Genomic DNA, 41,079 nt, shown 5'->3' with positions numbered 1-41,079 from the left:
ACAATGCCCTTTCAATCAGTTCAGCAAGATCCAAAGCGTTAACAGCTTCCATGATGAAATAAAAAAGCCTGGCAAGGAGCCAGGCTGCACAAAAGAGCGGGTTTGTATTCCGCATCCAATCAATCAAGAAGGAGTATAGCACACAGGTACTGAAGTGAAAAAATGTGATTCGCGATAAACAAAATACCTACCATTGCTCTAATTGATTGCTATAATTGAGCCGCAGTTTTTGTCAACTACGAAGACGTTGCCATTACTTCACTCCTTGACATCATTGGCGGCCATTAGGCCGCCTTTTTTTTGCCATATGAAAACAATCGAACAAAAACTTGAACAGCGCCGCGAGTGGCAGAAGGCAGCCAGAGAACGAGCGATCGCTCGGCAACGGGAAAAGTTGGCTGACCCCGCCTGGCGAGAATCGCAATATCAGAAAATGCGGGATACTATCGACCGCCGTATCGCTAAACAGAAAGAGCGCCCACCAGCCAGCAAAACGCGGAAAAGTGCGGTAAAGATAAAATCTCGTGGCTTGAAGGGGCGAACACCGACAGCGGAGGAACGGAGCATCGCCAATGCTCTTGGCGCTCTCCCCTGCATTGCCTGCTACATGCATGGAGTAATATCTGAAGAGGTATCTCTGCACCATATCTCCGGTCGTACCGCGCCGGGTTGTCACAAAAAGCAATTGCCCCTTTGTAGATGGCACCACCAGCATGCAGCACCGGCTGAAGTAAGAGAAAAATACCCCTGGCTGGTCCCTGTTCATGCCGATGGCGTGGTTGGAGGCAAGAAAGAATTCACCTTGCTGAACAAGTCAGAGATGGAGTTGCTGGCTGACGCCTATGAGATGGCAAACATCATGCACTAATAAATATATTATTTTTAATCTGAAATAATTGACAACTGACAAGTGACTTCAGTCAGAATCATCACATGCCCGGTACGGATGGATCCCTTTTCAAATATTCCATGGACGGCACAGTCTGAGTACCGGGCGCTACCTTCAGTTGTATTGCTAAGCCGCCACTGGTGGCTTTTCTTTTTTTGTAGGGGGCGCTATGGATAAGAAAATATGCGTTGTTTCGATGAGCGTCGGCAAACCGGCGTCAATGACTGCTGCATGGATCAACAACGAGCTGATAATGGCTGAGCGGAACAGCTACCCTGAACGCCGCCGCGATATGGAACTCCAGCTGCTGCGCGAATTGCGAGAAAAAGAGGAAAAGGGTTTTATCGTGCTGGTGGAAGAGGAAAACAGCTTTATTACTGGTCGAGTTGGCCAGCGTGTAAGGTTGCGCGATCCCTTCATGAACGGCAGGCCGGTACTAATTGAGGCAATGCAGATTTATAAGGAGCTGGAACGCCAGAAAGCAATCAAGTTACCGCGCAAGGAATCCGGCAAATACATCCTCCACCAAAGCATCTTCGATTCCGAACACGATAAAAAAGGCGATGAATTTTTCAACATCAACTGGAGCGAAATAACGACAGAGCATGTTCTGACGTTACTCTGTTGCTTTGCGACGGAATACAACAACGTTGCCAGCGCCGACTACATCAGGGCAATGGCTTGTGAAGTGGATAGTCGTGATGACTCATCGCTGATAGCGTCATATATAAACATCATCAAGAAAACTCAAATTATGGGATGCGCTAGAGTTCCTCAAGGAATACTCACCGGAAAGAATAATATTCTATAACCTACTAAGGTTATTTGTTACTTTCTGCGTAAACCTACAACTAACCTTCCTAAGTTAAGGAAGGTATTTATCATGAAGTGTAGACATAAGCGTATTATTACATGGGCTTAACCACAACCTTTCCGTATATATCAAGTTTTGAATGTAATACGTTGACGTGAGACAATTCTTTATTCGTACTAACTTTATCTAAAATTATATTTTTATCTTTTTCAGTCATGTTATACCCTAAGGTAATTTGCTTGAATGCAGAAAAAGGAATTTTCTTTAAGTTAATTACATGATAGTCATGAAAAACATCAGGATACTCATTTAATAGGCAATCATCAATCGATGGAGAGACAATGCTTCCTATTTTTCTCTCGCAGTCAGCCAATGGAAAAATAATTCTACTTTCATTTTCAGGAAGCCACTCTTCACCTTTTGTATAAAGGAGCCTATTAATAAAAAGCTCGCGAACTGAATCTCGATTTAAGATCCCATGCAATGTATTATCTTTATTCTTTATATCTATATTCCTCGATGGCGCAGGATAGCCATTAAATCGCACAGCGCCTTTATAATAGGTTACAGATGCTCTATCTTCTGGATTATAACTAACATCACACGGCCGATATATTTTGAAAAAATCGTGTGTTTCATCGAAAACTACAGCAAACCCCTTTCCTATCGATGCATAATGAGTCCACATATGTAGATTGCAATCACTTTTTGATAGAGAGAACACACCAAGATGACAGCTTACGGCTTCTACTAAATAATCGTTAAGGTACGTTACTATTTCTTGGAGTTTAGCTTCATCATATGAATCCATTGAGGTAAAACCTTCATTGATTAACAAGTGTGGAAAATCCTCTCCGTATCGTTTCCCGCAAGGTTTTAAATAATACTCTAACTCTTGTATAGATGGGACATAAGATGGATCTCGTTGCATTTTCTTAAATTCATTTCTAGCCCATGCGTAATCGGCTGGTGAAAATTTATTAAAAAATGGAAGAAGTCGCGACTCACTCGACGGATCATTAAGATACTTTGGTTGCGTTGCTCTAAAGAAACCATCCTCCAGACAAGATGTTCGAATGTGCATGCCCGGCCAAGGTTTTTCCATATAACTCTCGCCTATATATTTAACTAACACTGTATATCGTTCCTGTTGTTAAAGCCCATATCATATGGGCTTTAAATGATTATTAATCAGCATTCAGAAGCAATGCGTTATCTATGATGATCTGCTCCCATTCTTCGAATGCCCGGTCGCGGACGCCCTGGGGAACACTGTTTGTTTTGAAATCGACGACCGTCCGCCATTTCCCGTCCGGACGGTACATGCGCAGAGCTTTACTTCCCCCTTCCCTGCGCACCTCAACGTTATGCTTGTCAGCAAACTCTTGTAATGCTCGTAGCGTCCCATGCTTTACTGTGTAGTATCGCTTTTTCAAGTTTTCTCTCCAGCCTGTGCCAAGGCTTCAACTTCCAAATCGTAAGACTCAAACTCATAGTCCTGGTCGTCAACTTCTTCAGGCACTGGCAGTAAATGCCAGGCTGAGTATATCTGACCATTATCAAAACGCTCCTGGCTGTAGAGCGTCGCGGCTATGAGTGTTAGCGCCGGGCGGTCATAACGGTAAATTTTGCGAACGTCACGGTCAACGAGACGACCGAAATTACCATAACCGCGCTCCAGTAATAATTTTTTTATTTCCGGCCAGTATGGGCCATAGCTGCGGTACAGGCGGGGATTTTTCAGTAATCGCCCGCGTAGCCCTGACAGGAAGAAATCAACGTATTCGTCTTCTGTCTTTCCTAACAACGCTGTACGGAGTACCGCCTCAAGATATGTTTTATTCGGTTTTATTGTATCAGATAGTGTGGCCATATTATGCGACGCCCGGCGCACCGGGCGCTCCTGTTATGCATATTGTTGGATGACGGCCAGAACGTCCGCCACGTTGTGTTTTGTCTCGATAATCCACCAGTTCCCCGGGAAATCGCTGTTCTTCGCCTTCGCTGGCAGCCAGCGAGCGCCGAATTTCGCCTTGATTGCGTCTTTCGCACGGAAAAGAACACCTTTCATGCCTGAGGCTTCCTGAAGCCCAAATACTTCGCCAGCGGCGAATTTTGGTGCGTACATCATCTTCAGGTCGGCGGTGGATACGCGATAATTCAGACCAAGAGACTGAGCTATGCTGGTGGCATCACCCTGTATTGATGATAACTCTTCTTGTTTCTCGTTTCGGGCGGCAATTTCTTCCTCCGTGATGTTGCCAAGGGCCAGGTTTATCCGATCAGCGTCTGCCTGTTTTTCTTCATCGGTGCGCCCGGCAAGTACCGTGTTAATTCTGTGCAATATCTCCACATGATTATTGCGAATGCTGAGCAATTCCGGCGTAACCTCGTTAAGGTCCACCAGCCCAAGGATGGCAAGGTCGGAAAACATTGATACCAGGTTGTAGGTCATGCGATAGCTGAGTTGACCATAGGCTGATGGCAACTTCACCGCATCCATTTGATAGGCATCCATAAATTTAGAGCCGTCGTTTACGACATCCGCAATTGCAGGTGTGATTTTCCCTGTGGTGGTGGCCTCCCTGATTGCTGTTACCCACGATTGAGTCAGCGCGGCGACTGCATGATTCAGATTGGCTTCCCGTTCTGCTGCGATGCGCGCGCTTGCTGCGTCCATTGCCTGCTTGATCTCGTCTTTATTGCTGTAAATGCCAATGGTGCCAAACTGTGCTGTGGTGATCTCATAATCTGACGCCCGGAACTCATGGGTACCGAAAATAGCATTGGTGACCTCAAGTTCAGAATCCCCGTTACGAGTAGCCCCCTGGCTTGTTTTCTCCGGCATTTTGGCGATCGCATCCGCTATTTTCTCCTGAATTGCTTCAGGGGATAGCGTATCTCCGTATGACGCGATTACATCGCCATAATTGGAGCCAAACAGTTCAGTCAGGAATACTTCTGCCAAACGGACCTGGCGGTTATTCCCTTCCGACATCATACCAAGCACCCATTTTGCAATTGACGACTTCAGCGCGCCGTCACGGCGATCCGGGTAAACCGCATGCTTCAGTGGGTCCGTATAGGTACCAACAAAATCAATGCTGTAGCCTGACTCTGTAGTCTGAACGCCGTATGAGTCAGTGATTTTGATCATGCCGCGCTGCTGGAAACGGTAGAAATCGTCACAGGAAATGATGTCGTTAATCCCGGCGATGGAGACGCCACCACTGATTTTCTGCATAACAGCATCTTCATCGGGAGTTACATCAACCTGTTTATCCAGCGTCTTCACATCCCGGTTACCCGATTTGGTGCCTTTGAAGGTGAAGATGATCTCCACGTCTGCGCGCTGGCTGTCGAAGTCCAGCGACTTAATGCGAACGATATCACCGGCACAATCGTAATATTGGCCTACACGCCATGAGCGATCGCCGATAACAAGGAACTCTCTCGCATGGTTAACCAGGTCAGGATCAACATCCAGAATGCCTTTATTTATTGCATCCTCCACCAGCGGGCGCAGGCGTTTGATATCCGTCGCGGCCTTCTGAGTACGGTTCAATAATTTCTCATAGCGGGAGATAGCTTGAGAGATATTAGCCTTGCGCTGAATGGCGCTTTTCAACGACGCGCGATACTGAGCTAACAACATACGGTCAGCGTTATGGACACTCCCCCAGCGTGCCTTCCAGTCTGCGTTATCCGCTGCCTTGGCCATTGCCGCCTGTTTGAATTTGGCGACGTCGGTGGTGGTCTTTTCAAGTTCCGCTTTGCTTCTCTCTAATTCAGCGGTAAGTACCTCCACATCCTCGCCAGCTGCGTGTTGCGCCTTGATGTAGTTCTGAAGGTCGATAGTGGCCTGTTCTTTCTGGCGGGCACGTTGTGCGGCTTTAGCCTTATCCATTTGAACCTGCATCATTGCCAGACGTTCGCCGTCATCCTTAGCGGTATACATCTGCATTTCGATCATGTCGTTGGCGTCGGCGTTCTCCATTTCTGACTTATCTGAACGGAGAATATCGGATATCCAACCAGCTTTACGTTTCAGCGTCTTCAGTCGGTATTCATCGAAAGAACCCTTGCCGCAGTAGTAGTGAACGCGTACGCTTGCGCGGTTGGAGCCAACACGGGCGCCGCGACCGTTACGCTGTGCAATACTGGCTGGAGTCCACGGCAACGTCAGGTGGTGGATATCCGTCGTTCCTCGATGCAGGTTGATCCCCACCTCTGCCTTTTTGTTGCAGATTATGATCGGGGTACGCCCCTCCTGAAAGTCGGCAGCAATCTTTTCCAGACCGCCCAGCGACATTTCATTTTGCTGCGCGATATAAGCGTCATACAGAGCCATTTGCTCGTTGTATTTCGCTATCTGAGCATCTGTTGGTTCATCCGGTAGCTCTTTAGGCGGTTTAACCGCTTTCAGTTTCTTACTGGTTTTACCTGCCTCGGCAACCGTCTGAGCATTCAGAATCCCCACCTTTGAAGGTTCAAGGTTAAGAGCATTGCAGATAATGCGCTTGAGCTTCTGGTGCTGCGTTTTTTCATCTGTGAAGATGATTTGCTTACCTTCCGGGAAAAATTCCTTCAGCGTGGTAATCAGCTTCGCGTATTTGGGCGTAACGGGGTGAGTTACGGTCTGTTCGTCAATGCCAAACTTGGCCAGACGCTTATTCACTTCCTGCTCGAACGCTTCCGGAACCTGCAACTGAATAAACTCGCCCTTATCTATCAGGGAGTATTGCGATTGCTGCGTGATTGAATCATCACTGTCGTCGTCTTCGCTGGTGGCTTGTTTAGGCAAACTGTTCGCCAGCTGCTGTACCGCATCGGCATACTCCGGCAGGAAACGATAGGTGACCCGGCGGTAGTACAGATCCATGTCAGTACATACGCGGTCCATATCCCTGATTATTGAGAAGATCGGACGGGCTTTCTCGTGCTCAATCACGCCGTCTTCATTGACCGAGGTCGTTACGCCATTGTTGGCTTTTGCCGCCGCTTCCGCCTGCTGACGCAATTCTTCATACGCCGCCAGTTGTTCTTCAGTAAGTGGTGCATCCTGCTGGTGTTCGTCCAGTTCCGGGATCTCCACGGTATCCTTAACGTCTTCCGCCGTTTTAAGCGTTGTCCAGCGATGGAATATGCCGCGCAGCGCATCAAGGTTTTCAAAGCCCACCAGCGCCATTTTTTCTTCAACTTCACCGCTGATTTTCTGTACCGTTTCCAGCCTGGTCTTGCCGAAGAATTTAACGAAGTCATCCGGACCGTAGATCCCCATGTTCTGCCAGTATTCCTTCGGCAGAACATGAGAAAGCATGTTGTATGCATCGATCGGGGTATTAACGACTGGCGTTGCAGTCAGGAGAACCGGCCCGCGCCCGCCATTCTTTTTCATCAGGTACGCGTTTTTAATTGCCATATCTCGCGCAGATTGCGCTACCGCGCTGGTGGGCAGATAGGCCAGCTGTGACGCTTCGCGACCATTTTTATAGCTATTGCGGTAGTTGTGGCCTTCGTCAGCGATCACGCTGTCGAAGCCCATATCCTCAAAGTACGGATACTTCTCTGCTTTTTCGGTACCGGTATCTGAATACTCCGACAATACCCGGCGACGCGCCGCCTCTTTGCGATGGGAATCGGAATCCATTGCGCTGGCTACGCGCCCGGCGGCAACGAAGTCATAAAGCATATCCTGTGCATGCTCATCTACGGTGTCATCTCGTAGCGGAATGCGGGCGTATTGCTCTTTGGTAAACACGACTGCACGGTAATTTGAGTGCGGTATCGCGTTCATCCGCGCCGTGATAGTGGCTTCATCTGCCAGCTTAAGGGCATCGCGCATAAGTGGAGTGCCATCAGCACCAAGGACAGGTTTACCGTTCTCATCGAGCACCGGCACCTGGCGAATCTGATCGCCATCCATCAGCACATCAAGACCGACGAACAGGTAGTTACTGAATGCCTCTTCACTCAGGAACTCTTTTGCTTCGTAATACCAGTTTTCCAGCACTGATTTAGGCACTACATACGCAGTACGGGTGGAGCGACCGTTCTCATAGTTGAACGCCTCAAGCGCCAGCGCGGTCGTGGTTTTACCCAGCCCGGTGCCGAAGCCCAGAATGCCGCGTCCATCTTCGGACAGTCGGCGCACCTCGCTATTCTGGTAATCAAATGGCTGGCGCTTACCGCTTAATCCCTTCAACCCAAGCGGATCGCCAGAGTGTTCATACGGGATATTGCTATTGAAAACATCGTTGTATTTGGCAACCAGCTCATCGTAGCGATCGTGCGTCTTGATCCATTTATTGAACTGCTCCTCAAGCAGTGCCATCTGCTCGCGGTAGCCGTTCGCCGTCGCGCTATCTTTGCCACCGATACGCGCACCATTGAGATACTTTTCCAGCTGTGCCGGGAACCCGGTCGCGTTTTCTCCTGATTTACGGTCCCACTCGTAGCGAATCTCACCTGTTTCTTTATCCTTGCGCTGGACGACACCGTATCGGTGCCCGACGAACAGACCATCACCACCGTGATAGGTGTCAGAAACCATTTCGTCGCCTTCCAGCTGCACTGACTGCACATAGCGCAGATCCGGATAGCCGTTTTCCTGCAAAAACTCCAGAATGACGGAACGGTCGAACCAACGGCTATTGAGCTTAAAGCGGATATTCTCTGCTGGCGTCTTGATGCGCTTCTCTTCGATAGCTGCCAGCTGATTAAGGACGTTGTTCTTTACTGGACCGTCGGGGAGTGTGGCGAGGAATTCCTGTTTTGGAGCCACTATCTCGTTAATGTCGCCGCTGGTGGCGCGGGCGAACGGAACAATCCCGCCATACGGTGAAACCGCAATACCAGGGGTGCTGGCCAATAAATTAAGCAACTCTTCATCACTGGCTGGCAGTTCGCCGGTAAACGCAAGGCGGAAATCATCGAGCTGGATTGGATCGCGGGTAAGATCGCTATAGAGATAACGCAGGGTGTCCTGATAGCTGGTGGAGTCATAACTGGCGCTGGAATCATGCGTAACCAGCTTTCCTGTCAGCTCGTCAGAAATAGTGCCATCCAGCTTAATTGCACCACGGAAAGCAAACCAGGCGCGCGCACCGCTCCCCGATAATTTCGCTATCGGACCGCGACCGGGGTTACCAAAACGGTCAATCTCTGCCTGCAAACGGGATACCAGAGAAAGGCGCTGCTGTTCGATTTGTTCAGCACTATGCCCGGCGGCCTTCATGTCCTGATATTCAATTAACATCCGGCCAATCATCGCCCCGCGATACAAGCGTTCACGGTATTTTTCAGGCTGACTGTTAATCCAGTCCACCAGCTGCACCATATCGTCGCTGATTGATGTGGTGTACTTATCGCGGACATTTGCCATCTGGGTAAATGTCATACCGAGACGGCCTTCTGTTGTAGTCAGGTTACGCTGAAGAGCCTCCCAGCTATCCGCGCCATAACTGGCAACATCAATATTCAGCTCCTTCCCGGCATCAGCTTCAATCCAGCGACCACCAGCATATTTTTGCCATACGCCATTAATCAGGCGCATTTCCCCTTCATCAACAACATCTGCGGTCGGTGACGGTTCAGCCATATCGAGCAAAGACCAGTCGATACGACTTTCGAAACGATGAATCAGCTTCGCTTTAAGAGCCTGGTTATCAATCTGCCCGTCGGCACGAACCTCAATACGCCCCTGGAAGCCCTTTTCCTGGGTACCATGAACAAACCGACGGCCGTCCTTTTCAAACCACTTGCCAGAAATAAACGTTGGCCAAAGCACATTTGCCGATTCAAGAGTGCTTTCATCCACCAGGGGGATTTTCTCAGCCATCTCTGCCGGATGTTTGCGCATCAGCACCACATCAACAACTGTACTGGTCCCGTTTGCGTCAAAAGTACCGGTAGGCAAGCGGTGAGCACCAAGAAATTCAGCTTTACGGGATAGGCGCAGGCGCAACCGCTTCATGTTTGAACCTGAAACAATGGACGGCGGCACAATCACACACATGAATCCGCCAGGCTTTATCTTGTCCAGCATGCGGAGCATGAAGTAAGAACCCATGTCCGTTTCTTCTGCGTAAGGCTTATCGATGTTGCGTGTGTTATCACGACCGCCGAACGGAACGTTACCCACAACATGGTCGAATGAATCGTTAGGCGTGCTTACAGCCAGCTGTTCGAACGGGGAAATCTGTACGCTGTCTTCCGGATGTAACAGCTGGTTTATACGACCGGAAATGCTGCTGATCTCAGTTGCGGTCATCACCGTACCAACCGGTTTTGTCTCATTAAAAACGCCGGTGCCCGCCGATGGTTCCAGAGTGTTACCTACATCCGCGCCATAGAGCTTCATGATCTCCCAGACGCCTTCAGCGATAGGCTTTGGTGTGTAATATTCGGAGACGGACCCGCCAATGCCGCCTTCACCGGTGTAACCAGCCAGGATCTGGCGCTGTTCATCTGTCAGTGTCGCGCCGTCCACCAGCGAATTAAGCAAATCTATCGCCTTCTGATTCGCCTCCCGGCGCAGTCGGTCATAGCTTTTGCCTTCCACCTTTTCCACGCCGTATCTAATCGGCGCTCGATGAGATGTTATTGCCCTAATGTATTTCAATATTTCGCTGACACTTGAACAGCGAAACACCCCCACAGATAGCTTGTTCATTGGTAATCCTTAACAAGTGACTAGTGTTAAATTCCGTTCAAACACGATGCGAATTATTCTAATTAAGGTGCAATCTTGGCAGACAATAAAATCACGCTATCCTCGGTCAGGAAGGCGCTGGCGGGGGTTTTTAAAGACAACGGAGAACGGGACAACATCCTCCTGTCCGCGCTGGCTGTGCACGGCGGAAGTGGGTATTTGTTTTCTCGCGCAGGGGCACCGGTACAACTGTCCGGCTTCTTAGGCGGCAAACCGGGCGATAGTGGCATGGCTGGCGATGGGCTGGTGGACGGAAGTCGCTTTATCTTTGATGAAGTTCAACTGCCGGAAGATCGCTTGCAACGCTATCCGCTACTCGAAGAGATGGCGGTTTACAGCACGATCGCCACCGCGCTGAACATCCATATTACGCACGCGCTCTCTTTCGATAAGAAGACCGGACAAACCTTCTCTATCGTGCCGGTACACAACGGAAACGATAGTGACTATGACGCCGCTCAGGCGTTGTGTGACGAGCTGATGAACGACATCGGGCGAACCATCAACAAAGAGGTCGCCGGGTGGGCATTTGTCATGTCTGTATTTGGGGTGGCTTATGTCAGGCCATACGCCAAAGAAGGCATCGGAATCACATCCTTTGAGTGCTCCTATTACACCCTTCCGAGCTTCATCAAAGAGTTCGAGGTCAGCGGCAACCTGGCGGGATTTAGCGGCGATTATCTGAAGGACGCGTCAGGGAAAATGGTTTTCGCCGATCCGTGGGCCATTATCCCTATGAAAATCCCCTACTGGCGGCCTAAGTCAAACCTTATGCCGGTGCACACTGGCCATAAGGCTTACAGCCTGCTGGATAATCCGGAAGAGCGCACGCCGATTGAAACCCAGAATTACGGGACCAGCTTGCTCGAATACGCTTACGAGCCGTACATGAATCTGCGTTCGGCGATCCGCTCACTGAAGGCAACGCGTTTTAACGCGTCGAAAATTGACCGAATCATCGGTCTGGCGATGAATAGTCTGGATCCGGTAAAAGCAGCCGATTATTCACGCACCATTACTCAGACGCTTAAACGAGCTGCTGACCTGATGGAAAAGCGCGCACGCGGCGCGAATAACATGCCTACGGTGACCAATACCCTGCTTCCCATTATGGGCGACGGCAAGGGGCAAATGACGATTGATACTCAGACCATCCAGGCTGACATCAACGGCATTGAAGACATTCTCACCTATATGCGCCAGCTGGCGGCAGCTCTTGGCCTCGATTACACCCTCCTGGGGTGGGCAGATCAAATGTCCGGCGGGCTTGGTGAAGGTGGCTTCCTGCGTACGGCAATTCAGGCAGCCATGCGCGCCTCATGGATCCAGCAGGGCGTAGAAGAGTTCATTCAGCGGGCTATCGATATTCATCTTGCTTTCAAGTACGGCAAGGTATACCCGGAAGGTGATCGCCCGTACAAAATCGAATTCCACTCTGTGAATACCGCTCTGCAACAAGAGCACAACGATAACCGCGACTCGCAGGCGAACTACGCCACCATCGTTACGCAAATCCTCGATGCCGTCAGCAATAACAGCGTCCTCGCCAATTCTGATGCTTTCAAACGTTACCTGTTCAGCGATGTGCTGGAGATTGACGAAAAAATCTCTGAAGCACTGGTGAACGAACTGAAAGCTAAAAGTGAGGACGACGATCACCTGATGGATTCCATCATCAAAACACCGCCACAGGAACTGGCGCAAATCCTTGAATCGGTCTTTAAAGAGGGAAACGATAATGACTGATGTTTTGAAAACGGTCACTGACCGCTTTTGTCTCTATAGCAATGCTCGAAAAGGTCGCCAGAACGGGCGACAGTATGTATTAAGCGCGGTTAAGACCATGCTTGAAAGCAAGGAAACTCAGGAAGGTTTACGCCTTGGAGAGCTTTTCGGCTATTACGGTCACGGTCGCCGCCAGCTAACCGGTAAACTGGAGGTGCCTGAAACCAGCGTGATCATGGTGGAAGGTCGCCCGGTCGTTATCGACAATGTTCCAGCGTGCCGCACAGTGGCTATATCCGTTGACGACAACGGCATCGTTACCCATACACAGGAAATTCTTAACACAGAGCCGGGTAAAATTGTCGCCGCGATGATTGAAAGCCGTGCTGGTGGCTGGAGCTGGGCCACTGGCGGGCGCGAGTCCGGGAAAATCGCTGTAACCACCAGCTTCCATGGTGTGGATTATGTGACAACGCCGAACTATATCAGTCTGGATCATCCTGCCAGCGCCGGAATGTTTGAAAGCGCGGATTCTAAATCTCTACTGGCAGAGTCCCTGGCGGCGCATGGGTACTCCGACGAGTCAGTGCAGGCCGTTATATCCCATTACGGCAAAATGGCTGAACTGGAAATGATGGTGGAGGCGACAGAGCGTACGGCAGAACTGGAAACCGCACTACTCGAAAGCCAGGGCCGCCACCTCGAAGCAATGGCCAAGATCGCAGATGCTGAAGCGCGAATCGCTTTGCTGGAGAAAACAGCGGGTATCCGCGACGATGTGCTGGCAGCGATGCAAGACGAACTGGATAACCTCCCGATCTTCGTCTCCGCCGCCCAAAAAGACGCATTCCGTCTCAAAGAACCTGGTGATGCAAAAATCGTAGCCACGCTTTTCGAATCTCTGATCAAAGTTGGCGCTCGCAACTTGCCTGTCACCAAGAAAATTAAGGAAGTTCCGCAAGCGGCTAACGTCCAGGCACCGCGTGAGACAAGCATCATCTCGTTTAATAATTCAATCAATCCGTTTAAATAACCACCAAAAATAACCCCGGCGAGTGCCGGGGTTCACGTTAACTATCATCGCCTTCGCCTGCGTGCCATATATTTGCGCACCGCGCGGCGTGGACAATCTGAAGCGGTTTCTTTCTGCTGCATCAATCTCGCGGCCATGCTCAAAAATGTCAGGCACAGCCGAAGCCCCGCATACAATAACGGTTCCAGTGGCCATGTCTCATTGAGCACATATACCGCCATAAAAATCGAGTCGAAAACTATCGCCGCCAGCGATAACTTCATTGTCGAAAGTCGGCGGAGCTGCCGGAGTTTATTCATTGACCAGCCCCGTCAGGCAAAGCTGCCGTTCTTTTTCACGGCGAATCTTTAAACCTCGCAGGGGCACGCCGTTACTGTTCACGAAATCAGGGAGATGGTTACACATATTCACCCATTCCCCTTTCTGCGCCCACTTGTGGATGGACGTTTCTACTCGCATGCCTCGCGCTTTGCTGTAGTAGGTACGCAAACTGTTACATCCCATATTGAATGCCGCGCTTGTCATTGCGCTGAAGGCATTATCTGGCATGTCTTTGCCCCGGAAGTGCTGGTTAATACAGCGTTCAGCGATCAGGATATTCTTTTCCCAATCAGCGGCGATTTGCTGGTCGGTTTTTCTAACACCCGGCGTTACCCCGTGTGTATTACCGATCCCGTCAGTCCATACCCCCGCCGGGCACATGTATGGATCACGTCGGCAACCTTCAGCGTTTCCGATAAGCTCTAGCCCCGCCTGGTTGGTTCGAACATTGCCATTACCCATCACGATGGTAATCATCACCGCTATCGCGCAAATTGCACCGCCTCCTGCGGCTGTTTTCCCCTTCATAAAGACCTCATAAGCGAATTTTTTACGCCCAAGGACAAACACCCATTCACAGCCAATACCGACTGACTCGATCCCTTTAGAAGGCACAGGATAATGCAAATCACTTGTTAGCCACGTTTCAAAGATATACATTATTGCTCTAATTAATTTGTTTTATTGGGTAAGAAAAGTGGCACAACGCGGTGTAAACAAAGTCATCCTGATTGGTACCCTGGGGCAAGACCCGGAGATAAGGTATATACCAAATGGCGGAGCGGTCGGAAGACTAAGCATCGCAACAAATGAATCATGGCGCGACAAGCAAACGGGCCAACAGAAAGAGCAAACAGAATGGCATAGAGTCGTTTTGTTCGGGAAACTTGCTGAAATTGCGAGTGAGTATTTACGAAAAGGTTCTCAGGTCTACATCGAAGGGAAACTTAAAACCCGTAAGTGGACAGATGACGCCGGTGTAGAACGTTACACGACGGAAATTATCGTCAGCCAGGGCGGAACCATGCAAATGATCGGCGCCCGCCGCGACGACTCACAGTCCTCAAATGGCTGGGGGCAATCAAACCAACCTCAAAACCACCAGCAATACAGCGGTGGCGGCAAACCTCAGAGCAGCGCCAATAACGAACCTCCAATGGACTTTGAAGACGATATTCCGTTTTAGAGTTGACTTGTGAGCCATGTGTAAAAAACGACTGAAAGAAAAGCGGTGGTCCAGACGCCAACAAAAGCACGAACTCGCTAAAAAACGCCAAAGTTGGCAATGGCACACGCTTTTAACGAATAGAACACCCCGGGATATTGCTTTCGCTGGTGGGAAAACATTCCTGACCCACCTGAAGGCGAAATACATCAGGTTTTAAGCAGAGAAAAGACTATGACAGCACAAAATACTAAAACAATTCAATACCGCCTGCGTAATGGCCAGAGTGTCGAAGTGACCATCAATAATGATGGTGTGCCTGGCGAAAAGGTTTCTATCTCTGATCTGGCTATCGAAAAAACCATCATGTGCCACCTTGGCTTTACTGAAGAAGTGAGCAAAAAGCATGGTGTAGCAATCTGGAGCGCAATGGATACTGGTATGCGCAGATTCATTACTGCTCGTACCCCAGGGATGACCATGATGGACCTCATGCAGATTGCGCCGCTGTTTGAATGTGAGCCTTTAGATGTATTCAGCAATCCAGCTATCTGCCAGCAGCTATATGGTGAGATGAAACTCGCGGTTACCCCCATTGTGCTGCATGAAGGATCGCTTGCTGGCGTGTGGAAAGTGGAGCGTATTTCAAGCTACATGCCTTTCCATGTCAACGGCGTAATCACTGGTGAAAATCAACCTGTTTCCGTTATAAAGTCAGACCTCAAGCGCGCAATTCTTGAAGCAAGTTGTCGAGTTGTCGGCCTGGGCAAACAGTCTTATGTTTCCTTCCCGGCTGGCCCTGAAGGCCCGGCAGAAATTCTGATTATGGATGCCGATCTGCTCTGGCAAATACAGTTTCTGATTGGCAAAAGCATCATCCGCGCTGAAGAACTCGATCAGTACATTACCTGCACGATGACGGATGAAGTCAAAAGTGTGGCTATAGCCAATGCCCGGAACCTATGTCGTGCTGCATTAACAGAACTGCAAGAAAACACCACGGAAGAAGTGGAAAGCGATTAAAAAAAATCCCGCCGACTGGCGGGATTTCTTCAATATACGATCTGGTCTACATGATCACCAAAATCATCGTCGTCGTCGTCCTCATCGCCACCATCTACTGCTGGCCAATCAACAAACCAGCCAGCGTAAAGATGCAGCGTTCGGAGAACATCACTTGCGGGAGCATCAAGGGTGTTAACGAATCCCATATAGCTATTGGGATTTGCCCCAGCTATGGCTTCAGCGATCATGTCCTCGGTAATGTCACCGGAGATAATGCTTAAACGCCCGGAAACTTCTTCATTATCATCAAATTCGATAATGGCATCTCCACCTAATGGCGCTGCGATTTTAATCTGCATTATTTAGCTCCTTTGCCACACCTAATAACAGTTCCAGCAATCCGTCACCATTCATCAGTGATGCGGCAGCGGCCTCTTTGTCATGATACAACTGAAGAGCCATAGAGAATACTTCCGTTGCTGACGTTTTGGAAATAGTCGGTGATTTCTGCCGAATTTTCCCGGTGTTACTTACTGAGGCTGGCGGGTATACCTTCGCCATATAAATATTACTCAATCGAGATCTGAAGCACCATTCAGGCTTGCCACGCCCACCGATATTGACGAAAGATGGCTTATCCCCTTCAACATTGGCCTTCAGGAATGACCGGGCTTTCTCTAACAAACCAGGGTTACTGTACTCAAGATGATGACCCAGCTCGTGCCACAGTGCACTTGCATTTTCATCGTTCAAATTGACAGCAACAACACCATTAAGATTTGCATATGCCCTTCCCTGGTGGTGAACTACCTTTGATAAGGTCGATATTTTCCCGCCGGTCAGGCGATAAATATCAGCAAGTTCCTTGCGCAGGTCTATCCCACCATTCTGTCCAGCGCGGGCTTCTTCCACTTCTTCTGTGATAAAAGAGTCGGCCCACTCAAGAGCTTTTTCTTCAGATACGGATGAGTTTGCGATCGCACTGTTCATGGCAGATAACACTTTCTCGTGGACCGAACCCATACTTCGCTGATTCATTTGCCAGCGTATCTGCGGGTTATATGAGAATCGCTTAAGTAGTTGGTCAAGCTGCTCAAGTTCTTCTTCACTGACATACTTTTTAGCCTCACCAATAATGCCAGGGAGAATATTGCCGTTAGGATTAAACGCTCGCGAAAGGAAGAGTTTCAGCGCCCCCATGCCCTCCGATGCTTCAATATCACCAATAACCCGGTTAACAATGGCCGCACTCTTCGGATTAGCATCCGCCAACGCTCTGGCTACGATTTGCAGGGACGATACGACCTCACGCTGCATATCCGTCCTGATCTCATCAATAAACTCTGGCGTTATGCCGTGCTCTTTAAGGATATCCCTGCCTTCCGCCGTTACCCCATCGATATCACCGACATGTTTATTAACCCGACTTTGCAATGCCTTAAATGCCTTCAGAATTCCACGGGCATCATCCGCTTTACTAACGGCCTTCCTGAATGCTGGCAAGAAGTCTGAGTTAACCTCATTTTGTTGATCGGCCCACTGAATGGAGGCTTCTTTCATCTCGTCCAGAGTCAGATCACCCAACGCGGTATGGTCTGTGAATATGAGCGACAACCTCTGAATCATTTCTGCCAATGGTGATGCCGAATGCGCCGCGCTAAGGAATGCTTTCACCCTGGTTGGGCGAATGGAAAACCAGTCAATAGCTGGTGGCATATCTCCGTTTTTTATCGCCTGCGCTATCTCATCAAAGCCGTCGCGCCCAAGGGAGGATGCGTGATTTAACAATCCGCCAAGTAACGAATTGCTGATACCGAATAATCGGCACCATTTATTCACGTCGGCAACAGGCATTCGAACAAAATGCGCAAGCACTTGTACAAGCTGTTCATCCTGGGGATCTGTACGGGAAAGCAGCCTGATCAGATGAATAATGTCTTTGATGCCGGATGCCCGATGTAATAGCAAGCTGGTATATGGAGCAACACCGTTGTAACTACCGCCGGAAACGGACTCGAAAAGACCGCCGGATATCCCTTGCATGCCTTCGTTTTCCAGTTCCTGAGACACCTGGCGAAGGATATCCTGTAACGACACATCACCACCGCCAAACATATCCCCCAGCGCCTGGCCCTGGTGCTGTAACTCATCATTGATACGTTGAGCCATCAATTTAAAGGCGGTGGCCATACGCTTCGCGCTACGGTTATTCGCGACGATGAACAACGCGAGAGCTTTCACTTCCGGGGCTGTTTCGCTGAACATATCCCCCTGAGCAATAACATCGGTAATATGTTGGCCTGACTCCTTCGATTGCCTTACCAGGTCTACCGCATCTTTCAATGCCGCCAGCGCCTTTTTATCGAGACTATCCGCTGTCTCAATACCATCAACAATAGTTGTCACAGCCTGCTTGTGCGCTTCTCCTGATAAAGCCTGCATCTGGACAAAATCATTGGCTGCCGCATTAAGCGCCGTCAGAACATTACGCATATCCGGATCAGGTTCTTCTGCAACCATTCTTACCAGGCGCGCATCCTTATATGCCTTGGCAAAGATCGCGTTTTGTATACGGTCAACAAGTTGCCGTGTTGGTCGCCCATCTTCCGTTACAAGGCCAGCAGCCTGTGTGGCACCAACTTGCGTCATGAATCCGCGAATAAACGCGTCATTACTGCGGCTAAGCAGATCTCCGCTTTCTGATGGGTTAAACAGCGCCATCATCGCCGGAGTTATGCTGTCGGCATCAACAAAAGCCTTTTCACTGGCTGCCATTTCCTGGAGATCAGAAATATTTGAGTCCTTGGCAAACTGAACACGGTCAACCTTCGTTAACCGGCGGCGCACCAGTACCGGAGCCGTCATTGATTCAACCTTTTCAGGTCGTATTCCGAATTCGGTCGCATGTTCAATCAGGTACTCACGATACCGATCCGCATTGCCGTCCTGATAGGCTTTGATGATCCCCATGGTCCGTCCATTACCTGACTCAACGGCATTGTCCTCACCAATTATCGGCGCGCCATGGCTGGATAAACCGGAATCGGTAAGCTGGGCAGGACGCAAATCCTTGGATATCTGGTTGACCTGAAGAAGGCTGGATGCGCGGGTCCGGTCGCGCGGCTGAAGTTCCTGGGGATAGTCTGGATTAATTTTCCCATCCAGAGTATTGGATACCAAAAGAGCTGAGGCATCGACGATATCAAACGCTGTTTTTACCTCGTCTCCCTTCGCTGTCACCACATACGAAACCCGCCCGTAATCGGGCAGGTTTTTTAGCAGCTCGATCAGCGTTTCTATGCTGGTGGCCATCACCACCTGATCGCTTAAGCTCATCCCTGTTACGCCTTATGCTGCCTCTTTAATGTTGGCGGCTATCCATGCCGCCGTGTGCTGTTTAACCTGGTCCAGGTCGATGTATGTGCCAACATATTGACTCAAATCCTGCAAGGTACCGATAAATGCATCGGTGCTCTGATCGACGAATTTATCAGCCAGGAAATCAGCAACCAGTTTTGGCACACCATCATGTACCGAAGGTTGTTTTTCCTCGCCACTACTGCCGCCGGACACACCGTACCCCATCTGTTGCATGATCTGGTCAATTTCATCGCTGATATCCAGCAACTCCATGCCACTCGCGGTAGCCGCTTTGGACATCAGAGCATCCAACTTATCGCTGAGATCCATTAACTCAATAGCTGATAGTGTCATGCCGCTACCCCCGCTTTCTGGATTGCTACCAACAGATCAGCCAGGTGGCGAGCTGCGCCGTTAACCAGCTCTTCGTTTTCCTCAAAACGTCCGGCAGCCTGAAGGGCTGCAATCGCTTCCCGGACATTGCCCCGAGCGTTACGGATCTCCGCCATGTCAGTGCTTTGCATATCCATCACGTTATTGAGATATTCAATGGCTTTATTAGCCTCTGCATCTGCTTCGCTAACCGTTTCATCAGGCTGTGCCGGGGCCGGTTCTGGCTGAGTAATCTCACCGACTTCGGCCTGCAATGCATTGATCATGCTCTGCACCATTTTCTCGGTGCCAGCGCCCCCAGGAAACGCAATATTGGGGAAAGTTTTTTGAAACTGAGTTTTCAGCATTACGCGGAACTCGTCTGGTGAGCTGGTGGCCAGCTCCAGAGCTTTTTGTGCATATTTGCCAAACGGACCATTAGTAAGTGTCTTCGCCAGGAAGTCGAAAGAATCCTCGCGAGGCAATAACTTCAGGTCGTACTCACTCATTTGCTGATCAGAAAGCGGGGTATCGTAAGTAGCAATGCCGTAGCGTGCATATTCATAATACGGGTCACCTTCATCAGGGCGCGGCAGAATTGCTTTGTTACCTTCAGGTATTGCGCCAGGGGCCGCCGGACGCATTTGCAGGGCATATCGATATGCACCTACAGAGACTTCTGGTTCAGGCGAAGAGCTACCGGTATCCTCCGCTGGTTCAGGTTCGACCTTTTCCGGTTTATGTTCTTCTGGTTGGACCAGGTATTCCGATACATTACCCGCTTTATAGGCTTTAAACAGCTTGCCGATCGCATCTGCCATGTCCACACCCTGTATGGATTTAGCCTTGATCATGTACACGCTGCCATCCGAATCGGTTAACTGGATATACCCTTCACCGTCCTCAATGAATTGCTTCATTGATGCACCATTACTGAGCGTCACTTCCCCGTTCATATGCATACGATTTTTGATACTTGCAAGGCGATCCGTCAGCGCGCGAGAGTGCCCACCAGTCATCCCCGCTGGAGCAATGGTATCGCGCCCACCAGTGCGATTGAGCTGATCAATCTCCGCCTGCAAACGCTCATTTTCTTGATAAAGAGAATCCGCTTCCGAAGCAACCGCGTTAATTTTCTGCTCCAGATCTGCCTTCTGGCCTTCTACCGCAGCCACCTGATCCGCGAGGTCGCTCATGGCATCCTCTTTCTGGTCACTGTCAGCCTGTAGCTGGGTTATTTCATCAACCAGGGCTTTTTTCTTCTTCTGCGCACGCTGGAATTTTGCCGAGTTTTTCTCTGCAAGGTTGGCAAGTTTCATGGTGACCTGCGCCAGCGTCATATCACGTCCACTCATCGGCGCAACGGTGTGAGTAACGTCTTTTTTATTCAGTAAGAACTGGAAAGCAACCAGCGTATCGCTATTTGTGATCCGGTTTTCCGCCGTCGGGCTATGAAACAGAATGCTGATAGTCTGACCATCACTGAGCGGAATAATGGCTGGCAGGACCGGCAGCCCGTTAACGTTACGCGCCCGGCCAATTTCAGCGCCGCCGATCGCTCGCGCGCCGCTCTGGGCCACATCACCCGTTTTATCACTCCCCGCAGAGATTCCTGTACCATTCAACTTCTGGTTCAATGCCCGGACAAATGCCTGCATGGTCCGGTGTAACTGCAAACGAGTAGAACTAATCGCCTCCAGTAAATCCGTAGCACACCAGTGGATCGGCGTGTCATAGAAGAACGTAGCCTCGATTTCCTCCAGCGTGTTGGATTCCGTCATCAGATAGCGGTCCTCACCGGCCATTAATGCGCGATATTCATCATCAGTCACCGGCGGGGGAAGCACGTCAAGCCCAGGCTTAATCGTCACCCCTTTATTGATATTGAACTGTTCCATGTTAATTTCCTGCTTTCAGTTGCTTAAGACGGCGTTTGAGTTCGCCATTTCGGGCCTTTTCGTTATTGAGTCGGCCCGTCTCCTTATCCAGCTTCGCCCGCAAATCGGTGATCTGCTGTTGATTGAAAGACACCGAGTTCTGCGCGGACTTATAAGCGGCAGCCACCTGAGCATTCCTCTGTTTTGCCTCTTGCAGGCGCTGAAAGTTGGATTTAACTGCCGGTTTCTTGTCTACCGGATTGGCAACACGTTTCGCTTTGGCGATCAGTGATTTCTGGAATTTTGCGGAGTTTTTTCGGGCCGCTTGCCCCATGACGGTACCAAGCGTCTTGATATCCGGCGACTGAGCGTTAGGAATAGCTTTTCCATTCAGTTTCACAGACGATATATCGCCAGTATCGTTTACCTGTATGGCAAGAATTTGTCCGTCGTTAAGAACCAGCTTTGCGGTTTTAACTTTAACGCCATCTTTCGTTGTTGCGCGGTTGCTGGAGTCAACCTCAATCACAGTCACACCGGTTTTATTGATCGCCGTGATAAGGGATTTCAGCCCCTTTTCATTAACCTGGTCAAAATCGACCGTTGCATACTTATTTTTCGTCATCTGACACATCCTGTGCGAGATTTATTACGTAACTTCTGCGGATTTGCTGAGTAACAGGGAAAATCCGATACAACGGGTTAATGAACGAGTCACCATGCGTAACCATGACGTTGAAATGCCACAGCCGTTCTCCTTTACCCATATATTCAGTGGGTATGTATAACCATTCGCTGTTTTCGCCCTGTTCAGCCGATGTCAGACAACGTTGCTCGCCTTCAATCACTGTCGTCGGCTTCTGAACATCGCGGATCCAATACCTGACCGTTGCGCCGCGCAAAAAAGGAAATTTGGACCGGTATTTGAACGGCACCCGGATGAAGCCCGGTTTAATTTCCACTTCACCAAGCTCTAAATTCGTGATGTCCTTGCGTTTTAGCAAATAGCGATCGGCTAAGGCTAACGCAAGAGCGCATACACCCCAGCCAATCATTTCCCGCCTCCCTTTTTCACCAAACTTGTAAGAACATTCAGAATGCTATCGATATTCACTCGTTTCATCCCTGAAATCACCTCATGACCGTTATTGCTGGCTATCGTTACCATTAAGTACGTAATTGATAACTCCCAGCCCTCGTGTTGCCCCAATAGGTACGCCACCGCGCCAGCTGTCACTGCAACAAAGATCTCCGTAACCAATCCCAACAAATTGCCAGACTGGCGACCGTCTCGGACATCCATCAGGAACGTGCCTATCCCACCAATTACTGAAAGCAGGAGCGCAATAGCAACTGGAGCTAATTCCTGTGTGTCAAGCACAAGTTCCCTCCTACGTTGTCAGGAGGTAATGGTATGCAAAGTAACTTCTCAACCGGTCATTTGTTGCTTAAGAGGCATTTCTATTGAGGTACGAATCGATAAGCCTTTGTAACCTTTCAAGAATGAGCCTGTTATTGATGCTGCAAATAAGAGTCACGCAATTCTGAAGACTTTCATCCATCCCCTTATATTCCGCGAAACACATGCCTATAAAGCCTGCAAGTACGGCAGAAATACACTCGGCCAACAATTTCCTGCATGACGCTTCGTAACGTTTTTCACGAACCCCATTCAGAAACGAATGCACTCCGCCAAGGATGGATATGAGAATTATTTTTAAATCAAACATAATAATTTCCCTCATGGTGAGTTAAACATCACTGGGAAACGGTATGCACTTTGTGATTTCCACACACACTGGTTTTTGTTAATTAAAATCCGCAGCTTGCTATAAATAACGATAGTGAGCAGAAAATATGCTAATAGGCTATGTACGCGTATCAACAAATGACCAAAACACCGCTTTACAAAGAAATGCTCTCGAATGCGCAGGATGCGACCTGATTTTTGAAGATAAGGCGAGCGGGAAGAATGCCGAGCGCCCTGGATTAAAAAAGGTTCTACGCACACTGTCAGCAGGAGATACTTTGGTTGTATGGAAGCTGGATCGGCTTGGGCGCAGTATGCGTCACCTGGTGGTGTTAGTGGAGGAGCTGCGCGAACGTGGTATTAACTTTCGCAGCCTGACAGATTCAATTGATACCAGCACCCCAATGGGGCGCTTTTTCTTCCATGTGATGGGCGCCCTGGCTGAAATGGAACGAGAACTAATCATTGAGCGCACCCGCGCCGGGCTTGATGCCGCTCGTGCAGAGGGACGAATAGGAGGTCGTCGGCCTAAATACCCAGAGGAAACGTGGCAGCAAATGCGCCGATTGCTGGAAAACGGAGTATCACGTAAGCAGATTGCAATCATCTATGATGTGGCTATATCGACACTCTATAAGAAGTTTCCGGCATCATCATTTCAATCTTAAACCTTGGTTTAAGAGAACTCGGCACAAGCGGCGAAAAGATCCCCCTGTTGAGCACGGCTAACACATGGAGTGCATGCCAGACTTTCAACGGCGGGATCACCGGGACGCTGACGGGGAACGCCGACACCGCGACGAAATTGAAAACAGCACGGAAGATAAACGGCGTTTCATTTGACGGTTCTAAAGATATTTCTCTGACGCCTGCGAACCTTGACGTCACCAGCCTGACGTTTATGAAACACAATGGAATGATTCCAACCACTGACAATCTTGACTCCTATGGCCCAGAAGAAAAATATCTTGGAACGTGGTCATGCCCGTCACAATCCACTGCAAAACCAGAGTCTGGTTACCCTGAAGATAAAGGCAATGGGGTTCTGGAAGTATTCAATGCTGGTCGCTTTCACTGCACACAACGCTACACCACCCGAACCGGTAATATTTACATTCGGATGCTTGATGCAGAATGGAACCCTGTCAGTCCTGTATGGAGTGCATGGAGAGTTATTACAAGCGGGACTCGCCCATTAAGCACGTCAATTGACCTGAATTCTTTAGGTGGTGCGGAACACCTGGGAATATGGCGCAATAGCAGTACATCAATAGCCTCATTTGACCGTCATTTCCCGGAGGAAGGGAGTTTTGGGCAGGGTATTCTGGAAGTCTTTGAAGGCGGTCTGTATGGGAGGATGCAACGTTACACCACCCGTAGTGGGACTATGTACATTCGCGGACTGACTGCCTCATGGGATGCAGAAAATCCACAATGGGAGGACTGGATTGCTGTTGGGTATCAGTCCACGGGATGGACTTATTCAGGGGATCTTGATGACCTTTTAAAGCCTGGTATTTATAGCGTCACGAAACAGGCCACAAATGCACCACTTACCGACTCTAAAGATCTTGCTGTTGGCTCGGTAGTCGAGGTGAAAAAACGTTGCGATATTGAATCGTATATCCAGACATATACGACTGTTTCTGAAACAGCGGCATATAAGAACAGGTCATATCAGCGTACCCGTAACCATAATGAAAATGCATGGAGCGAATGGGCTGAAATATACAACTCGTATTCACTTCCCTTGAATCTAGGTATTGGTGGCGCTGTAGACCTGCTTCCCAGTCTTGACTGGCAAACTCACGACTTTGTTCCAGGAAGCCTGGTCACTGTAAAACTAAAAACTATGACCAACATTCCTGATGGGATGGATTGGGGAACGATTGATGGAAACTATATCAATATCGCCGTTGGCCCAAGTGACGGAACCAGCAATGTTCGCTCAATGAAGGTATGGCGCAGCACTGCAAGTAAAGCGAACTACCGCTTTTTTATGGTGCGTATTTCAGGAAATCCGGGAAACCGAACGATCACGACAAGACGTGTGCCAATTATCGACGAAGCTCAGACATGGGCGGCGAAACAAACCTTCAGCGCCGGTCTTTCAGGTGAACTGTCCGGCAATGCTGCTACAGCAACAAAGCTGAAAACGGCACGAAATATTAATGGTGTCAAATTTGATGGCACCGGCGATATTTCACTTAATGCCCAAAATGTCGGTGCATTTGCCTTAAGGCAGACAGGTAGCATGGTTGGAAATGACAAGGCAGTTGGATGGAACTGGGATAGCGGAGTTTATTGCGCCGACATAGGTGGTGCATCAACATTAATTCTCCATTTTTATATGGGAGCTGGTAGTTGTCCTGCTGTACAGTTTCGAGTGAATTATAAGAACGGCGGTATTTTTTATCGCTCCGCACGTGACGACTATGGCTTTGAGTCCAACTGGTCAGAGTTTTACACAACAACACGCAAACCCTCAGCGGGAGATGTCGGTGCATATACACAAGCGGAATGTAATTCAAGATTTATTACCGGGATTCGTTTAGGTGGTTTGTCATCTCTTCCAGCCTGGAATGGCACTGGCTGGCATGACAGAACAGGCCATGTTATTACCGGTGTTGTCAATAGCAACACTGATGAATTAATTGATACAGTACAGGCAAGACCCATTCAGTATTGCATTAATGGCACATGGTATAATGCAGGGAGTATTTAATGATGATGCATTTACAAAATATTAAGTCAGGGAATCCAAAAACTATTGAACAATATGAATTAACCAAACAATTTAATATTGTCTGGCTATGGTCAGATAATGGTGAAAACTGGTATGAGGAACAGAAAAATTTTCAGGATGATACTTTAAAAATGGCCTACGACGAGAACGGTATTATTCGTTGCATTGAGAAAGATGTTTCAATGCTCAACCCTGATGGCTTGAGTGTTGTTGAGTTACCGAATATAACTGCCAACCGTCGTGCTGATATTTCTGGTAATTGGATGTTCAAAGATGGAGCTGTAATCAAACGGATTTATACCCCAGATGAACTACAACAACAGGCGGAGTTACAAAAGGTCACTTTGCTTTCCGAAGCTGAATTAGTCATTCAGCCGCTGGAACGTGCCATTAAGCTAAATATGGCAACTGATGATGAACGCGCCCGGCTGGAAGCATGGGAACGCTATAGTGTTCTGGTGAGTCGAGTGGATACCGAAAATCCTGAATGGCCTGATAAACCACAGTAAAAATTAAGGCCCGGTATCGGGCCTTTTCTTATTCAGGATGTTCTGGGAATGTTACTGGCAGCGTAGAAGTATCAGTTGCCTCAACTTGCTGCACGTACTTCATCCAGTTCATAAGTTGTTGCTTATCTGAATCGGTGATAATCCCCAATGCAAGCTGAATTTGCCAGAACTGCGTTTTTTCTCTCGCCTGCTGCAATAGCTTTTGTTTCTGCTTTTCAGCCTGTAACAACTGCTCTTCTTCCGTATATACGCGTTTAATGACTGCACCATCCTTAAACATCCATTTGCCTGAGTCGTCAGCACGCCGGTTGGCGGTAATATCAGGGACTTCAACGACGCTGAACCCATCTGGATTAAGCGTTGATGCATCTTTGGTAATGGCGACAATAATATTATTCTCGTCGTAAACAATCTTTATTGTGTCTTCCTGAAAATTCCTTACCTCTTCATACCAGTTTTTCCCATCATCTGAAAATAACCAGATAACGTCGAAATTTTTTGTCAGTTGATATTGTTCAACTGTTTTTGGATTTCCTGACCTAATATTTTTTAAATGCTGCATAATTTACACCTGTGCTACGTTATACCATGTGCCATTGATGTATTTTTGTATGGGTCTGAAAATGCCTTCATCATCGCCATCAACTTCACCAATAATTCTTAATCCGGTAAGCGCGTGTCCAGCTATCTCATAACGCCCGCCACCCATCAATTGAACAACACGAGTACCCAGGCGAACATCCATCACATAACGCCCGTCGAAATTACCGTAGTTACTTGGCACAACTTGTCCGGCAACAGTTAATCCATGCCCAATAGTGACTCCACCAGTGGAATTTTGAATATAGAATGGCCTAAAACTATTCCACCCCCCCATACTGTCACCGGAGTTGGTCAACATGAAATGGGTGAAATTGCCATCATTTCGGATAAAGAATCCATAGTTACCCTGTACGATGCGGAAGCCGTTTCCTGACCGGGAAACAATCTCGCCATCAGCCGTTAAACCGCCGGTAAGAGTTCCTCCGGTTATTGGCAATGCACCAATATCTTCAGGCGTGAGGTTAATGTCTTTTGAACCATCAAACGAAACGGAATTAATCTTTCGTGCGGTTTTCAGCTTTGTTGCTGTAGCAGCATTGCCGGACAGTTCACCTGAAAGACCGGCGCTGAAGGTTTGTTTCGCCGCCCATGTCTGGGCTTCGTCGATAATTGGCACACGTCTTGTCGTGATCGTGCGGCTTCCCGGATTTCCTGAAATGCGCACCATAAAAAAGCGGTAGTTGGCTTTACTTACAGTGCTGCGCCATACCTTCATTGAGCGCCCCGTACCGGTATCATCACTTGGGCCAACAGCGATGTTTATCAGGTTGCCATCAATGACGCCCCAGTCCATACCGTCGGGAATGTTGGTCATGTTATCAAGCCGAACGGTTATCAGACTGCCCGGCACAAAGTCGTAGGTCTGCCAGTCCAGGCTGGTGAGTTTTGCCACTGCGCCGCCAATACCCAGATTCAGGGGCAACGAAAAGGAGTTATATACTTCTCGCCATTCGGTCCATTTACTCCCGGCGTAGACGCGCTCAAAAGTGCGCCCCTGTGTGGTTTCTGCTTTCCCTGTAGTTGTGTAACGCTGCCAGACAGACACAGCATCAAAACGTCTGATTACTTCCAGTATCCCAAGCAGTGTCGCTCCAGCGGCGTCAAGCATCGGACCGTTTGTTGCCTTTCCTGTAACACTGTAAATACCAGGATCGGTCAGATTATTCAGATCGCCTTCAAAGAAACTGCTTGCAGTCTGGCTGCCGATTCTTAGCCACGGTTCCCACTGCGGATTTGATGCATCCCAGCTTGCCGCAAGGCAGCGGACATACATATTCCCACGGCGAGTGGTATAACGTTGCGTTCTTCCATAATTCCCGCCTTCGAGGATCTCAAGCGTCCCCTGAGCAATGCCGCCTTCCTCTGGATAATTGCGTTCATATGAAGCTATAGCCGAGCTACTGTTTCGCCATAAACCAAGATGCTCTGCGCCTCCGAGCGTATTCAGGTCAATGGTTGTGCTCAGAGAGCGTGTTGCTGACTGAATCTGTCGCCAGTAGCTCCACGGGCCGTCAGAGCCATTCCAGGAACCAGAAAGGTTGCGCATATAAACATTGCCAGTCCTGGTGGTGTAACGCTGCATTCCTGCAAAATTACCGCCATTGAATACCTCAAGAACACCTACGGCACCGTCTTCCGGGAAATGTTTCTCCAGTGTTGCGTTGGAGGATGTGGATTTATACCAGACACCCACATAATCCTTAACGGGGCCAAATGTGTTCAGGTCGGCATCAAGCGGCATTTCGCCGTTGTTTTTCATAAACGTCAGGCTGGTGACATCAAGGTTCGCAGGCGTCAGAGAAATATCTTTAGAACCGTCAAACAGCACGTTATTAATCTTCCGTGCTGTTTTTAATTTCGTCGCGGTATCGGCGTTCCCCGTCAGCGTCCCGGTGATCCCGCCGTTGAAAGTCTGGCGTTCACTCCAGGTGTTAGCCGTGCTCAACAGGGGGATCTTTTCGCCGCTTGTGCCGAGTTCTCTTAAACCAAGGTATTGGATAACGGCAAGGACACTTGTTTTAGCCAGAATATCGCGACCGACTGACGTTAAATCAGTCTGGGCAACAGTATCTTTACCGGTAAAGTACGGCAATTTATTTGCGCCAGTTGCAAGCCCCGCAAGTGCAGTTAAAGTTGCGTCAAGGGGCTGTTTTCCCGCGAGCGCATTTGTCATTGTTGTCGCAAAATTCGGGTCATTACCGAGCGCCTCAGCCAGTTCATTCAGCGTATCCAGAGCTTCAGGCGAAGAACCTACTAATGCAGATATAGCAGCCCGTACGTAAGCAGTCGTAGCAATCTGCGTGTTATTCGTACCCTGTGCAGCGGTAGGCGCAGTAGGTATTCCCGTTAATGCAGGACTTGCCAAAGGTGCTTTAAGGGCCAGTGCGTTATTGATAGTGGTACTGAAATTCGGGTCGTTATTGATGGCAGTCGCAATTTCTTTCAGCGTATCCAATGCTCCAGGAGCACCATTGATAAGTGCAGTTATAGCTGCCTTAACAAAGGCTGTATTTGCGATCTGCGTGCTGTTTGTACCTTGCGCTGCCGTCGGCGCGGTTGGCGTTCCTGTCAGACTCGGGCTTTCTATTGGCGCTTTAGTATCAGCCAGATCCTTTACAGACTTAATAGCTTTAGGGGTAGCCGCCATTGTTTCGCTGTCGCTGTCAGTTGCGCTACTGAGCTGAACTAACCCCTTTTGCGTTGTGCTTGCATCCTGCGCCGTATACTTGCTTTTCGCCAGATCGTAGGCTTTTTTAACTGCCAGAGAACTTGCAGCGACATCGCTTCTGCTGCTGGTTACAGAGTCTGAAATTTCAATGCCAATCGTGCGGTTGATACGCTCTGATGTATCAATCATCTCTTGGGTAATGGCAGATACCCCGGCAGGGATATTCACCGTACAAACAAGCAGCTCACCATCTCCTAACTGATATGAATCGGTATAGGTTCTGGCGACAAATTCAGCCGCATGAATATGTGAGGCGGTATTAACCTGATAGGTGTCTTCTCCAAGAAGGTATCTTCCCTTCAGCACAATTGCATATTTTTTGCCTGCACTAAGTGCAAGGGAGATATCCTTACGGTGTTGAATAGTTACCTGATAGAATTCGCCAATATCCACTGACGCCGCGCCAGCGGTTTTATCACCATCCAGTGAGGTGATTAACAGGTTCATCCCACCGCCAGGCTTCGGCAGGAAACCGGCATAAAATCCTGGGTCAACAATTCCCCTGAATTTTCGGTTTAGCGCGGCTGACAGATATGGTTCGTGATATTGCACATCAGCCACCAGAGCCAGTGACTCGGGCGATGGGTAAGTAACTGATGTGACAACTGTAACGTCATTCATCAAGCATATCCTTATGCTATAGTCGAGTTGATGGCCATAACTGCGGTATATGTTTTACCCACATACAGCGAGTCTTCCTGAACACAAATAATTGCGATGGGCTTATTCTCGTTATCCAGAACAACCAGAGTGTTGAATGGGTAGTTTTTCCCTTCCTGCAACTGGCTTTGATCAAGGTCCATTCGGACAGTAATTATCCCGCCAGAGTAGGTAGGGACGAGGTTGATGGTGCAAAATTGACTGGTCAGTTCTGCCAGCTCGAAAGTCTTTGGCAGTTCTCCAATCTCATAAGTGCCATCTTCATTTTTGGTAACCAGTGAGCTGGTACCGAAAACGGCCTTGCTGATTAAAAATCGGGAGCCTTTGTTAATGGACGATTCAGCGCGCCGCTGATAGTAATAGTCCAACAACTGACTCTTATAGAGGTTTGTTGAGACGTCAGACATGATTTTCCCTAATCAATGTTGTGAAGCCTCATTGTAAGAGAAGTCACTTGTCACCCCGCCCGGCGGACGGGGTGATTGTCAGGCATCGCCATCCAGCAACAAATCATCTGCACGGGTGCGATCAAACGTAGGTGTTGCTTTCACAATAGTGCCGCCCGGCGTTGCGGTGATCGGGGCACTAATCGACGTAACTCCAGTAAGCGAAGTTGTATCCGAAGTTTCAAACCAGCAGTACGCTTTTTCAGTATCAGAAATCTCGTTCAAAGTGATCATGTCGGCCTGTTCATTCACAACAACCGACAAATAGAGCGTAAGCCCATCAAACACTATATGCAGTGGTAGTAGAGGCTTTACGAACTGATTAAACTTTCTGAGAATTTCTTCTGTGATTGCGGACTGATCTATCGTGCCGGTAATTCCCATTGTCCGGGCCAGGTCGTTTATGGGAATACTGATCATCCCTCTGGAAGTCAGAAACATCTCGCCGAATGTGCCGCCGGTGGTTTCCAGTGTGCTTTCTGGAATCAGGACCGTGCCATAGGGATGACGTTCAAGGTCCACCGGGGCATATATCGGATCCCATAAAACAGAAATACCGTTAAATTCGCGGTAAATGGTCTGGTTTATAGGGCGTTCAGTCCCCTTAAAGTGGATCTCGTCAAGCCGCTGTTGTAACAGCATTGGTACGGAAGACGAATTCGACGTTCTGATAGTAAAGAACTGGCCAAGTTCATTTGTCCTGGTCTCCAGATCCTCCTTGCTCATGGAGAAAATAGACTTCCGGTTGGTAATTCGCTCCAACCATGGGTCAACAAAAGTGTCCATCATAGACTGAACCAAATCAGCCAATGATTTATAGAGCAATGACTTTTGCTTAGCTGATGTAAGCCGGTTATTAAACCAGGAACGTTGCATCACTCCTCCTCATACGAAATATTAAAGGTGGAGTTTTCTGTATCCAGATAAACGAAATCGTAAAAGCCGTTGGACTCATTCCACTTGACAAACTCCAGATAAAAATCGCGGAAATAGCCAAGCGTTTCGATATACGCCCAAACGTCTTTTTTCTTAATCAGGATGTACTTACCAACGCGGTTTGGGTCAAAGAAAGCTGAGTCGCGCCCGAATTTTGTTTCCAGCGCCGACGTCAGTTCATCGGTCACGTTTTCAATGGTCAGGCTTGCCGATATCCGCCCGGTGATTGTTATCTTAAATGGTAGTTTTCTGACCTCTTTATAAGAGAATTTCTTGTTCAGCTCATTCGGTACCTTCTTAAAGGCAGCCAGGATCATTTCTTCAAGCTCTGACTGACTTTTATTTGGATGCCATCCTGAAATAAATATCTTATTGATATTCTTAACATTATAAGCACCATCTAATTTCTCTTGCTGGCCCTCACCCCAAGCTTTTACCCAGGACAGGCCTGGGATGTTACGCACCAGAAAATACGTATAGTCCCCGCCCCATACGACCTGATCATCATAGGCAAGGTAATATTGTGCACGGTTACGTGTGATCTCCGTTGTTTCGGCATCGGTACCGGCGGTTATAGGTGTCGTTGTCTTAACTGAAATCGAGTTAGCTAAATTAGCCGCAGAATCGACAGGCGTCAGATTTTGGCCAGCAACCAAGGTTATATCGCCGTTGGTACACCAGACCTTAAGCGTAATTGTCGAACCTTCCGGCGGTATTTGCCCAATTAATCCATCGCCGAATCGAACGCCTAACTGTTCGGATGGTTTATAAAACTCAACGTAGACCTGGCTTTTACTACCAGCTAACCGGAACATAGTGCTGGAAGACCACTGCGTAGTCTTACCATCGGTCGTCACGAATACTTCCAGCTTATAGCAGACAGCAGTGAGAGCCTTTGATAATACGACTTCCAGAAATTCTTTGGCCGCCGTAACGGTATATGTCACCTCCTGAATTTCCAACTGCGCCACTTCTACCGTACCGGTGCCGTCAACCAACCTGCATACATCCATAGTCATGTAAGGGTACTGGTCGTCAGATATTAAAGGCGTGTTTTTGGGGATTACCGCTGGAGCATCTTCACTTGTGGCTGTGATCTCAACCATCCCCGATGACGGTGTTGGCTTGGCACCAACGTAACTATTCGTTTCTGCCGCTGCCAGGATAGAGGAACGCCGCGTCGCGGTCGATATAAAGCCTTCAGCCAGCGCCGCATCGGCATACTGAAAGCACCTGTATACAATCTGGGTAATAAACAATGTCAGCATCGAGACAAATTGAGAGCCGACAAACTTCGACCAGAATGAATCTTTCTCGACAAGCTCTTCAAACTCTGCGCGAATACTGTCTTTAGTCGGTGTTGTTTTACTCATAGCACCACGTCCTGTGTGATAGTTATATCCCTGATAAGAATGGATATTTTCAACTTATCAAAAGCATCCCCCTCGGCTACTGACAAGCCAGAAATCGGTATGTCGGGTAAATCTACCGTCAGTTTTTGCAATAGCATTGCCTCAACCGCAATTTGAACATGCGACAAGTTGGTCGGTTCGTGTTTAAACTGCGGTAAAACATTGCCCCATGACGGATCGCCGTATACCTCACCCTGATAAGTGTTTAGCCACTCATATAAACGAGCGCCCCAGGCCTCCTCCTGGGACTCATACGTTTTTACGCCGGATAACTCCAGCGTCAGCAAAGGATCAATTTCGTTATTGTTGGCCATCAATCAACTCTCGCGTAGTCATTCATCAACGGATCATCAATTGACAGTGGTACCGTGCGCATAACGCCCGGCTGAGGCGTGCTGACCTTTACGACAGTTCCCTGGCCTTTCGCCGAGTCTTTGGTGTGCTCTTCAATCCTGGCAAGCAATGAGGTCATCTGCGCAAACAGCCGCTTCGTTTCACCATCAAGTGAAACGGTATTATCAGCCAACTGCATTGTCGGCTTGGCACCGGAACCGCCAAGGTCACTAATAACCTGCCCGTCTATCTGCATACGACCGGTTGGTTGCTGCAAATCGTTGGCGGCAGTCGTCACCTGGGACGTGGAGGCTGGTTCAGGCGCATTACTTTTCCGCATCCCCGGCGCGTTGCGGAGTTTATCGAATAGTCCATCAATCCCCATTTGTGCGCCGATCTGGTCAAAGTAACTTGAGTTGTTGGCAACCGGACGCGCCTCTTCAACTGGCATAGGCGTATCGACATACACATTGCCAGCTGCCGTTGCGGTTCCCTTTCCTCGTGCGCGTTCTTCGAGCGTTCCCTGGACGACTTCTCGACGCATCCCCCGGCCATTCATAAATTTGTTGACCAGATCGTTAACGCCAACAGCATTGCCGATTTTGTCTACCAAACCGCCTTTCTCAAACGGGCTATCACCAGGGGTAAATGCCAGGCTAGTAGACTGATCGATAACGGCGTTATCAGGTATCTTTTCGTAAATTGCTGGTGCGCTATGCTCTACCTTAGAGCCATAAACGGCACCATTATTGAGCATCTGCTGATACCCTCTGACACGAGTAACATATTCGCCGGTACCGGCGACTACTCTCCCCTTATCAACATGCCCCATACCAGCATGATAGGCAGCTATTGCACGCCCCTGATCACCGTTATAACGGTTCATCAGCATACTTAGGTATCTGGCGGCACCATCAGCGGCTTTTCGTGTATCCATGGCATCAGCATCGCTGAGTCCAAGATCCTCCCTTGTACCTTTAGTGATCTGAAAAGCCCCAAGGGCAGATGAAAGTTTTTTCCCGTTTTTGTCTACTGGATTTCCAGTTCTCTGGCCTGCACTAGACTCTGCGGATGCAACTGCTGACAGAATCCCTTTTTCAAGCCCATACTTACGTTCAAGCTCATCAAAATAATCGGCATTGTCAGAAATCCATTGGTATCCGGCAGCATTTAATTTTGGCAAAGAAACATCTTTGCCATTGTTAAATCGACGTTTATCTATCTCATACGCACTTAATGCTTCCTCCCTGTCTGTAGCAGACTGGCCCAGGGCAGCATCAATTGTCTGCGCTGCTTTATTGCCTGTTTCTACGGCATTTGCATTGATAATCTGATTGGCAGTTTCTTTAACTGTTTTATTGCTATCTTTCGCCGTGTCCAGTGCCGCATTTATCACGCGGGTAGCAATATTAGTCTGTTTAGCATCGGATTCAGTTTTAGAATCAGATGTCTCCTGGTGGCTATTAACCGGAGCTTTTAACTCTGGAGTGATTTCTTTTGCATTAGCCTCGCCGATCGGATTGGGTATTTTTGATACAATCATTGCCGCAGGGGTATTTTTAACGGCATCAACCGCTGCATCTAATGCTTTACCGGGTAAATTTTTAACCCCATCCCAAATATTACCAGCCGCCTCTTTAATGTGTTTCCCTGGGTTCTTAATGAAGTCAATTGCACTATCAATTGCATCACTGAAAACCTGTTTCAGGTTATCGACAGTAAAGAAGTCTTTTATGGCATCCAGCTTTTCAAGCAGCTTATTAGATGTATCGCTAAACCATGCTGAAACAGCATCACCAATCTTTGCTGTGTAATCATCGAACTTGGTAGAAATGGTGTCGCCAAGGTTAGAAATATATGTTTCTAAGTTGGTAATCCCACTATCAATGGCCTGGGCAATACTTTCCGTCGAAAATGATTGCAACATATTACCGATATCCTCAAATCCAAGTGATTTGAGAACATCACCAATAGCACTGCTAATACCAGATACCAGTCCCCCCATATCAAGAACATTGGCTAACGTATAAGCGGCTTTTTGCTGGAATGATGGATCTTGTCCTGATTTAAGCCCAAACGCTCGACGTTGAGCTTCTGTATCATTCCAACCGGTTACCGCATCATAAATACCTCCAGCCACTGTGCCGACTAGGGGAATTGCGCGTAACGCCCCTTTACCAACTGCCTTTAACCCCAGTTTACCAGCTGCCCGGGCAGCCAAATCTCCGCCTTCATGGGCGAGAGCCTTCTTGCCACCACCGCGTAGCATTCCTACAAGTTTCTTTGCCCCCAGAGCGCCAAAAGCGAGTGCTCCAGCTTTTTTCAGCATGCCACGCCCCATTAACAACGACGCGACGCCACCGGCCCCCTTCCCTAACAGGCTAAATAGTTTGGACAGCAAGCCGCCCTTCTTTTTCCCGGTGTTTTTGGCTATCTGATCAAGGGCGCTGAGAATCTTGTCATTGCCCTCTTTAATTTCGCTGGTCTGCTCCTGAAGTTCCTGAACCGTCCGTTTTTGGGTGTTAACCTGAACGACATCGGCACTATTTTGCGATTTACGCCTAAAAAAACCTTTTCTACGGCTGTTATCGTCATTGCCACGAATCACATCGGCAATAGACTTTCTGGCACCATTAAGCGATCCACCAACTTCTTTTGATATCCCGCCAAGCTCCTTCCCTGCTGCCCACAATGGACCAGCAACGGCATAACCTAACGCATCGACGGCACGAGTCTCTGAAGGGTTACCTATGCCTTCAGCTACTTTTGACAGTTTTTTTAATAAACCTGATTCAGCATTTAGACGCTCATCATCCTCTTTGCGCCTGGCCTTTTCAGCACGTTCAGCACGGGCATCTTCCGCTGCGGCCTTACTCCCTGACTTTCCAATAAAACGACCACGCGCATCGCGTTGGTTTTGGCTTTTTTGCGCACCGCCTTTTTGACCGAACATTTCGCGAGCGTGTTCGGCTGCTTCGGTCCGTTGCGCCTTTACATCTTCTGTTATAGCCTTCTTGCGTCGTTTTTTACCCTTTCGCGTAGTTGATTTGGCCTGCGGTTCCTGTAGAGCAACATCCTCCTGAACTACACGAGAAACGTCCCCTAAATTAAGCCGTTTCATTGCCTCAACAATAGGGTCCACTGATGGCGCATTGGCCACAAAGTCTGGCCGGGAATTTTCGATTGTGCGATTTAATGCCGACACACTGCGAGAGACAGGATCAACTGTAGCAACTCGCCCCCCTTTCAAATCTTCAACGGCTTCCCGAATACCTGCAAGCTCTTCCAGCTCTTTTGCGCTGGCGGTTTCAACCGTCCTTATCACATCGTCAATGTTGGCGTTTTTTCTTTCCATGATCTTATCGCCTACCGCTTCGGTTTAAGTTTTTCTTCCAGTTTCTCCAACAGGAAAAACGCATAGGATTCAGTGAGCCTTTCAGCGTCCTGAATCGGTATACCCCCATACAAAACCAGGTTGGACACTAAGGTCTGATAGCTTTTCAATCCCCACCTGTGGAATGAAGTCGGTAGCCCGAAAGGGCACCCACAGACGGGTATACGCACCCTCTGTGGACTCCTTTTTATCCTGGTTTGGGCATTTGTGCGGCGGGAGACGAAGACGCATTTCGCCTTTATCGATGTAGCACGGTAAACCATGTTCGAGCTTTTCATGAGCCAGTCGGATGTGTGCCGCCAGCTTCATAAATTCAGTATCAATGGCCATCCGTTTGATCGTTTCATAACGACGCTCAGCCTGCTCTTCACGAGTACCGCTAACATCGTTATAAAGTTCACACTGATAAGCGAATTCCCAAAAACGCAAATCAACGATCGCTTCTTTGAATTCCGCGTCGTCTTCAGGTGGCAATGCTGCACGGCGCATCTCCAGCATTTCCATTGCCCAACCATCAAGCGGCACGATACGCCATTGATAAGGCACGCCCTCTACAGACACCTCAATATCGTCAATGAACGGTTCCACTTCCAGGACCTGGATATCTTCAGCCAGAGCATTCATATCGCAATCGTAATAATGCTCTTTACCGCAATGTTTACAGGTGTAGGTGAATGTCTCGACCGGTGTTTCACGGGAGCCAGTAAATATCCACCATAACGCGGTAATCCGGTCCTGCGCCGTCCATGTCAGGGGATCATATTTCGCGGGTTCAGCCAGCAAGGCTTTTAAATACGCCGTTGTCTGTTGTTCTTGTTCCTCCGGTGTTATCGAGTTGAAACGCATCGCATCAGCAATATTTGGCTGACGGAACTGGATCAATTCAGTTGGCCGCGATGGTAGCGGGAAAAGAGGTAAAAGCATCCTTGCTCCTTAATTCAAAGAGAAAAACTAAAGCCCAGAAGGGAAGCTAAAGAACTTGAGGATTGGTTAAACGTGCTGTGCAATGCGAAGGTCATTGGGAATGACTTAAATTCCGTAACCTGATCCCGCGCATAGGTGACATCGCCGGTAGTGACCGGGAATACCGTCATCTCATTTTCCAGTTTGGTTAAACCGGAGGACAGCAACCGATAAATACGCACATTGAGCAAATATTTAGACGGTATATTCCCGGTACCGTCCGGATTGATCACCCGACCTTTTGCCGTCTTAAACCAGTCCAAAACGAGGCCATCAACGGTATCCCTGACCATCATTGTTATCTGCCCAGGCGAACGCTCCGTTGGCTGAAGGATATTCCCTCCGCCGATTTTAATCGTTTCATATTCGATGCTGTAATCGTGGTAGGTAATATCTTTGGCAAAGAAATCTGCCCCCTCCAGTCCATCAACTTCGACAGAGAACTGCCATCCTTGCGCGAACAGCATTTTGTTCATGATGATTGACGTCAGCTTACCAACTTCCCGCTCACCAACGCCGGAGCCAAATAATGTCGTCGTTAATGCCGAAGATACATAAGACTTTACTGAAGCAACATTAAGCCCCATATCAGCCCCCTCACTTCAACATGGATGAGAAAAGAACAATTCCCGGGATAATTGCCCTTGTTGCGCTCATTTTCTCTTCCAGATCCAGCTTTCGCTGATACAGCGTGTTCTCGTCGGATAAATTACTGGCATCGAGTTTCCCCGCGATAGATATTCTTCGCAGGCGATCAGTGTTAGGTATCGCGATTAGCACTTCCAGATAGTCAGATAGTAACCCAATGATTTCAGGTGGCACATCCCCATTATCCAGATCCATATCACGCAAATTAGCCAGATATGACACATTCAGTGGGTATACCGCTCGATGGGTATCTTCAAGCTCGATATTCCCATCGTAAACATCAGAGTAGACAAGATCGCCGGTGTGATCTGTAACCGATACGAGCGCAAGAAAATCAACTGGGCAAGCAAGTGATTTACTGGCGTGATCGGTGAAGCGTATCCGCTTGATGTGTCCCGCCCTATCCTGGTAGGTTCCCAATGCTTTTCTTAGCAGGGATTCCAGTAAGGCAGGTTCATCCGCAATCAAAGGTGTGAAGCGGGTTTTGACGTCTTCTAGTAATTGTCGTGGTGTCATTGAAACCTCGTAGAATCTGGTTTGTTAACCGATTCTACGAGTTGTCATTTGTTACCGGTCAGTCTACACATTTGAGATGCTGTGTTAAAAAACTCAAGTGCTTCAGGTAGCACATCGTCATCAACACCCAGCCCCAAGATGCGGGGATAAAATTCAAGCCTTAAGAGGCTTTGTGTATGTTCGTGTAATCCATCCAGTAATAAACTCGTCCCCTGATTTAACCTGCACGAAAAGCCATTGGCGATCTTTTTTATCTAAAATAGCAACAATTGTGTTTTTGCCAATGCATTCAATCACTTCACTATTTAAAGAAGGACTGACATGTAATCTTACGTTATCACCAGTTATAAACCTAAAACCATTGAGATCTTCCCACTTAATTTCTGTGTTTTCTTTAATTAATTTTTGTTTTGATATTGGTGCATCCTCATATAGGGATACAGAATATGATTCTGTCTTGTGTATTTGCGATAAGATTTGTTCTTTTGCATAATCAGCAATAGCGCCAAGCACCACTTCTGTTAAAAGCCACATAATAATAAACTGAAGCGGGTGAGGGAGCGACTTAAATGAATCAATGAACGTCGAACTGGATTTATTTAATCCTTTGTCTTGAACATCACTTTCGTTGTGAGATGTTTCAATAGCACCTTCGACATAAGCCTGTGCAATTGATGAAAGACTTTGCTCCATTATTTGATGTAATGAAGCCTTTTGCGCTAGGGTATATTGTTTTAATGATTCTTTTATTTCATTGTTTAAATCTATCTTATGACTTACATTTTGTCGCAATTCATTAAGTATTGCTTGCATGTTATTTAAACCAGCTTGCTTATTAAGCATCTCGAACTGGTTTCGTAACGGCATAGCAATTTCTGCCTGTTTCCTTAGCATTTGAATGTATTTATTGGCATCACGCGGGAAAAAAGCCAGAGCCTGTTTCTGTAAAATATCAATATGTTTACGATACTCGTTGCCTATTTCTGCCAAATTCGGTCTATGCGAAAACTGTTTTAGAATAGAATCACTAATTAAGGCTTGTGTACTCAACTTTGCAAGTTGTTCTTGAGCATGGCGCGATATTCTTAACTGTTTGTGTAAGATTGCCATATGTTCTTTATACGATGGAATGATTGCGTTTTTTTGCAGTTCTGCCAACTGTCTAACCAAATTATTAGAAGCATATTCTGATTTTAATAAATCACTTGCCGATGTATATCCTGGCATTTTGATTTTACTTAAATTATCACGCCAAGTAATATTTGAATCTCTATTATAGAGATCGCTTACTGAGCCAAGTGCAAGTTTTTTAATATCCTTCACTTTATTCACCGTTATCTTGCTTTAAACATCCATCATTTTTAGCTTCCTTGTAAATACTTGAAATTCCATCAAGAGAGAATGATGTAATTCGACGCGATCCGATATATACATCCATGTTTTTTTCTTTTGTGGCTGACGCTGACTTCCAAAAAGAATACCATTCCCTACGATTTGGAGCAGTGTTTTGCGTACCAATATTAAAGCTATCCGGACCAACAATTAAGGTAATTACATCAGCTTTACGAGAAATTGTGTCGCGTGTAGAAAAATCAGCATTCTCTTTCCCTCCACTTACATACAAATTTCTTCCAGCGATATGATCTTCGGAACCTTCCCTTGCTCCAGCATCACAAGAAAAGTTAATTGTATAACCATCGTCATTGGTTGCAGAGATTTCTCTCCACCCTTGCTCACCTCCTACCGTCCAAACGGTAGAACCTGCCACTGCTGATAATGGCAGAAAAGAGGACATTAATAAAAAGCTATACAATGACTTATACAATTTCATATTTTTATCCTTTTGAATTTAGATATTATAGGCATAGTCCATATTGTTAGGTCCACTATGCCCAGAGAATTTAATATTATTCATTAAATTATGGAGCTACACCCGGCCCCCTGGCTCGTTCTTCAAGCGTACCCTGCACGTTTTGATGGCGCATTCCCGGGGCGTTTCTGATTGAATCAATGCCATTTCTTCCAACGTCTTCTTTATTAACGGCATTGCTCGCCACCAGTACGCCCCAGCTAGGGATAGCAAAATCAGGAGCGGTTTCGCATGCCTTTACCATATAATCGAAAGTGCTTCGATTGATCTCATTTGCATCGGGGTTTAATA

35 protein-coding genes (1 of these 35 running past the window's edge) are annotated in these 41,079 nt (G+C 48.1%); 9 read left to right on the top strand and 26 right to left on the bottom strand.

Annotation, left to right across the window (positions count from 1 at the left end):
• Positions 1–307: 307 nt before the first annotated feature.
• Together RGV86_RS22270 and RGV86_RS22265 are read left to right on the top strand one after the other, a co-directional pair.
• Positions 308–868, top strand: a complete 561-nt coding sequence (locus RGV86_RS22270) for a Ref family protein (RefSeq protein ID WP_309508512.1) — start codon at positions 308–310, stop codon at positions 866–868.
• A gap of 190 nt (positions 869–1,058) precedes the next feature.
• Complete coding sequence (locus tag RGV86_RS22265; protein ID WP_309508513.1) at positions 1,059–1,700, top strand: maturation control protein; 642 nt, start codon at positions 1,059–1,061, stop codon at positions 1,698–1,700.
• Between the two features lie 97 nt (positions 1,701–1,797).
• On the opposite strand, the gene RGV86_RS22260 is transcribed toward RGV86_RS22265, so the two are convergent.
• Genes RGV86_RS22260 through RGV86_RS22245 form a run of 4 tightly spaced genes read right to left on the bottom strand, consistent with a single transcriptional unit; the run spans position 1,798 to position 10,377 of the window.
• On the bottom strand, positions 1,798–2,838 hold the full coding sequence (locus RGV86_RS22260) for a DUF2971 domain-containing protein (protein ID WP_309508514.1): 1,041 nt from the start codon (positions 2,836–2,838) through the stop codon (positions 1,798–1,800).
• A gap of 52 nt (positions 2,839–2,890) precedes the next feature.
• The gene (locus tag RGV86_RS22255) at positions 2,891–3,139 is read right to left on the bottom strand and encodes a hypothetical protein (RefSeq protein ID WP_000747846.1); all 249 of its coding nucleotides are present in this window, start codon (positions 3,137–3,139) and stop codon (positions 2,891–2,893) included.
• Positions 3,136–3,576 carry a hypothetical protein gene (locus tag RGV86_RS22250; protein ID WP_000224043.1) on the bottom strand — a complete coding sequence of 147 codons (441 nt, stop codon included), beginning with the start codon at positions 3,574–3,576 and terminating at the stop codon, positions 3,136–3,138. Before RGV86_RS22250 ends, RGV86_RS22255 begins: the two co-directional genes overlap by 4 nt.
• Positions 3,577–3,609: 33 nt before the next feature.
• Complete coding sequence (locus RGV86_RS22245) at positions 3,610–10,377, bottom strand: N-6 DNA methylase (RefSeq protein ID WP_309508515.1); 6,768 nt, start codon at positions 10,375–10,377, stop codon at positions 3,610–3,612.
• Between the two features lie 75 nt (positions 10,378–10,452).
• Here RGV86_RS22245 and RGV86_RS22240 point away from each other — a divergent pair, with 75 nt between their 5' ends.
• The gene (locus RGV86_RS22240; RefSeq protein ID WP_309508516.1) at positions 10,453–12,162 is read left to right on the top strand and encodes a phage portal protein; all 1,710 of its coding nucleotides are present in this window, start codon (positions 10,453–10,455) and stop codon (positions 12,160–12,162) included.
• Entirely contained in the window at positions 12,155–13,174 is a 1,020-nt protein-coding gene (locus RGV86_RS22235; protein ID WP_309508517.1) for a nucleoside triphosphate pyrophosphohydrolase family protein, read from the top strand. The genes RGV86_RS22240 and RGV86_RS22235 overlap by 8 nt, the downstream gene beginning before the upstream one ends.
• 291 nt (positions 13,175–13,465) lie before the next feature.
• Here the strand turns inward: RGV86_RS22235 and RGV86_RS22230 are convergent, their stop codons facing one another.
• On the bottom strand, positions 13,466–14,023 hold the full coding sequence (locus RGV86_RS22230) for a lysozyme (RefSeq protein ID WP_001345478.1): 558 nt from the start codon (positions 14,021–14,023) through the stop codon (positions 13,466–13,468).
• A 169-nt stretch (positions 14,024–14,192) separates the two neighbouring features.
• Here RGV86_RS22230 and RGV86_RS22225 point away from each other — a divergent pair, with 169 nt between their 5' ends.
• Positions 14,193–14,681 (top strand): single-stranded DNA-binding protein, encoded by a 489-nt coding sequence (locus tag RGV86_RS22225; RefSeq protein ID WP_309508518.1) that lies wholly within the window; start codon positions 14,193–14,195, stop codon positions 14,679–14,681.
• Between the two features lie 213 nt (positions 14,682–14,894).
• Positions 14,895–15,683: a hypothetical protein gene (locus RGV86_RS22220; protein ID WP_309508519.1), complete on the top strand. Its 789-nt coding sequence runs from the start codon at positions 14,895–14,897 to the stop codon at positions 15,681–15,683.
• A gap of 29 nt (positions 15,684–15,712) precedes the next feature.
• Here RGV86_RS22220 and RGV86_RS22215 read toward each other — a convergent pair whose 3' ends face one another.
• The 8 genes from RGV86_RS22215 to RGV86_RS22180 all read right to left on the bottom strand — a co-directional run bounded on the left by RGV86_RS22215 (position 15,713) and on the right by RGV86_RS22180 (position 23,004).
• Positions 15,713–16,024, bottom strand: a complete 312-nt coding sequence (locus RGV86_RS22215; RefSeq protein WP_001165933.1) for a hypothetical protein — start codon at positions 16,022–16,024, stop codon at positions 15,713–15,715.
• Complete coding sequence (locus RGV86_RS22210; RefSeq protein ID WP_309508520.1) at positions 16,014–19,001, bottom strand: hypothetical protein; 2,988 nt, start codon at positions 18,999–19,001, stop codon at positions 16,014–16,016. Before RGV86_RS22210 ends, RGV86_RS22215 begins: the two co-directional genes overlap by 11 nt.
• A gap of 12 nt (positions 19,002–19,013) precedes the next feature.
• A complete protein-coding gene (locus RGV86_RS22205; RefSeq protein ID WP_000175491.1) occupies positions 19,014–19,379 on the bottom strand; it encodes a hypothetical protein in 366 nt (121 codons plus the stop codon).
• Positions 19,376–21,295, bottom strand: coding sequence for an antirestriction phage head protein DarA (darA, locus tag RGV86_RS22200; RefSeq protein ID WP_309508521.1), 1,920 nt, complete (start codon positions 21,293–21,295; stop codon positions 19,376–19,378). The genes RGV86_RS22205 and darA overlap by 4 nt, the downstream gene beginning before the upstream one ends.
• A 1-nt stretch (position 21,296) precedes the next feature.
• Positions 21,297–21,899 carry a defense against restriction DarA-related protein gene (locus tag RGV86_RS22195; RefSeq protein ID WP_309508522.1) on the bottom strand — a complete coding sequence of 201 codons (603 nt, stop codon included), beginning with the start codon at positions 21,897–21,899 and terminating at the stop codon, positions 21,297–21,299.
• Positions 21,886–22,329 (bottom strand): hypothetical protein, encoded by a 444-nt coding sequence (locus RGV86_RS22190; RefSeq protein ID WP_000580772.1) that lies wholly within the window; start codon positions 22,327–22,329, stop codon positions 21,886–21,888. Before RGV86_RS22190 ends, RGV86_RS22195 begins: the two co-directional genes overlap by 14 nt.
• On the bottom strand, positions 22,326–22,655 hold the full coding sequence (locus tag RGV86_RS22185; protein ID WP_000887652.1) for a phage holin family protein: 330 nt from the start codon (positions 22,653–22,655) through the stop codon (positions 22,326–22,328). The genes RGV86_RS22190 and RGV86_RS22185 overlap by 4 nt, the downstream gene beginning before the upstream one ends.
• Before the next feature lie 67 nt (positions 22,656–22,722).
• Positions 22,723–23,004: a phage holin family protein gene (locus RGV86_RS22180; protein WP_309513788.1), complete on the bottom strand. Its 282-nt coding sequence runs from the start codon at positions 23,002–23,004 to the stop codon at positions 22,723–22,725.
• 127 nt (positions 23,005–23,131) lie between these two features.
• Between RGV86_RS22180 and RGV86_RS22175 the strand changes: the two genes are divergently transcribed.
• From RGV86_RS22175 to RGV86_RS22165, 3 genes are all read left to right on the top strand, one after another.
• Positions 23,132–23,692 carry a recombinase family protein gene (locus tag RGV86_RS22175; protein ID WP_309508524.1) on the top strand — a complete coding sequence of 187 codons (561 nt, stop codon included), beginning with the start codon at positions 23,132–23,134 and terminating at the stop codon, positions 23,690–23,692.
• Between the two features lie 107 nt (positions 23,693–23,799).
• Positions 23,800–25,749, top strand: coding sequence for a pyocin knob domain-containing protein (locus RGV86_RS22170; protein WP_373921716.1), 1,950 nt, complete (start codon positions 23,800–23,802; stop codon positions 25,747–25,749).
• A 2-nt stretch (positions 25,750–25,751) separates the two neighbouring features.
• Positions 25,752–26,279 carry a tail fiber assembly protein gene (locus RGV86_RS22165; RefSeq protein ID WP_309508535.1) on the top strand — a complete coding sequence of 176 codons (528 nt, stop codon included), beginning with the start codon at positions 25,752–25,754 and terminating at the stop codon, positions 26,277–26,279.
• 28 nt (positions 26,280–26,307) lie between these two features.
• Here the strand turns inward: RGV86_RS22165 and RGV86_RS22160 are convergent, their stop codons facing one another.
• The 13 genes from RGV86_RS22160 to RGV86_RS22100 form a co-directional block, all read right to left on the bottom strand.
• On the bottom strand, positions 26,308–26,841 hold the full coding sequence (locus RGV86_RS22160) for a tail fiber assembly protein (RefSeq protein ID WP_309508525.1): 534 nt from the start codon (positions 26,839–26,841) through the stop codon (positions 26,308–26,310).
• Positions 26,842–26,844: 3 nt separating this feature from the next.
• Complete coding sequence (locus tag RGV86_RS22155; RefSeq protein WP_309508526.1) at positions 26,845–30,231, bottom strand: phage tail fiber protein; 3,387 nt, start codon at positions 30,229–30,231, stop codon at positions 26,845–26,847.
• An 11-nt stretch (positions 30,232–30,242) separates the two neighbouring features.
• Complete coding sequence (locus tag RGV86_RS22150) at positions 30,243–30,677, bottom strand: phage tail protein (RefSeq protein WP_130261314.1); 435 nt, start codon at positions 30,675–30,677, stop codon at positions 30,243–30,245.
• Positions 30,678–30,755: 78 nt separating this feature from the next.
• Positions 30,756–31,592 (bottom strand): phage tail protein, encoded by an 837-nt coding sequence (locus RGV86_RS22145; protein ID WP_222687640.1) that lies wholly within the window; start codon positions 31,590–31,592, stop codon positions 30,756–30,758.
• The gene (locus RGV86_RS22140; RefSeq protein WP_309508527.1) at positions 31,592–33,025 is read right to left on the bottom strand and encodes a baseplate J/gp47 family protein; all 1,434 of its coding nucleotides are present in this window, start codon (positions 33,023–33,025) and stop codon (positions 31,592–31,594) included. The genes RGV86_RS22145 and RGV86_RS22140 overlap by 1 nt, the downstream gene beginning before the upstream one ends.
• Entirely contained in the window at positions 33,022–33,378 is a 357-nt protein-coding gene (locus tag RGV86_RS22135) for a hypothetical protein (RefSeq protein ID WP_039022947.1), read from the bottom strand. The genes RGV86_RS22140 and RGV86_RS22135 overlap by 4 nt, the downstream gene beginning before the upstream one ends.
• The gene (locus RGV86_RS22130; protein ID WP_309508528.1) at positions 33,378–36,752 is read right to left on the bottom strand and encodes a transglycosylase SLT domain-containing protein; all 3,375 of its coding nucleotides are present in this window, start codon (positions 36,750–36,752) and stop codon (positions 33,378–33,380) included. The genes RGV86_RS22135 and RGV86_RS22130 overlap by 1 nt, the downstream gene beginning before the upstream one ends.
• Positions 36,753–36,833: 81 nt before the next feature.
• Positions 36,834–37,715: a hypothetical protein gene (locus RGV86_RS22125; RefSeq protein WP_024230879.1), complete on the bottom strand. Its 882-nt coding sequence runs from the start codon at positions 37,713–37,715 to the stop codon at positions 36,834–36,836.
• Positions 37,716–37,729: 14 nt separating this feature from the next.
• Entirely contained in the window at positions 37,730–38,341 is a 612-nt protein-coding gene (locus RGV86_RS22120) for a hypothetical protein (RefSeq protein ID WP_000523978.1), read from the bottom strand.
• Positions 38,342–38,351: 10 nt separating this feature from the next.
• Positions 38,352–38,918: a hypothetical protein gene (locus RGV86_RS22115; protein WP_309508529.1), complete on the bottom strand. Its 567-nt coding sequence runs from the start codon at positions 38,916–38,918 to the stop codon at positions 38,352–38,354.
• Between the two features lie 153 nt (positions 38,919–39,071).
• Complete coding sequence (locus tag RGV86_RS22110; RefSeq protein ID WP_309513787.1) at positions 39,072–40,241, bottom strand: SH3 domain-containing protein; 1,170 nt, start codon at positions 40,239–40,241, stop codon at positions 39,072–39,074.
• A gap of 1 nt (position 40,242) precedes the next feature.
• Positions 40,243–40,749 (bottom strand): YfjT/YkfB family phage-associated protein, encoded by a 507-nt coding sequence (locus tag RGV86_RS22105; RefSeq protein ID WP_309508498.1) that lies wholly within the window; start codon positions 40,747–40,749, stop codon positions 40,243–40,245.
• An 88-nt stretch (positions 40,750–40,837) separates the two neighbouring features.
• Positions 40,838–41,079: the end of a simA domain protein gene (locus tag RGV86_RS22100; protein ID WP_309508499.1), read on the bottom strand. Its footprint extends 250 nt past the window's final position; the window shows 242 of its 492 coding nt (coding positions 251–492); its start codon lies off the right edge, out of view; the stop codon is at positions 40,838–40,840.

This window comes from Escherichia ruysiae (genome assembly GCF_031323975.1).
Lineage (GTDB): Bacteria > Pseudomonadota > Gammaproteobacteria > Enterobacterales > Enterobacteriaceae > Escherichia > Escherichia ruysiae.
This window is presented reverse-complemented; position numbering and strand designations above follow the sequence as displayed.

Excerpts from the sequence above, each read along its gene's own strand:
- RGV86_RS22270 (WP_309508512.1), top strand. The coding sequence starts at position 308 with ATGAAAACAATCGAACAAAAACTTGAACAGCGCCGCGAGTGGCAGAAG.
- RGV86_RS22265 (WP_309508513.1), top strand. The coding sequence starts at position 1,059 with ATGGATAAGAAAATATGCGTTGTTTCGATGAGCGTCGGCAAACCGGCG.
- RGV86_RS22250 (WP_000224043.1), bottom strand. The coding sequence starts at position 3,576 with ATGGCCACACTATCTGATACAATAAAACCGAATAAAACATATCTTGAG.
- RGV86_RS22245 (WP_309508515.1), bottom strand. The coding sequence starts at position 10,377 with ATGAACAAGCTATCTGTGGGGGTGTTTCGCTGTTCAAGTGTCAGCGAA.
- RGV86_RS22235 (WP_309508517.1), top strand. The coding sequence starts at position 12,155 with ATGACTGATGTTTTGAAAACGGTCACTGACCGCTTTTGTCTCTATAGC.
- RGV86_RS22230 (WP_001345478.1), bottom strand. The coding sequence starts at position 14,023 with ATGAAGGGGAAAACAGCCGCAGGAGGCGGTGCAATTTGCGCGATAGCG.
- RGV86_RS22220 (WP_309508519.1), top strand. The coding sequence starts at position 14,895 with ATGACAGCACAAAATACTAAAACAATTCAATACCGCCTGCGTAATGGC.
- RGV86_RS22215 (WP_001165933.1), bottom strand. The coding sequence starts at position 16,024 with ATGCAGATTAAAATCGCAGCGCCATTAGGTGGAGATGCCATTATCGAA.
- RGV86_RS22210 (WP_309508520.1), bottom strand. The coding sequence starts at position 19,001 with ATGAGCTTAAGCGATCAGGTGGTGATGGCCACCAGCATAGAAACGCTG.
- RGV86_RS22205 (WP_000175491.1), bottom strand. The coding sequence starts at position 19,379 with ATGACACTATCAGCTATTGAGTTAATGGATCTCAGCGATAAGTTGGAT.
- darA (WP_309508521.1), bottom strand. The coding sequence starts at position 21,295 with ATGGAACAGTTCAATATCAATAAAGGGGTGACGATTAAGCCTGGGCTT.
- RGV86_RS22195 (WP_309508522.1), bottom strand. The coding sequence starts at position 21,899 with ATGACGAAAAATAAGTATGCAACGGTCGATTTTGACCAGGTTAATGAA.
- RGV86_RS22190 (WP_000580772.1), bottom strand. The coding sequence starts at position 22,329 with ATGATTGGCTGGGGTGTATGCGCTCTTGCGTTAGCCTTAGCCGATCGC.
- RGV86_RS22180 (WP_309513788.1), bottom strand. The coding sequence starts at position 23,004 with ATGTTTGATTTAAAAATAATTCTCATATCCATCCTTGGCGGAGTGCAT.
- RGV86_RS22175 (WP_309508524.1), top strand. The coding sequence starts at position 23,132 with ATGCTAATAGGCTATGTACGCGTATCAACAAATGACCAAAACACCGCT.
- RGV86_RS22165 (WP_309508535.1), top strand. The coding sequence starts at position 25,752 with ATGATGCATTTACAAAATATTAAGTCAGGGAATCCAAAAACTATTGAA.
- RGV86_RS22160 (WP_309508525.1), bottom strand. The coding sequence starts at position 26,841 with ATGCAGCATTTAAAAAATATTAGGTCAGGAAATCCAAAAACAGTTGAA.
- RGV86_RS22155 (WP_309508526.1), bottom strand. The coding sequence starts at position 30,231 with ATGAATGACGTTACAGTTGTCACATCAGTTACTTACCCATCGCCCGAG.
- RGV86_RS22150 (WP_130261314.1), bottom strand. The coding sequence starts at position 30,677 with ATGTCTGACGTCTCAACAAACCTCTATAAGAGTCAGTTGTTGGACTAT.
- RGV86_RS22145 (WP_222687640.1), bottom strand. The coding sequence starts at position 31,592 with ATGCAACGTTCCTGGTTTAATAACCGGCTTACATCAGCTAAGCAAAAG.
- RGV86_RS22140 (WP_309508527.1), bottom strand. The coding sequence starts at position 33,025 with ATGAGTAAAACAACACCGACTAAAGACAGTATTCGCGCAGAGTTTGAA.
- RGV86_RS22135 (WP_039022947.1), bottom strand. The coding sequence starts at position 33,378 with ATGGCCAACAATAACGAAATTGATCCTTTGCTGACGCTGGAGTTATCC.
- RGV86_RS22130 (WP_309508528.1), bottom strand. The coding sequence starts at position 36,752 with ATGGAAAGAAAAAACGCCAACATTGACGATGTGATAAGGACGGTTGAA.
- RGV86_RS22125 (WP_024230879.1), bottom strand. The coding sequence starts at position 37,715 with ATGCTTTTACCTCTTTTCCCGCTACCATCGCGGCCAACTGAATTGATC.
- RGV86_RS22120 (WP_000523978.1), bottom strand. The coding sequence starts at position 38,341 with ATGGGGCTTAATGTTGCTTCAGTAAAGTCTTATGTATCTTCGGCATTA.
- RGV86_RS22115 (WP_309508529.1), bottom strand. The coding sequence starts at position 38,918 with ATGACACCACGACAATTACTAGAAGACGTCAAAACCCGCTTCACACCT.
- RGV86_RS22105 (WP_309508498.1), bottom strand. The coding sequence starts at position 40,749 with ATGAAATTGTATAAGTCATTGTATAGCTTTTTATTAATGTCCTCTTTT.